Source organism: Micromonospora coerulea (genome assembly GCF_016598485.1).
Lineage (GTDB): Bacteria > Actinomycetota > Actinomycetes > Mycobacteriales > Micromonosporaceae > Micromonospora > Micromonospora coerulea.
Genome location: NZ_JAEMUW010000005.1, coordinates 228,379 through 283,794, shown reverse-complemented (window position 1 = coordinate 283,794; position 55,416 = coordinate 228,379). Strand labels below are relative to the sequence as shown.

Sequence of the window (55,416 nt, the reverse complement as noted above, 5' to 3'; positions counted from 1 at the left end):
TCGGCGACCACGGGCGCCACATTTTCGGCGTAGTCGACGACCAGCAATGAGGGGCGACCGGCTGAAGTCAGCCACCGCAGCCCTGCGGTTAGCTCCGGCACTCTCCGCAACCGGCGGCGCAAGCCGTCGGCCTCCGCTCCGGCCCGCGTCAACTCTGCCAGCGAGGCGGTGCGCCAGCTCGGTGGTGGCACCCGCACGAAGCCCGCCGTGTGCGAGCTCGACACAGCGGCGCACACCCGCGCGGCAAGGAAGGACTTGCCCTGGCCGCCGGCGCCGCACACGAGCCGAACGGCCGGGGCCTTCCCCGAACGACACCACTGCGTCAGCCACTGCTCCTCCGGACGCGGCTGAGCCGTAACGACGCCAGCATCGTGGCGCAGCCAGGATCCAATCACGGGCGACCTCAGTGGGCCGGTACCGCCGAACACCAGACGGGCGGCTTCCGAAGCCGAACCTGGCATCGCCACCCGCGCGAACTCCTGGCCATCAACGCGAAGGACGACGTTGCCGTCGCCAGTGATGATCAGGCTATTGGTGGCCGTACCGACCGCGCGGTCGCCGGAAACCTCGACATACGACCCTGATCTGTCGCTGTCTTTGGCGCTCACGATTTTGTGTCGTAGCCGGTGGCAGTGCCATCACCTACCACGTTGCCGTCGCCTGTGATCGCCGTACCTCCCGACATCGAACCGATCGAGCGCTCACCCGACACGACGGATTTACCCCGAGCCTCCCTGACACCATCAGCGGCAGGAGCGGATCCGCCGCGTGCACTCGGGGTGACAGGATGGCGCCAAGCGAGATACGCGACAACTAGCCCCGCTGCGGCGAACACCGCAGCCGCTACCGTTGCCCACCAGCCAGCCCGCTCCAACCCCTCGGACCGCAGGAACAACAACAAAGAGACCAAAGCGGCCCCGACGAGGACCAAAAGGCCAGCAGTCACGAACCGGTGCAGTCGACTCACTCGCCCAGCATGCCTGCCTAATCGACCAAGCCCATCCTCCGAACGGACGGCAGATCACCAAGGCGAACTGGTCGGAGAAGACCCTGCCGGACGCGGCGGCGTTGGACCGGGCGGCCGGGGGCCGGCGGGCTTGCCGGTTCACGACGGTCAGCAAGATTCGATACTTGCGATGCACGGTGACACCCCTTCGCAGGCGGCCGTTGATCCGTACGGGGCGAGGGGGTGTCGACAGCAAGGCCGAAAGCAACGGGCCCGGACGAGGTTCCCCTGGTAGGCGGCGTGCGAGCGAATGCCAGAGGTAATGGGCAGACTGAGATGCACCATGCCCTCTTCGCCTCTAAGCAGGCTGGTGGTACTGATAGAGCTCGGTGCCGTCGAGCCGGTCGGCGAAGACGAAGACGATCTCGACCGGGTTGGATGTTGCCTCCTAGATGCTGAAGGGCCGAACCGGGAGTGGTCGTCTCAGTTCACGTCTCGTTCCTGGGCGGCCAGCGGCAATCACCAGCGTCCACGCCCTCGCCCGCACCTGCGGCACGAACGCTGTCGACCCGGCACGAACCGCACCGAGCAGACTTGGAAAGCGTGCATGGCGGAGCGGCTGCCGATAGCAACCCGGCTCGGTCTCCACCCGGTCGCCGTACAGCAGGAAGTAGAGCAACCCACCGCACCGTCAGAGCCCTTGACCGACCGGCCGAGCCTCCCGACCTGCGTACCGAGCGTCAGCACCCCGCCTTGCCGGACATTCGTAGGTCAAGGGTGTCGGCTCAATGGAAGAGGCCCAGGCCTGCCATCGCGTCGAGGGCTACGGCCAGGTCTGCGACGCCGAACGCCGTCACACCAAGCAGCCAGAGCCGGTAGGACGACATCCGAATCCACCAGGGTTGGTGGTTGCCGAGACGGAAACGGCCGGCGGCGTGGGGAGGGACTTCGAGACTTTGCTCAAGGCGTAGCTGTCGTTCGATCCGCTCCATTAGCCGGCTGTCGCTCATCTCAAGGTGGCGGTGCTTGGCCATCAACTGTGCCGACAGGACAGCGAGGATCGCGCCGAGGATGGCTGCGATGGCTTGAGCAGCGGGTGAGCTGCCCGGCTGTAGTGCGATCGTGAGAAGAAAGGCCTGAGCCGCGGTAGCCAGAGCGGGAACTTGCCACATCATCGTGTCGAGGGATGTGCGGCGGGCGCCGACCACGGCGTAGGCCGCCATGAGGACCTCGTCGGATACCTGATCCTTGGCCTGGGTAGCAGGCGGGCCCGGCGTCATGGGGTCATGGTCCCAAGCTCTTGCAACAACCTCGTGGGCAGCGTGGAGGCAGCGGGACCACCGATAGCACTCGGCAAGAGACGACGAGGGGCGGCAAAGTACCAACGCTCAGCGAGCTAGGACGGCAACGCACCACATCCGACGCTGTCCCACACCCGCGTTCGGGACGAAGGCGTCTAACTCGCCGACGCCTCGCCAGGTGTTGCCGCAAGCACCAGCCGACTATTTCCTGGACCCGCGCGAACGGGTAACGCGATCGGGAACGCGGATCAGGTCGCGGTCAAACCAGGGCCGGCGGTGGACCAGCCACCAACCCTGCGCGGTGTCCGGGTCATAGTGGACGACCGCGTCCTGCTCGTCCAGGTTTCGCAGCCAGCCTTCCAGCTTCATCAGCCGGTCGGCCGGGACCGGCTCGCCGGCTCGGCGGCGGGCCTCAGTGCGCAGCATTTGCAGGATGTGGTGGTCGCGGTGCTCGGGCCGGACCGACCACGGGATCAGCGTCGTGTCGCGGACCGCACGCTTGTTCAGCCCGAGCTGGTGCCGCCAGTTGGAGATGGTGCCGTACCCGATCTCGATGCCGTACTTGCGCCAGTACTCTTCGATGATCCAGGAGTAGGTCATACCTTCGTCGTACCAGCGGATAAACTCATCCCGATCCACGAGCTTGCTCGCTGTCACGCTTGCCCCCTAAACCGGACGACTCACGGCCGACCTCAACGACGCATTGGACCACATAGCAAATGCGGAAAGAAATCATCGTCTGCGACGTGTGTGAGGACCCGACCGTCCCGGCGGTGACCTACACCGTGAGCGCGTCAGACCGCACCGGTGTTACGGACCGCTGCGCCATCCACTCGGAGGAGCTGGAGGCGATCCTGACCCGGGTCTTCACTTTCTCGGACGAGCTGGAGGCGATCCTGTCGCCCGATCAGCCCCGGCCGAGGCGCCGTCCGGGCAGGCCAGGGATGCAGGTCGTGAGCATGGAGGAAGTGGAGCGGGCGAAGGGACAGAAATAGGCCCCGGTCGCGAAAAGAGCAGCCGTGGGCACTTCGGACTGGGGCGACAGGCCGAGCAGGAGGACCAGGCGGCGGCCCAGCGGGGTCGTTGTTACGGCGCACCTAACCGGCGGGCGTGACAGCAACGCTGACAGCAACCGAGACGGACATGGCCGCACCGGGCCGACTTGTACCGGCCATCGAGCCCGAGGTCGCGCGACGCTGATCGTGGCCCCGACTGTGCCTCTTAATCCGCTGGTCCGCCGGATGCAGGGTGTAGCAGCGCCTGTAGCAACGATGACGGACGACGGCGCACGATTCACGTGCTCCTGGCGGGTCGGACGAGTACCGGCAGGCTGGGGATGGACGCGGTCGGACGGCTGCCCAGAACTTACAAGCGAGGGGTCATCGCGGCCGGGCCGCGCCGGCTCCGGGCGGGTCGACGAGGACCAGGTCCAGGCCGTCACCAGGCCGTCGGAGGCCGATCGTGAGCGACCAACGACGACCACTGGTGACGACGTCTGCCCAGGTGACGAGGCGTGGTCGGCCTGATGACCAGGCCGACGGTCGCCTTATTACCTGTAGTTGGTGAACTGATGGTGGCTTCATGGCGGGTTCGGCCAAGGGACGCGCTAGGGGCTGACTTGTATCGACGGGCGCTGGGCGGCAGGTAGCAACGTGCCCGTCCCGCCGACACCGTCACCTCGTGGTAGGTGGCCTAGTTGAGGAGAGCGGCGATCATTGCCAACACCACGGTCGCGGCGCCGAGGACGCAGAGCATGATGACCGCTTTGACCGGGGTGGAGTGGCTCCCGCGTGCGATTTTGAGATTGGTAAGCAAGGCGATTCCTGCGACGAGACCGCCAATCAGCCCGCCGTGGAGCAGGGGGATGAACACGACCAACGGCAAGGCGCTCATGATCTGTAGCAGGACCGGCATCCGTGGCCCTGTGCGGTGCTTGACGCCGGCGATCTCGATGCTGGGGTAGGGGTCTAGCAGGCCGTTGCTCAACTTGGCGTCGACCAGCTGTCCGTCAGCCGCGGGTAGGAGGTATTTGTTGCCGCGGGTGCGGGTCGCGCTTCGCTCGCCGACCGTGATGGAAGGGGCGCGGAATGTCGGTGCGGTGACGACGATGGGGCCGGCGAGTCCATCGATGTGGATGGGTTCGGTACGCATGACGGGACATGCTAGATGGTCCAACGATCACCCGCTGGCCGCTACGTCCCGCCGCTGGGCGAGCTTCTTATCGGGGGTGGTCGGCGGGTGTGACCGAAGCGTGGGTGGCTGTCGACAGCAACGGCGACAGCAACCGGCCGGGACGAGGGCAGCCGCCGACGTCCAGGCGCAGACAGCCGCCCGAGGTCGCGGATGCGGACGGACCCCACCGGGCGCCCAGAACTTACAAACGAGGGGTCGTGGTGAGTTGCCGGGTCGTGGGGCAAGCTGGCGCTACTTCGAGCTCCTGCGGAAGAAACCGTGACTGAGCACCAGTCCCCATCGGCCGTGACCTCGTTGTGCAAGACCAGGTCTTGGACCCACACCTGTCCGAGTTCCTCGATCGAGTCGGCGACCCGACGCAGTAGGGCCAGAACGTCATCCTGGCCCGGACCTGCGGGATTGCTCAGCGAGAGGTGCCGCGAGGGGAAGGACTCTGTCTTCTGGGGCATCGTGGCAGTATCCAGCAGGTAGCCGCCGGCCGTGGGGGATCCCTGGGTGACTATCTGGGTGACGATCGGGCTGCATGGCGGCGGACGTTCATGGACGTCAGCGGACCGTCCGGCCAGTTCGGCCAGCCTGTAGCGGCAGGTCAATGAGGTGCGCTGGTTGCCTGGGGGTCAAGGAGTCGTCGGGGCCGCGTGGGCACCGGCAGAATGGTGGCGTGATGACCGAGCCCGTCACCGCTGGCCGGATGGAGCTGCTGGATGACCTGGAAGGGCTGCCGGGCAGTTCCGGCGGCTGCCTTCTTGCCCTGACGTTGGAGGTGCCGGTCTTCCTTCGTGTCGGCGACGTCTGGTGGGTTGAGGACGAGGTGCTGTACGTCCAGCGAGGGGAAGTCCCGGCTGTGGCGCATCAAGGCCGCCTCGAATGGCGTCGGAAGTGGTAGCGCGGAGTCCGGGGGCACGCAGGGGGCACAAGACACCGTGAAACGTCGTCAACCAGCGAACAACAATGGCAGCCCGAGATGCCCTGTGAGCAGGTGCCGGACGGTGTCGCCGCTGGTAGTGGGGTAGCGGCTCTTAGTTCCGCTTCAACGTCTGAACTCGTAGCATGCGCGCGTGTCAGATGACCCTATCTTCACGGCGGTGCTCGACAGCCTGCTTGACTGCTTGGCGTTCTTCGAGCTGTGTGACGACGAGACGCTTCACCCGGACGTTGCCGTTCGGCAGCTCGACGAGGCGGCTGCCCGGCTCAGTGGGCTTGAGCCGGACGATCGAGCGCGTCTAGCCGCGGCTATCTCAGCGAGAGCGAACAGCTTCCGGCCGCCTTACCGTCAGTTCGTGGAGGATGTGCCGGAGGCGTTCGGCCTACTGGACGAGGACGACTGACGCGAGCAAGGTGGGTTGTCGACAGCAGCGGTGACAGCAACCGGCCGGAACGAGGGCATCCGCTGGCGGCTGGGCGCGGACAGGCGCCCGAGGTCGCGGACCTGGACGGACCCTGCCGGACGGAGCGCCCAGAACTTGTAAGCGAGGCCTCGCGCTCGGAGGGCGACCCCGGCTTACCTGGGAAGCGGGTCGGCGACGTAGACGCCCTTGCCCTGCCGGCCGTCGATCAGGCCCTCGGCTTTGAGCAGGAGCATGGCGGCGCGGATGACGGTGTTGCTGACCTTGTAGTGCTCGCAGAGGGCGGCGAACGAGGGCAGCTTGTCGCCCGGCTTCAACTGGCCGGAGCTGACCTGCTCGCGGATATCTCGGGCGACCTGTAGGTAGGCAGCTTCAGACATAGGTGGTGCTCCCAGCTTGGCGGCTGGTGCAAGGAGACCACATCGCGGGCTCGACTTACAACGCTATGTGTCGTAGCTGTTGACCCTGCGCACATTGCGTCCTAAGTTGCTCGTGGGGCTACCCAGCTTGGCGGCCGGGTCGTCCTGCCGTGGGTGCCCTGTCTCCGGACACGGCTGACCGGGTGCCCACGGGACCCCAAGCGTCGGCGGGAGGCGTGATGACCACACCGAACGATGCAACTGATTCAACCGCAGGTGCCGTGCGGGATACCGGCCACCAACAGCGGCAGGACAACAGCCGGCGGCGCGTGTCCTACGACGAGTACGTCTTGGCGGCGGCGCTGACCCTCGCCCGCCGACACCGGCCCCTCTGGTCATGGCGGCACTGGCGGCGCATCTGCCGCTGCGGAAGCGACCTGCCCTGCCGAAGCCGTCATCCCATCCCGATCAACCGCGGCCACTGGCCGAGCCAGGACGCGCGATGACGACACACCTTCCGGTCACACCGGCCTGGACCTGCGGTGGCTGCGGTGCTGAATGGCCCTGTCAGACCCGCCGGCGGGAGCTGCGAGCGGAGTACGACCGTGCCCCGGTGTCGCTGGCCCTCTACCTGGCCGCCCAGCTCGTCGACGCCGCCCAGGACCTGGCCCACGTCCCCGCCGGCCACCTGCACCATCGGTTCCTCGGCTGGACCCGATGAGCATCCTGCGACCCGGCGACGAGAAGTTCCACTACAGCGACGGCTCCCACAAGTGGATCCCGCCGAACCCGGACTACGACCAAGAGGTCTGGGACGAGCAGGTCCGCCAGCACAAGCAGGGTCACCTGAGGAACGAGCGCTCGAAGGTCCGCATCCAGCGCCTCGTCTGACGCCAGCAGTACAGCAGCGAAGTACAGCAACCGTGCCAGCCGAACAAGGCCGAGAGCAGGGCCAGCAGAGCCTGTGACCTCGGGAGCAGCCGGACCACACCACGATGCAGCCAGTTCGCATCGAGGGGGTCAGGGGTTCGAATCCCCTCAACTCCACCCAGATCAAAGGCCGTTTCCGCCAGTCGGAGACGGCCTTTTTCGATCTTGTGCAGCAGCGGAGACAGCACCGCCCCCGGCACGCAGACCGGGGGCGCCGCGACATGCCGGGTCAGCTCGTGAAGTCTTCCCGCGCCTCCCGAGCATCCGCTTGGACGTGCTCGCCAGGCTGCCTGCCCTGGGCCCTGTCCCGCTGCATCACCCGCTCCGCCTCCGACCGCTCGTTCTGGGGCATGTCGCCCAACCGTGCCCTTTCGGGGCCGGCCACCTTCTCGACCTGGTTCTTTGCCCTTTCCAAGCTCATGTCGCCTCCCTCTCGTCCGGCGGGGCGGGGTCCACCCCTCTTGACCCGCGTCCCCGCCCGTCCGTGGGTGAAAACCCAGGTCAGCTCCCGAACTGCTCGCCGAGGCGCTTGAGGGCCATCTCGGTCGCCTCCGCGCTCTCCCGAAGATCACTCGAGGGACCACACACACACATCCCACCGGCTTTCAGGGCAGGCGACCTACAGCATCGCCACCGGCACCAGTCGCACAACGTCCACGCCGTCGAGCTTCACAAATTCGGACAGTCCCCGCCCATCTCGGTCCAGAGGCACCTGGAACCGCAACGACGCACGCGTCATCTGCGGGTCGAGCTGCGTGGCCAGCTCGCCCTTGCCGCGGCAATGCTTGCGCAGACGCTCGTACGCGGCAGCGCGGTCCTCGAACGCAACCGACTCCGCGTGCGGCAGTGCCCGGACGGCCTTCTCCACGGCGGATCGCTGTGCGTCTGTCACCGTTGCCTCCAGCCGGACGATGACCCCGATCCGCGACGGCAGGGGGTCGATCTGTGCGGTCGTGAGCGCCACGTCGGGTACGAGGACCAGGCGGTAGACCAGCACCGAAGCACGGACTCGTAGTGCGCAGATCAGGGCGACGCCCTCCACTCTGGGCAACGGCACGCCACAATCGGTAGGGAGGTGGTTGCTGTGCCCAGGCGAACGAAGGCGCCTCCTCGCGGCTGGCAGTTCTGGCGCCGAGCGTTCTGGACACGGCCGGCGCTTCTCGTGCTTTACGGCTTGGTGGCGGGCGTGCTCGGACTATTGGCGCTGACCGACGTCCCAGGCGGCATCCGCGACGCGGTCGCGATGCGGCGAGCCGTGGAATGCCCCGCGGGGACCATGCGCGTAGAGCCGGATGCGGATCCGCCGAAGGGCTGTCTCGAGCGGATCCCGGTCACCTTGTCCGGCCCCTGGCACAGTCGTGGCCCCGGCAGCGACTGGCATCTGATGGTGGAGCAGGACGCCGAGTACGTGCTTTTTGCCGAGACCGACGTCCCCACCTCGGGCAGCCGCAGACTCAGCGATGACGCAGAGGCAGAGGCGTTGCTGTGGGAGGGCACCCCCGTGGCGATCGAACTGCCGGCCGGCGATCGGGTCGAAACCGAGGCCTGGGGTCACCGCGGCTGGTTGCAGACCCTGTTCCTCGGGATGTTTGCCGTCTCCGGCCTGCCCATGCTGTTCGAGGCTGCGCGGCTCAAGCTCCATACTGCGAGCGGTTGGTGGTCAGTCCGGGGCGAAAAGGTGGGACTGACGGTGTTGAGTCCGCTGATGGGGATCGCGTGCCTGCTGGCGATCCCGTCGATGCTTGGGCTCGTGCCGCTGATGCTTGGTCTGCGCCTGCAATGGGTGGCGGTCGTCGTCCTTCTCAGTCTCGGGCTGGCCAGCTACGCCGTGATCAGAGGTGCGGGAGCAGTGCGTGGCCGTCCGGGCGGCGAGGGTTGATCCGCTGGCGGGGCCCGGCGAGCGCCGACTGGGGTGTCCCGGACCTGCCTCGTCGTCAGCCCTGCGCCGACGGCTCCTGCCACTGCGAGCGCAGCTCGGCGAGCCAGGGGCCGGTGGCGTACCGGGCGGTGACGGTGACCGTGACGGTGTCGCCGTCCCGGACGGCCTCCAGTTCGCGTACGCAGAAGCCCTTGTCCTTCCGTCTCACCTGGCAGCCGGCGCTCGGGCCGTTGCCGGTGTAGTCGTGGACCTCGCCGCTCAGCACCCGGACGCCGTTCACGGCGACCTGGTAGACGCCGGGTGTCTGCGGGACCACGGTGAACTCGTATCCCCGATGCCAGACCAGCGTGGTCGTGACGGGCTTGTTGGGGTCCGCCGGATCGCTGTGCACGACCCTGGTGCCGGGCTCGCCGGCCATGCCGTCCGGCGTGGGCGGCGCCAGCGTCGCCGGCCGGGACGGGACCGGGTAGTCGGCGAACGGCACCTTCTCCGCCACCGCGAAGTAGATGGTCCCCTGCGTCGGCACCGGCCGCTCCCGAGCGGTGCCCGCCGTGCCCTGAGCGCCGGTGATCGTGTACGTCACGGTCACCGTGTCCCCGATGCTCGCCCCCGGTGGGGTCCGGCTGGGAGACTCCGCCGGGTTCGGGTCCTGGTGCAGTTCGGCATTGCAGCGCATCGACAGGCGGGCCGGCTCGCCGTTGACGGCGATCTCGGCGTCGAGCGACACGTCCCTGTCCGGCAGGCCGGGGCAGTAGCTGAAGAACTGGACATCGGTCGACCTGACCGTCCAGGTCAGCTCGGCCTTCCTGGAGCTCACCGGCGCCGAGCCGAACGCAACCACCCGGTACCCGCGGGCGTACTCGGCGAAAGGTCCGATCTTGCGGCCCGGCACCGGCTTCTGCGTTGCCGGCGGGCTGGCCGAAGGGGTCGCCGACCCGGCGGCGAAGGTCGAGGGTTGCGGCGGCTTGCCACCGGGGACGACGGTGTACGCCGCGAGCGCCCCCACCAGCGCCACCGCAGCCGCGGACCCGGCGACGGCCCGCCGGCGCCGGCGTACGGCGATCCTGCGCCGGACCTCGGTCAGGCGGCCGTGGGACGGCCCGTCCTGCCCGGCCGAGCGCTCAGCCATGAGTTCCCCAAGGTCGATCACCGGTGCGAAGCCTCCAGCGTCAGCGACTCGTCCAGTCGCAGCTTGGCCAGCGCCTTGGTGGCCTGGCTCTTGACGGTGCCCACCGAGATGCCCATCGCGTCCGCGATCTGCGCCTCGTTCATGTCCTCGAAGTAGCGCAGCACCAGCACCGCCCGCTGCCGTCGCGGCAGCCGTCCGAGCGCCTGCCACACCTCGTCGCGCCGGTCCACGCGTGACATCTCGTCGGCGGTGGGTCGCTCCGGTAGCTGCGACATCGGGTGCTCGACCTGCCGCCATCTGCGCCGCCACCACGAGGCGTAGACGTTCACCAGGATCCTGCGCACGTATGGCTCCGGGTCCGCGTCGATCCGGCCCCACGCGCTCCACGCGCGCACCAGGGCCGTCTGCAGCAGATCCTCCGCGTGCGCCCAGTCGTGCGTGAGCAGATAGGCGGTGCGCTTGAGACGTGGTGACCGTGCGGTCACGAACTCGGCGAACGTGTCGCGTGATGCCACCGGCTCTCCTTCTTGTGTGGGTCGCCGGTAACTACCCGACCGACGGCGCGGAAGGTTGCCTCCCGGGGGCAGGCACCGCGAAGTCCATCCCCTGCGCTGACCACGGTCGGCCGCCCGATGGTGCGGGATGGCAGACTGCGGCCATGCAGCAGCCGCCCGCCATCACGCCGGAGACCGCCGACTGGACCTTCGTCATCACCGAGGGTTGCGCGGAGTGCGGCTTCTCTCCGCAGGAGGTCACCGCCACCGGCGACCGGCTGCGCGCCACCATCCCGACCTGGCGGGCCGTCCTGGCCCGGGATGACGCCACGGTACGGCCGGTGCCGACGGTCTGGTCGCCGGTCGAGTACGCCTGCCACGTCCGCGACACCTGCCGGATCTTCCGCGGCCGGCTGGAGCTGATGCTGGGCGAGGACGACCCGGTCTTCGCCAACTGGGACCAGGACGCGACGGCCGTCGAGGAGGGGTACTTCCACCAGGACCCGGCGGTGGTGGCCGACCAGTTGGCCGTTGAGGCGGAGGCGACGGCGGCGGCGTTCGACGCGGTCCGGGCGGACCAGTGGGAGCGTCCGGGTCGGCGCAGCAACGGCTCCGTCTTCACGGTCGCCACGTTCGCGGTCTACTTCCTGCACGACATCGAGCATCACGTCCACGACGTCACCCGCTGACCGGGCGGCGGCGCCTGCCTACCGGCCGCGTCTGGACCGTCGAGCAGGGACGTCAGGCAGAACCGGAGCAGGCCCACGGTCGACTCGGCCAGCGCCCAGGGCCGCGTCGTCGCCGATGGCCGGCCGCCTGGCGCTGCGCCGTGACGAGGATTGCCGGGGCTAACGATCCCGGTACGGCTGCTCCGGCTGCTGGTGGGTGGGGACGGGCGCTGCGGAGTGCGGATAGGGCGCGTACTGCTGCGGCGCGGTGGGCGGGTAGGGCTGGTACGGCTGCGGCGCGCCCGCCCGGATGGCCGCGGCCTGCTCGGCGAAGCGCTCGTGGGCGCGCCGGATGTGAACGGTGTTGCCGTCGTTCGACACGTACCCGGAGGCGATCGGCCCGTACGCGGCGGTGCTCGCGACGCCCAGCCCCGCGATGACCATCAGCACGAAGACCAGCACGATCGGGCCGCCGGTCGAGTCGTTGGCCGGGAGCAGGACGGAAGCGGCAACCGCGCCGACGATGGCGAGCGCCAACAGGCCGACGCCGATGAGGAATCGGCGGGTGCGTAATCTCCCGCAGTCCTGGCAGAACGGCCACGATGGCGCCTTGACCCGCTTCTGCAGGGCGGCGGCGACGATCGCGAACGGCAGAACTCCGATGAGGATCAGCAGGTAGGCCCATTTCGGGGTGTAGGACCGGAAAATCACCTTCTTCTGGCGGGTGGCGGGCTGTCCGTGGCGGACACACACCTGGGTGGCGGCTCCCGCGGCGACCGCCGGAGCGGGTAGGTCGACTGTCATGACGGCTCCAAGAGCAATGGATGGCTGCCTGAGCTGCGGCAAGGCTGCCCTACCCCACATCGATTGCAGCCAATCATCCGGTACCGGAGGCGGGGCCGCGGAGGCTGGGGGTGAAGTGCTTCGGTCGGACCGACCGTAGCGGCGACCGGAGCCGGCGCGCGTCAGGGCGGCGGCAGCACGGCGGCGGTGCGGACCAGTTCGGCGTCCACGGCGAACCGTCCGGTCACCAGCGCCGGCGGGTGGGCTGCCGGGGCCGCATCGCATCGGGCCGGCGCGATCCGGGCGGTGAACGTTCCGGCGTCCGGGTCGAGCGTCACCCGCGCGTCGTGGAAGTCCAGCCAGGTGCCGACGATCGGATGCCACACCTTGTAGACGGTCTCCTTCGCGCTGAAGAGCACCGCCGGCCAGGACACCCCGGTCGGCAGCCGGGCGAGCTCCGCCTCCTCCTCGGGCAGGCAGATCATCCGGCGTACCCCCGCGCTGAGCTCCCGGTGCTGCTCGGCGTCCATGCCGACGGCGCGGACCTCGGCGGACCGGGCGGCGGCCGCGGCGCAGTAGCCGCGGGTGTGGGTGATGGTGCCGACCACGCCGGCCGGCCAGACCGGGGACCGGTTCGGCGCCGACGGCACCGGCGTCGGCGGCAGCCCGAGCGCGGCCAGCGCCCGGCGGGCGCAGACCCGGCCGGCGGTGAAGTCGCGCTGGCGGCTCGGCACCGCCTGGTCGCTGAGGCAGGCCAGCTCCGCGGCGAGCAGCGCGCCGACCCAGTCGTCGGGGCCGGCCACCGCCACCGCGACCGACGCGGGCAGCAGGTCACGCATCACCCACCTCCTTCAGGTACGACCGCAGCATGACCGGTGAACGTACCGCAACCGTGTAACGCCGGAGAGTCCCGTGGCGCTGTTCGTACGTCATCGGGGGAGTAGCGGGAATCCAGGCTCGACGGCGGCGACCGCGCCCACGGCCGGCCCGCCTGTCCGCACGCGGCGAGGGGATATGGGATGACGGGTGGGGACGAAGCCGGACGACTGCCGGGCGAGCATGCTCCGGTAACTCCCGATTGGGCCTGTGGCTCCTGCGGCGAGGACTGGCCGTGTGCCACCAAGCGGACCCGGTTGCTCGACGAGTACCAGGTGGACCGGGCCTCGCTGAATGTCTACCTCGGATCGTGCCTCGCCGCCGCCAGTCAGGACCTGCGCACCGCGCCGGTGGCGTCGCTGCGGGACCGCTTCATCGGCTGGGTGCCGCGCAGCCCCCGCACCACCTGATCCGCTGCGTGGCGGCCGCTCCGCCTCGGCGCAGCGGCCACCACGCGGCCGGCTCAGGGGCGGCGGGGCCGCCGGGTGAGGGCGAAGCCGACCACGCCGGCCACCGCGGCGAGGACGCCGCCGACGGTGGTCCAGACCCAGCGCGAGCCGGGCTCGGGCAGCCAAACGGTCAGGCTGGTCTCCTCCTCCGCCACCGGCTCGGCCGTCGGCTCGGTGGTCAGCACCGTCCCGGCCCGGCTGTTCGGCACCAGCGGCGCCGCCAGCTCCCCGTCGTCGCCCGACGCGCCGCCCTCGCCGTCCGCTCCGACCAGCAGGTCCACGTCGATCGGCAGCCCCAGGTCGGGCTCCGGCAGGTCGACCACGGAGAGCCGGACGTAGTAGGTGCCCGGCAGCGGGTCGGCGGACCACGGCTCGGCCCACGGCCGGACCCGGCGCAGCGTGCAGCCGAGGGTGACGCTGGTCGCCGCCGCGTCCACCGTCGGCGTCTGCGCCCCGGCCGTGCAGGCCTGCCGGCGGCGCAGCCCGTCGAAGACGTCGACGGTCCAGGTGGAGGCGCCGCTGCGGCCCTTCGGGAAGGTGACCGTGGCGGTGAGCTGGTGGATCTGCCCGGCTTCGGCGGGGAAGGCCCAGTAGAGGTGGTCACCGGTGGACGCGCCGACCCGGACCGGCTGGCCGGCGGTGATCGCGGTGGCGGTGAGGAAGGACGTGCCGGCCTTGGTGACCGTGGCCGCGCCCGGCGAGGGCGTGGGCGTGGGGTCGGCCGAGGCGGCGGCCGGTGCGAGGGTCAGTCCGGCGGCGACCAGCGCCGCGGCGGACCTGAGCAGGGTACGCATCCTCAGTTCTCCCTCCAGGTGGCGACCCACCAGCGGGTGAGCAGCCCGGCGACCAGCCCGGTGAGCAACCCGGCCAGCGTGAGCAGGAGCAGCAGCGTCCAGCCGCGGCCCAGATCCGGCCCGTCGGGGGCGGGGGAGGCGGCGACCACGTCGACGGTCAGCTCCACCGGCATGCCCGGGGTGGCTTCGGTGCCCGGGCGCGGCGCGAAGGCGTTGCTGACCACCAGGCAGACCGTCCGCGCGGGCCGCGTACCGCCCGGCTCGGGCGTCGGCGTGGCGGCGTCCTCCGCCGCCGACCAGCGCAGACCGGCGGAGATCACGTCGGTGCGGCCGCTGCCGGCGTCCACGCCCCGGACGAGTTCGCGGCCGTCCGGGTCGGTGGCCCGCAGCAGCACCCCGTAGTCCGGGTTGACCGGCCGGTCCAGCCCGACGCTGACCGAGGCGCGCAGCTCCTGCCCCTCCCGCACCGGCACCCGGTACCAGCGGTGCTCGGAGAACGCCTCCCGGTCGGTGTAGACGCCGGGGGCGAGCAGCGGGGCGTTTGGGCACTCCGCCGCGCCGCCGACCACCGTCGGGGTGGCCGTGTACGTGTCCCGGGCCCGGTCCACCAGCTGCTTGATCCGGCCGCTCAGCTCGTCGACGCTCTGCGCCGCGGTGTACGTCCCGCCGGTGGCGCCGGCGATGCAGAGCAGCTGCCGGCGGACCTTCTCGTCCGGGGCCAGGCCGAGGGTGTCGACCACCAGCCGGGTGCCCTGGGCGGCCAGCTCCCGGGCCACCTCGCACGGGTCCGGCGGGGCGCAGGTGTCCTCGCCGTCGGTGATCAGCACGATCCGCCGGGCGGTGGCGCCGGTGCCGAGATCCTGGGCCGCCGAGCGGAGCGCCAGCCCGACCGGGGTGAAGCCGGTGGGCCGCAGGGTGGCCACCGCCGCCTTCGCCCCGGCCCGGTCGACCGGGCCGACCGGCACGATCTGCTGGGTGTCCTGGCAGCCCTTCTTCTTGTCCTTGCCCCGGTAGGTCGCGCCGAGCACCCGGATGCCGAGCTGGGTCTCGTCCGGCAGCGCGTCGACCACCTCGTTGAACGCTTGCTGGGCGACCGAGATCCGGCTGCGCCCGTCGATGTCGCGGGCCCGCATCGAGCCGCTGACATCGAGCACCAGCTCGACCTTCGGCGGCTCGGCGGGAGGTTCGGTGGTCTCGTCGTCGGCCGCGGCGGGCGGCGGACCGATCAGCGCGGTCGCGGCCAGCAGTCCCAACAGGACGGCCGTCGATCGTCTCTTGTTGATCACCGGCCGAAGTGTAGTGAGATCCACTTTAGATGATCATCCGGGTCCGGCCGACCCGGACCGGAGCTCAGTCCAGGAGCGCGACCAGGCGTTTCGGGGCCACCGCCCGGTACGCGTCGCGGCACAGCTCGTCGATCTCGGTCCAGTCGACCGCGCCGTCGAGGCGTACGCCGAGCCAACCCCGGCCGCCGACGTAGGGCGGGCGGAAGAAGCGGGCCGGGTCCGCCGCGATCAGCTCCTGCTGGGCGCCGGGCGGTGCGGCGCACCACAGGTGCGCGAAGTCCTGGTCGTGGTGCCCGTCGGCGTGCAGCGTGACGAAGGTCATCCGGCCGCGGACGAACCAGGTGGGCGAGCCGTGGCTGAGGCGCTCGCTCACCTCGGGCAGGGCGGCGCAGCTGCCGCGTACCCGGTCCAGCAGCTCCATCTGTCCGTCCCTCCGCCGTCACGTCTTCGCAAGGTCCCGGCCAGATGACCCACCGTTAACTGCCCGATGTGAACCATTCGGCCGCTGGTGCATCCGTCGGCAATCTGACTCAACTCCACCCGTTGTGCACATGCTGGCGGGTGGTTAAGCTCTTCGTGCGCGCCCCAATCGCCCGCTTCCCCCGTGGCAGGCGATCGGGGCGCGCCTCTCTTTGCCCGGACCCGCGCCACCGGCCGCACCCCGCCGCGCGGGCCGCGCCGCCGCAGCGTCAGATCCAGCGGCCGTCCAGCCACATCCGGGCCGACCAGTCCGCGTACGGCAGCAGCCGGCCGACGAAAATCGGATAGAAGTACGCGAAGCAGAGCGCCACCAGCAGCACGTACCCACCGGCCACGATCCCGCCCACCAGCCGCCGGTCGGAGACCTCCTCCCGAGTGGCGACGGTCGACCCGAGCGGCGCCCCGGCCGGCGAGATGATCGCGCCGAGCACGTAGACCACCGCCAGCACCAGGAACGGCAGTGCCGGCGCGGCGTAGAAGGAGAACATCGTCCGGCCGTCCAGGGCGAACCAGAACCAGGGCAGCAGGCCGACGGCCACGCAGAGCAGGATCGCCCCGGCCCGCCAGTCCCGCCGCGCCAGGCCCAGCCAGACCGTCGCCGCCAGCGCCGGCAGGAACGACCACCAGAGCAGCGGGGTACCCAGCAGCAGGATCTCCGAGGCGCAGCTCGGCGCGCCGCAGTTGCCGTCCCCCGACCAGTAGAAGGCGACCGGCCGGCCCAGCAGCAGCCACTGCCACGGCCAGGACTGGTACTTGTGCGGGTCGTCCAGCTGGGTGTGGAAGCCGTACGCGGCCCGGTGGTACTCCCACAGGTTGATCAGCGGGCCGATCACCGGGGCGTCGCTCAGGCCGGGAGTGTTGGGGTAGCGGCTGGCCAGCCGGTAGTAGCCGTCGTCGCCGAGCAGCCAGCCGGACCAGGTGAGCAGGTAGGTGCCGACCATCAGCACCCCCGCCACCAGCAGCCAGGGCAGCTCGTCGAGCAGGGTGTCGCGCCACGGCCGGCGTACCCCGGCGGAGCGGCGGACGCCGACCTCCCAGAAGATCACCAGCAGCGCGAAGGCCGGCAGGAAGTAGAGGCCGCTCCACTTGACCGCGCAGGCGCAGCCCAGGAGCACCCCGGCGAGCAGCCGCCACCACGGCCAGTCCCGCCAGCTCGACGGCGGCCGGCCGGCCCGCCCGGGCAGGGACGGATCCAGTCCGGCCTCCAGCGCCCGGGTCCAGCGGCGCCGACGGGCATCCCGGTCGAGGACCAGGGCGCCGAACGCGGCCAGCACGAACAGCAGCAGGAAGATGTCGAGCAGGGCGGTGCGGGAGAGCACCAGGTGGAAGCCGTCCAGGGCGAGCAGCAGCCCGGCGGCGCAGCCCAGCGTGGTCGACCGGAACAGCCGCCGGCCGATCCGGACCAGCAGCAGTACCGACAGCGTGCCGGCGACGGCCGCCGCGAAGCGCCAGCCGAACTCCGGGGCGGTGGTCATCAGGTGCCCCGGTACGGAGATCTTCGTCTCGGCGTCCTGGTAGCCGAAGGCCCACTCGCCGAACCCGATCAGCCACTTGCCCAGCGGCGGGTGCACCACGTACGACGGGCCGTTGTCCTTGTAGTTCCACTCGACGCCCCGGTCGATCAGGCCGTACGCGTCGCGGGCGTAGTAGATCTCGTCGAAGATCTTGCCGTTCGGGCCGCTCAGGCCGAGGAACCGCAGGATCGCCGCGATCAGCACGACCACCCCGGTGGCCAGCCAGGCGTGCCCGTCGAGCCGGGCGTCGACGGTGACCAGGCGGCGCCGGACCACGGCCGGGATGCCGTCCCCGCCCGTCGTCGCGGGCGCGCCGGCGGGGTGGTCGGTCGCGGTCCGGTCCGAGCCGGGCCCGCCGGCGCTCGCACTCTGTGCAGTCGACGCACTCGTCACCCGGCGATCGTAGGCTGCGAGGGTGCCCGGTGGCGCCCGTCGTCTCCGAGATTGGTACCGCCGTCGATGAAGGAGCGCCATCCGTGGGTGAAATGTCCGAGGTGGGTCGCCTGATCCTGCTGGGCGCGCCGCTGGGCAACCCGGCCGACGCCTCCGCCCGATTCCGCGAGGTGCTCGCCACCGCCGACGTGGTCGCCGCCGAGGACACCCGGCGGCTCACCCGGCTCGCCCGGGACCTGGACGTCACGGTGCCCGGCCGGATCGTCTCCTACTTCGAGGGCAACGAGGAGCGGCGTACCCCGGAGCTGGTCGAGGTGCTCACCGCCGGGTACGTGGTCGCGCTGGTCACCGACGGTGGCATGCCCAGCGTCTCCGACCCCGGCTACCGGCTGGTCCGGGGCGCGCTGGACGCCGGCGTCCCGGTCACCGCCGCCCCCGGGCCCAGCGCGGTCACCACCGCCCTGGCGCTGTCCGGGCTGCCCAGCGACCGGTTCTGCTTCGAGGGCTTCCTGCCCCGCTCACCGGGCGCCCGCCGGTCCCGGCTGCGCGCCCTGGCCGCCGAGGAACGCACCCTGGTGCTCTTCGAGGCGCCGCACCGGATCACCGGCGCGCTGGCCGACCTGGCCGCCACCTTCGGCGCCGACCGGCCCGCCGCGCTCTGCCGCGAGCTGACCAAGACGTACGAGGAGGTGGTCCGCCGGCCGCTCGGCGCGCTGGCCGACTGGGCCGCCGAGGGCGAGCCGCGGGGCGAGATCACGCTGGTGGTGGGTGGCGCGTCGCCGGCCGCCGCGGAGCGACCCGACGACGACACCCTCCGCGCGGCGGTGGCCGAGCGGGAGGCCGCCGGGATGTCCCGGCGCGACGCCATCACCGAGGTGGCGACCGGGTACGGGCTGCGGCGCCGCGAGGTCTACGGCGTCGTGCACAGCTGACCGGCCGGCGGTCACCAGGCGTGGGCCAGGAAGCCCAGGGCGATCAGCACGGGCCCGGCCAGCGACACCCCGACCGCCCAGCGTCGGCGCTGCCGGCCCCGTAGCCGGGTGGCGCCGGTCCATCGGGCGATCCCGGCGCCGCAGGCCAGTACCAGCAGCAGCCCGAGCAGCCAGCGCAGGTGCCGTTCCGCACCGGTGTCCGCGTACGCGGTGCCGCCGTCCGGTCGGGTCATCCGCGCCGGCAACGCCGTGCCGGTGGCGGTGCGCGCGGCGGGCACCCCGCTGACGCGTACCCCGTGCGCGACGAAGCTGCCGTCGTCGGCGAGGAAGATCCCCCGGCAGCGCTGGGTCAGCCCGCCCCCGGTGCAGTCGGCGATCACGACGGTGCCCGTCGTGCCACGCCCCATCGCCAGCCAGAACGGCCCGGCGCTGACCCAGGCGAAGAAGGTGGCCAGCAGGCTCAGCAGCAGCAGCGCCGCCAGCCCGGGCAGCGGGTCGAGCGGGTGGGTCCGGCGGGGAGCCGGGCGCCGGCTGCGGCGGGCCCGGGTCGAGCGGTCCCGCCCTCGACGCGGCTCCTCGCGCAGCGGCGTGCCGTCCCAGTGCACCTCCTCGATCGGTCGCCAGAGGGCGGCGTCGCCGTCCGGGTCGCCCGGCGTACCGGTGACGGGTTGGCACCAGTGCCCGCGGCCCGGCTGCCGGACCGGGACCCGGCGCGGGACGGCGTCCGCCGGCGCGCCCGTGGTCGGCTCCACGTCGGTGGGCGGCTCGGCCGCCGGGACCGGCGCGGCCGGGACCACCCGGGGCTGGGGGGCCACGGACCCGGCGCGGGCCGCCCCGGCCGGGCGCCGGCCCTCGGCCGCGGTGGCCGGGCCCGAGGACGAGCCGTCCTGCTCCGGCCCCGCTCGTCTGCTGGTCACGACGTTCATTTCACACCGGTACGGCGGGGTGATCGGGCAGCTCAGGCCGCGTGTCGGCGACAAATCGGGCGGTTCACGGCGTCGCCCGCCACCCCGGGCGGCCTATTGGTTCGCGGCGGCCGGGCAGCGGTCACTAGGCTTGCTGGTCATGAGTCACGTTCTCGCCGCGGTCGCCTGGCCCTACGCCAACGGTCCGCGCCACATCGGCCACGTATCCGGATTCGGCGTTCCCTCCGACGTCTTCGCCCGGTACATGCGGATGGCCGGCCACGACGTGCTCATGGTCTCCGGCACCGACGAGCACGGCACGCCCATCCAGGTGCAGGCCGACGCCGAGGGCGTCAGCGCGCGGGAGCTGGCCGACCGGTACAACCGGGTGATCGTCGAGGACCTGCACGGCCTCGGCCTCTCCTACGACCTGTTCACCCGGACCACCACCCGCAACCACTACGCGGTGGTGCAGGAGCTGTTCGAGGGGATGCACCGCAACGGCTACATCGTGCCAAAGACCACGATGGGGGCGATCTCCCCGTCGACCGGCCGCACGCTGCCGGACCGGTACATCGAAGGCACCTGCCCGATCTGCGGCTACGACAGCGCCCGCGGCGACCAGTGCGACAACTGCGGCAACCAGCTCGACCCGATCGACCTGATCGACCCGAAGTCGAAGATCAACGGGGAGACCCCGAAGTTCGTCGAGACCGAGCACTTCTTCCTGGACCTGCCGGCCCTCGCCGACGTGCTGCGGCAGTGGCTGGACACCCGGGAGGGCTGGCGCCCCAACGTGCTGCGCTTCTCGAAGAACCTGCTCGACGACCTCCAGCCCCGGGCCATCACCCGGGACCTGGAGTGGGGCGTGCCCATCCCGCTGGACGGCTGGCGGGACCGCACCGACAAGCGGATCTACGTCTGGTTCGACGCGGTGATCGGCTACCTGTCGGCCTCCATCGAGTGGGCCCGCCGCTCCGGCGACCCGGACGCCTGGCGGAAGTGGTGGTCGACCGACGGGGAGGGCAAGGACGCCCTGGCCTACTACTTCATGGGCAAGGACAACATCGTCTTCCACTCGGTGATCTGGCCGGCGCTGCTGTCCGGCTACTCCGGCGAGGGCAGCCGGGACGGCGAGCCGGGCCAGCTCGGCCGGCTCAACCTCCCCACCGAGGTCGTCTCCAGCGAGTTCCTCACCATGGAGGGGCGCAAGTTCTCCTCGTCCCGCAAGGTGGTCATCTACGTCCGCGACTTCCTCCAGCGGTACGACGCGGACGCGCTGCGCTACTTCATCGCGGTCGCCGGCCCGGAGAGCAACGACACCGACTTCACCTGGGCCGAGTTCCTCCGCCGCAACAACGACGAGCTGGTCGCCGGCTGGGGCAACCTGGTCAACCGGTCCGTCTCCATGGCGGCGAAGAACTTCGGCGCCATCCCGCCGGTGGACCCGGCCGGTCTCACCGAGACCGACGAGGCGCTGCTCGCCACCGCCCGGGCCGGCTTCGGCGTCGTCGGCGACCTGATCGCCCGGCACCGGCAGAAGCAGGCCATCGGCGAGGCGATGAAGGTGGTGGCCGAGGCCAACAAGTACCTCTCCGAGCAGGCCCCGTGGAAGCTCAAGGGCGAGGACGACAAGCCGCGGATGGGCACCATCCTGCACGTCGCCCTCCAGGTGATCAGCGACGCCAACACGCTGCTCACCCCGTTCCTGCCGCACTCCGCGCAGCAGGTCCACGAGCTGCTCGGCGGCACCGGGGTGCACGCCCCGATGCCCTCGATCGTGGCGGTCGACGATCTCGACGGCGGGCCAGCCTACCCGGTGCTGACCGGCGACTACACGGTCGGCGCACGCTGGGAGTCCGTGCCGCTGGAGGCGGGCCGGCCGCTGGCCGCGCCGAAGCCGGTGTTCCGCAAGCTCGACCCGTCCATCGTCGACGAGGAGCTGGCCCGGCTGGTCGGCTGAGCGCCACGCGTGACGGCGCGGCTCCCGGGGTCTCCCGGGGGCCGCGCCGTCGTCCCACGGTCAGGCGCGCGCCATCGTCGGCGCGCCGATGAACTCCATGATCGCCTGGTTCACCTCGGTCGGGTGCGTCCACGGCGTGCCGTGCGGCGCCCCCTTCAGGGTGACCAGCTTGCAGTTCGACAGCATGTTCTGCAGCCGCTGACCCGTCTTCGGGTACGGCAGCACGTTGTCCTTGTCGCCCTGGATGATCAGCACCGGGATGTTGATGTTCGGCAGGTCGCCCCGGAAGTCGGTCAGCCAGGCGTCCACCGAGTCGTGGCTGCCCTTCGCCGACGCCTGCGCACCGATCTGCCAGTGCGCCCGGTACGCCTCCTCACTGACCCACTTGCCCTTGTTCTCGCTGTAGTTGAAGAACGTGTCGCAGAACTGGGTCAGGAAGGCGAACCGGTCGGCGATGATCGCCTGCTGGAACCCCTTGAACAGGCTCTTGTCGACACCCTCGGGATTATCGGCGGTCTTCATCAGGAACGGCGCCAGCGGGGCCATCAGCACCGCCCGGTCCACCCGGTCCGAGCCGTACGCCCCGAGGTAACGGGTCACCTCACCGGTGCCCATCGAGTGCCCCACCAGGATCGCGTTGCGCAGATCCAGCTCCGTCATCAGCACGTCGAAGTCGGCGGCGAAGGTGTCGTAGTCGTACCCAATCGCCGGCTGGGCCGACGCGCCGAACCCGCGCCGGTCGTAGGTGATCACCCGGTAGCCGGCCGCCTGCAGCGGAAGGCTCATCTTCTCCCAGGTCGCGCCGCTGAACGGGAAGCCGTGGATCAGCACGATGGGCTGACCGGAGCCGTGATCCTCGTAGTACAGGTCGATCGGGGCGGAGTTCTCCGTCCCCACGGTGATGAAGGGCATTCTCGTCTCCCGATGCGCTGATGTCGCTGACGCCCGCGCTTTCCCGATTCGCCCCCCGTTATGCCTGCGGGTACGGCAGGTCCACCACCCGGTCGTCGATCAGCTCGGCGCCCGGCGCCCAGGTCTCGTAGACGCCCCGCTCGTGGCACTGTGCCCCGGTCGTCGCCACCGCATCCCCGTCCGGCCGGCACAGCCGCAGCCGCAGCCAGCCCGCCTCCTCCCGGAGCACCAGGCAGGGCACGCCCCGCCAGGTGGCCACCCGCAGCCGGCGGGCCGCCGCGTCCACCGGATAGCGGGCCGCCCGGGTCATCGCCAGCACCCGGAAACCGCCGGGCTGATCGGCCACCGCCTCGTACTCGCCGCCGGCGTACACGCCGACCAGCTGGGTGGCGCGCGGCGCGTCACCGGTCGGCACGTACTCCTGGTCTGGGGAGAGCCCCGGCACGGCGGCGAGCAGGTGCCGCCACTGCGGGCCGACCATCCGCAACCAGCCGCGCTGCTCCGCCTGGTAGGTGTAGAGCACCACCTCCACCCCCTCCGTCGGGTAGGCGAGCAGCGTGGCGTTGGCCGGCATCGGCAGGTCCGCGAAGTCCCGGGTGATGAACTCCGGGATGAGCTGGGCGTTGCTCGGCACGAACCCCGTCCCCAGCACCGGCGGGCCGAGCCGGTCCCGGGGCGGCAACGCGGTCAGTCCCCGGTGCGCCGGGCCCACCGGCACGTCGTAGTCGCCGGGGTCGGCGGCCCGCCAGCGCAGCGCGTACGCCACGTCGGTGCCGTCCCGGCCGCCCTCGCCGTCGCCGCGCAGCACCGCCATCCCGGCCGGCGTCCGCAGGTGCGCGACGTCGTGCTCCCGATAGCAGAAGCCGTGCGGCAACCAGCCCCGCACGTACCCGGCGAGCTGGCGGGCGGAGAGCACCTTCACCATCCGGGTGCCCGGCCGGATCACCGCCGAGGCGCGGACCGCGGCGAGCACCGGGTCGCCGGCTGCGGCCGGCTGCTGGCTGAGCTGGTGCACCTGCGCCCAGCCCCGCTCCCGGTGCAGCGGCATCAGCAGCGGCGCCTCCGCCTCCTCGGTCGGGTTGGTCGTCCCGTGCACCGCGGTGACCTCGGTGACGTGCACGAACCTGCGCCACGGGTGGCTGGCGCCGGGCCGGGACACCCGCTCGAAACCGGGCACCTCGTCCGCGCTGAACAGCTCGTACGCCGCGCCCCGGGCGATCTCCTCCGCCGGGTGGACGCGGCCGTCGTACGTCACGTGCAGCCCGGCCCGCTCCGACGCGGTACCGCTGGCCTGGGGGGTGACGGTCACCACCGGGATGCTAAGCGTGACAGGTGTTGGGGACGTGAACAGTCGGTGGCGGTCCGGGAACGCGGCCGCGGGTCGGTGTGTGATGCTGGCCGCGATGACCGAACAGACCGAATCCCGCAAGCAGCGCGCCGCCCGCCGCGCCGGCGAGTTCCCGCCCGCCCCGGAGGCGCTGCCCCGCCCCGTGCTGGACAGCCACACCCACCTGGACATCACCGTCAACGAGGCCGGCGCGCCCGGCGGTCCCGCCGACGACCCGGTCGCCGCGGCCATCGAGGTCGCCGCCGGCGTGGGGGTGGACCGGCTGGTCCAGGTCGGCGTGGACGTCGACTCCTCCCGCTGGGGCGCCGACGTGGCCGAGAAGTACGGCGCGGTGCTGGCCACCGTGGCGCTGCACCCCAACGAGGCGCCCCGGCTGGCCGACCTCGACGCCGCGCTGCGCGAGATCGAGGCGCTCGCGGCCCGCGACCGGGTCCGGGGGATCGGCGAGACCGGGATGGACTTCTTCCGTACCGGCGACGAGGGGCGGGCCGCGCAGGAGGAGAGCTTCCGCGCGCACATCGCCATCGCCAAGCGGTACGGCAAGGCGCTGGTCATCCACGACCGGGACGCGCACGCCGACGTGCTGCGCATCCTCGACGACGAGGGCGCCCCGGACACCGTGGTGCTGCACTGCTTCTCCGGCGACGCCGAGTTCGCCGCCGAGTGCGTCCGCCGGGGCTACCTGCTCAGCTTCGCCGGCACCGTCACCTTCGGCAGCGCCGCGGCGCTCCGGGAGGCCGCCGCGCTCACCCCGCTCGACCAGCTCCTGGTGGAGACCGACGCGCCGTACCTGACCCCGATGCCGCACCGGGGCCGGCCGAACGCGTCGTACCTGATCCCGCTGACGGTCCGGTCGCTCGCCGCGACCACCGGCGCCGACCTCGACGAACTCTGCGCAGCGATCTCGGCGACCGGCGACCGCGTCTTCGGCCCGTGGTGAGCGACCCGGAACCCGCCGCTACGCTACGGGGCGTGACCGGTCTCCTCGGCCCGGCGGAGATCCGGGAACTCGCCGCCCGCCTCGGCGTCGCCCCCACCAAGAAGCTCGGCCAGAACTTCGTGCACGACCCCAACACGGTCCGCCGGATCGTCGCCACCGCCGGGCTCGCCCCGGACGACGTGGCGCTGGAGGTCGGCCCCGGGCTCGGCTCGCTCACCCTGGCCCTGCTCCCGGTCGCCGCGCACGTGCACGCGGTGGAGATCGACCCGACGCTGGCCGACGCGCTACCGGAGACCGCCGCCCGGTTCGCCGGCCCGGACGCCGCCCGGCTCACCGTGCACCGGGCCGACGCGCTGCGCGTCCGTGCCGCCGAGCTGGCCGAGCCGGCGCCCACCGCGCTGGTGGCCAACCTGCCCTACAACGTGGCCGTGCCGGTGGTGCTGCACCTCCTCGCCGAGCTGCCCACCCTCCGGCACGGGCTGGTGATGGTGCAGAAGGAGGTCGCCGACCGACTCGTCGCCGGTCCCGGCTCCAAGGTGTACGGCATCCCGTCGGTCAAGCTCGCCTGGTACGCCCGCGCCCGGGCCGCCGGCAAGGTTCCGCCCAACGTGTTCTGGCCGGTGCCCAACGTCGACTCCGGCCTGGTCGCCTTCACCCGCCGCGAGCCGCCCCGCACCGACGTCGCCCGGAAGGCGGTCTTCGCGGTGGTGGACGCGGCGTTCGCGCAGCGCCGCAAGACCCTGCGGGCCGCCCTCGCGGGCTGGGCCGGCGGGGCCGACCGGGCCGCCGCCGCGCTCATCGCCGCCGGTGTCGACCCCGGCGCCCGCGGGGAGTCGCTGACCGTCGAGCAGTTCGCCGCCATCGCCGCGTCGGCCCCGACCGCCGTACCCGCCGCGCAGTAGGCTGGCGCCGTTGTCCGACCCCGCCGAGGAGCTGATCGTGGAGAAGCCGTTCGAGACTCGCCTGCGCGGACGGGACCTCGTCCCGTGACCGAGGCCTGGCGACCGGACGACGAGGACGAGCACCAGCGGCGCGGGGCCAGCGGGCCGGTCAAGGTCCGGGTGCCGGCCAAGGTCAACCTGCACCTCGGGGTCGGTCCGCTGCGCCGCGACGGCTACCACGAGCTGAACACCGTCTACCACGCGATCTCGATCTACGACGAGCTGACCGCGCGGCGGGGCGACACCCTCACCCTGACCATGGAGGGGGAGGGGGCCGGCGAGCTGGCCCTGGACGGCTCCAACCTGGTGATCCGGGCCGCGCACGCCCTGGCCGGATACGCCGGCGTACCGCCGCACGCCCGGCTGCACCTGCGCAAGCAGATCCCGCTCGCCGGCGGGCTGGCCGGCGGCAGCGCCGACGCCGCCGCCGCGCTGGTCGCCTGCGACGCGCTCTGGGGCACCGGGCTGTCCCGCGACGAGCTGGCCGGCATCGCCGCCGACCTCGGCTCCGACGTGCCGTTCCTGATCCACGGCGGCACCGCGCTGGGCACCGGCCGGGGCGAGGCGGTCAGCCCGGTGCTGGCCCGCCCCACCTCGTGGCACTGGGTGGTGGCGGTCGCCGACGCGGGCCTCTCCACCCCCGCCGCGTACCGGGAACTCGACCGGCTCCGTGACGCGGGCACCGCCGGTGAGCCGCTGGGCAGCACCGACGCGCTCCTCGCCGCGCTGCGGCAGCGCGACCCGCGGGTGCTCGCCGCGGCCCTCGGCAACGACCTCCAGGCCGCCGCGCTCAGCATGCGCCCCGCGCTGGCGGACACGCTGAAGGCGGGGGAGGCGGCGGGGGCGCTCGCCGGTCTCGTCTCCGGCTCCGGTCCGACCTGCGTCTTCCTCGCCACCGACGAGGCGCACGCCGGCCGGATCGCCGCCGAGCTGGAGGCCGCCGAGGTGTGCCGGGAGGCCCGGGTCGCGCACGGCCCGGTCGCCGGAGCGCGCATCGTCTGAGCCGGCCGGGCGGTCACCCCGGCCCCCGTCACCGGGCGGGCCCGAGGCGGCGGGCGGGCGGCGGGGACGGCACGCCGCGCCGGGATGGAACAAGCAGCCGCCGGGGCCGGTTGACCCCCAGGGGCCCGGCACCTGGCCAGGTGCCCGCGTACCCTGAAACGTCGCAGGCGTCCCACGTGCCCCCGGCACCGGGACGCCTTGATCATGGGAGGTAGGTGAGGTCGTGGCCAACATCGTCAACCTGGACCGGGTGTCCAAGGGGTACGGCGCCGCCGGGCCGCTGCTCACCGACGTCTCCCTCGGCCTCGACGACGCCGACCGGATCGGTGTGGTCGGCCTCAACGGCGCCGGCAAGTCCACCCTTTTGCGGCTGCTCACCAAGCAGGAGGAGCCCGACGACGGGCGGGTCACCCACCGCCGCGACCTGCGCGTCGCCTGGCTGCCGCAGAGCCTCACCCTGGCCCCCGACGCGACCGTCCGCGACGTGGTGCTCGGCACCGCCTGGCTCGGCGAGAGCATGGGCGCGGAGCACGAGTGGGCCGGCGACGCGGGCGTCCGGGCCATCCTCGACGGCCTCGGCATGCCCTACCTCGGCCTGGACCAGCCGGTCGGCCCGATGTCCGGTGGCGAGCGGCGCCGGGTGGCGCTGGCCGCGCTGCTGGTCCGCGAGTCCGACCTGCTGATCCTCGACGAGCCCACCAACCACCTCGACGTCGGCGGCGTCGACTGGCTGGCCCGGTACCTGGTCGGCCGCAAGGGCACGCTCGTCGTGGTCACCCACGACCGGTGGTTCCTCGACGCGGTCTGCACCGACACCTGGGAGGTCGCCGACCAGACCGTCCGGGCGTACGAGGGCGGCTTCGCCGCCTGGATCCTCGCCCGCGCCGAACGCGAACGGGTCGCCGCCGCCACCGAGGCCCGCCGGCAGAACCTGCTCCGCAAGGAGATCGCCTGGCTGCGCCGCGGCCCGCCCGCCCGCACCTCCAAGCCGCGCTTCCGGATCGACGCCGCCAACGCGCTGATCGCCGACGTGCCGCCGCCGCGCGACACCATGTCGTTGCAGAAGCTCGCCACCGCCCGGCTCGGCAAGCAGGTGTACGACCTGGAGGACGTCACCCTGCACGCCGGCCCCAAGGAGATCCTGCACGACGTCACCTGGCAGGTCGGCCCCGGCGAGCGGATCGCCGTGCTCGGCCGCAACGGCGCCGGCAAGACCACCCTGCTCCGGATGCTCGCCGGCATCACCCGCCCCGACGGCGGCCGGTTCGCCACCGGCTCCACCGTCAAGCCGGCGTTCCTCTCCCAGGAGCTGGCGGAGCTTCCCGGCCAGCTGCGCGTCCTCGAAGCCGTCGAGGAGGTCGCCCGCCGGGTCCAGCTCGGCGACCGGGAGATCTCCGCCGCCCAGCTGGCCGAGATCTTCGGCTTCGACGACCGGCGGCTCTGGACCCCGGTCAACGACCTTTCCGGCGGGGAACGCCGCCGGCTCCAGATGCTGCGACTGCTCGCCAACGAGCCCAACGTGCTCCTCTTCGACGAGCCCACCAACGACCTGGACACCGACACCCTCGCCGCGCTGGAGGACCTCCTCGACTCCTGGCCCGGCACGATCATCGTGGCCAGCCACGACCGGTACCTGATCGAGCGGGTTACCGACTCCGTGTACGGGATGTTCGGCGACGGCCGGCTGGTGCACCTGCCCGGCGGGGTCGACGAGTACCTGGACCGGGCCTCGACCGACCGGCCGGCCCCGACGCGCGGCCAGCTCACGCCCGCCCCGGCCGCACCCACCGGCGGCGCGCCGACCGGGATGTCCGCCGCGGAGGTCCGGGTGGCGAAGAAGGAGCTGAGCCGGCTGGAACGGCAGGTCGGCAAGCTGGAGCAGAAGGAGGCCACCCTGCTCGACCAGCTCGCCGCGCACGCCACCGACTACGCCCGGGTCGCCGAGCTGGACGCCCAGCTCAAGGAGCTGCGGGCGGAGCGGGAGCGGACCGAGGAGGCGTGGCTGGCGCTCGCCGAGGAGCTGCCGGCCGGCTGACCGCGCCACGGGTGGGGGGTGTGCGGCGTCACAGCCCGCCGTGCGGGACAATCGCAGGCGACCCCTCACCCGAACGGTCTTGGAGACTCAGACATGGCCCACACCCCCGTCAACCACCCCGCGCGGCCGATCTACCGGGCGATCGGCGGGCTCGTTGGTCTGTACTTCCTGGTCTTCGGCGTGCTCGGCATCATCGCGAGCGCCGGGAACGACGTGCTCGCCCAGAACGACACCCGGATCCTCGGCCAGGGCACCAACACCGGCTACTCGCTGCTCGCCGTCCTGCTCGGGCTCGCGATCCTGGCCGGCACCGTCATCGGCCGCAACCTCGACGTGATGGTCAACCAGTGGCTGGCGTACGTGCTGATGGTGCTCGGCCTGGCCGAGCTGGCCTTCATCCGCACCGACGCGAACATCTTCAACTTCTCCATCGCCACGGTCATCGTGACCCTCGTCCTCTCCCAGGTCCTGCTGATGGTCGGCATGTACGGCAAGGTCGGCACCCACGAGGAGAAGGAAGCCTGGGAGAAGGCCCGGCTCGTCCTCTGATCTCGGCTGCGCTCCGGGCCCGGCTGGGTAGCCGGGCCTTCGGCGTTTCCGGGGACAGGGTCTTTCCGGTCGGGCGACAATGTGGCGGAATCGGTCACTTGGCTGGAGGCGCAGATGCCGCACTTTCCGGTGAACCATCCCGCGCGGCCGCTCTACCGGGCCCTCTCCGGGCTCATCGGGCTCTACATCCTGGTCTTCGGCGTGTACGGGGTGGTGCAAACCTGGGGCGACGGGCTGTTCGACCGGGGCCCGAACTACGCCCTCGGCCTCCGCACCAACCTGGCCTTCGCGCTGGTGTCGGTGGTGTTCGGCATCGTGCTGATGATCGGGGCATCCCGCCGGGGCAACCTCGGCCACTACATGAACCTCACCGCCGGGGCGGTCTTCCTGATCACCGGCATCCTGATGATGTCCGTGCTGCAGACCTCGGCGAACTTCCTCAACTTCTCGATGTCCACCGTGCTCGTGTCGCTGCTGTTCGGGCTGATCCTGCTGGCCACCGGCCTCTACGACAAGGTCGGCAGCGAGGAACACGCCGAGGAGGAACGGCGCCGCCGCAACCACCCCGTCTCCGGGGTGTCCAGCCACTGAACCCCGCCGGGCGGTCAGCCCGGCTTGCGGACCGTGATCAGGCCCGGCTTGGCCTCCAGGTGCGACAGCCCGTTCCAGGCCAGGTTCACCAGGTGCGCCGCGACCACTTCCTTGCGCGGCTTGCGCACCTCCAGCCACCAGCGGCCGATCAACGCCACCATGCCCACCAGCGCCTGCGAGTAGAGCTCAGCCAGCTTGGGGTCGTAACCCCGGCTGGAGAACTCGGCGCCCAGGATGTGCTCCACCTGGTGCGCGACGTCGTTCATCACGCTGCTGAAGTTCCCCGTCGCCGACATCAGCGGCGACTCCCGGACCAGCACCCGGAACCCGCTGGTCTCCTCCTCGATGTACGTCAGCAGGGTCAGCGCCGCCTGCTCCAGCAACTCCCGGGGGTGTCCCGCCGTCAGCGCGGAGGTGATCCGCTCCAGCAGCGACCGGACCTCCCGGTCCACCACCACCGCGTAGAGCCCCTCCTTGCCGCCGAAGTGCTCGTAGATCACCGGCTTGGAGACCCGGGCCCGGGCCGCCACCTCCTCGATCGAGGTGGCGTCGAAGCCCCGCTCGGCGAAGAGCTGCCGGGCGATCGAGATCAGCTGCTCGCGGCGCTGCGCCGCGGACATCCGTACCCGGGAGGAGGACTTCGGCGCCGGGACGGCCCGCCGTCTGGCGGAGCTGGCGTCGTTGCCGGGAATGTCGGTCATCTCGTCACCTCGCTGGCGCTCAGTGACGCCCTGCCGTGGGATCCGGGTGCTCATGTCGTGGCCCCGCCGGCTACGCGGCGGCGCCGGACGGGCCGCCAGGCCGTCCTGCCGGTCGGCGGCGCTCAAGCTCGATCACCCGGTCATCCTGCCAGGCGACCCCGACACGCACCGACCGGTTTCACCGCTCCGGCTCAGCCGCGCCCTGGTCCGGCGCCTCCCCGCCAGCCGGTGGCCCGGTCGGGCCCGACCAGCTTCGCCGTGATGCGCTCCGGCCTGGGCCAGCGCACCGCCCAGGCGGCGCCGGCCTTCTCCAGCAGCCAGATCACCCGGGCGGACATGTCGATCTGGCCGCGCAGCACCCCGTGTCGGGCGCTGGTCGGCTCGGCGTGGTGCAGGTTGTGCCAGCTCTCCCCGAACGACAGGACCGCCAGCGGCCAGAAGTTCGACGCCCGGTCGCCCTGGCGTACGGCGAACGGGCGCTCGCCGTAGACGTGGCAGACCGAGTTGATCGACCAGGTGACGTGGTGCAGCAGCGCGACCCGGACCAGCCCGCCCCAGAAGAGCGCGGTGAGCGCGCCCGGCCACGACCAGGTGAGCAGCCCGCCCATCGCCGCCGGCCCGAGCAGCGAGACCGCCACCAGCAGCGGGAAGAACCGGTCGACCCGCCGGGTCGCCGGGTCGGCGAGCAGGTCCGGGGCGAACCGCTCGCGGTTGGAGAGTTCCCGGTTGAACAGCCAGCCGACGTGGGCGTGGAACATCCCCTTGGCCAGCCCGCCGACGCTCTCCCCGAACCGCCACGGCGAGTGCGGGTCGCCCTCAAGGTCGGAGAAGGCGTGGTGGCGACGGTGGTCGGCGACCCACTGGATGATCTCGCCCTGGACGGCGAACGAGCCGGCGACGGCCAACGCCACCCGCAGCCAGGGCTTGGCCTTGAAGGAGCCGTGGGTGAAGTAGCGGTGGTAGCCGACGGTGATGCCGAGCCCGGACAGCACGTACCAGAAGCCGGCCACGGCGATGTCGGTCCAGCTCAACCAGCCGCCCCAGGCGACCGGCACGGCGGCGAGCAGGGCGAGGAACGGGACGACCACGAAGGCCCAGAGGGCGATCAGGATGCCCCGGGACTGGTGGCCCTGGGTCAGCGGCTTCGGGCCAATGGCGTTCGGGTCGGTGAGGGCGGTCGACATGGCACCTCCCAGAGCGGATGGGCTACGCCAACGTCACCGTAACCGGGGGCCTGCTAGATCACCCGGCAGAGAGTGGATCGTGAATGGAGCAGGCGAAGGCGCGTGTGTCGCGTACGAGTGGGTCTGGCTGGAAGACGTGGTGGATGGCCTGGTGGCGGCCGGGCGCCACGATGCGAGCGGCCAAGGGCTGAAGCCGAGGCGCTAAGCTGTGGAAGACCCTTCGGCCGTGGTGTAATTGGCAACACCCGGGTCTTTGGTACCCGTGTTTCAGGTTCGAACCCTGGCGGCCGAGCTTTCCTACTGCGCCCGGATGCTGTCTGAGCGGGGTAACGGGCGAGCGTTCCGAGCCGCGTGGTTAGCATGGCCGCGAGACTGTCGCCGTCCCGACGGGAGCCACGTCGTGTCCGAGCCCCACCCCCGCACTGTCGTCGTGCTCGCCGCCGGTGAGGGCAAGCGGATGAAGTCGTCGCTGCCCAAGGTGCTGCACCCACTGCTCGGTCGTACCCTGCTGGGCCACGTGCTGGGCGCGGCCGCGCCGCTGCGCGCGGACCGCACCGTGGTGGTGATCGGGCACGGCGCCGACCAGGTCCGCGGGCACCTGGCCGAGGTGGCCCCGGAGGCCACCCCGGTGCTCCAGGCGCAGCAGCTCGGCACCGGGCACGCGGTCCGGATCGCCCTGGAGGCCGCGCCGGACGCCACCGGCACCGTCGTGGTGATCAACGGGGACGTGCCGCTGCTGCGGCCGGAGACCGTGACCGCCCTGGTCGAGGCGCACGAGGCCGCGGGTGCCGCGGCGACCGTGCTGGCCGCCGAGGTGCCCGACCCGACCGGCCTGGGCCGGATCGTGCGGGACACCGCCGGCCGGCTGGCGCAGATCGTCGAGGAGCGCGACGCCACCCCGGAGCAGCGCGCGCTGCGGGAGATCAACGCGGGCATCTACGCCTTCGACGCCGCGCGGCTGCGCGACGCGCTGGGCAAGCTCTCCACCGACAACGACCAGGGCGAGGAGTACCTGACCGACGTCTTCGGCCTGCTGCGGGACGCCGGCGAGCCGGTCGCGGTGCACGTCGCGGCCGACCACGTGGAGACGCTGGGCTGCAACGACCGGGTCGAGCTGGCCGCGCTGCGCCGGCTGCTGCGCGACCGGGTCAACGAAGGTTGGCTGCGCACCGGGGTGAGCATCCTCGATCCGTACACCACCTGGATCGACGTGACGGTGACCGTCGAGCGGGACGCGGTGATCGATCAGAACACCCAGCTGCAGGGCGCGACGGTGGTCGGCGCCGGCGCGGTGGTCGGGCCGGACGTGACGCTGATCGACACCACCGTGGGCGAGGGCGCCACCGTGCTGCGCAGCCACGCGGTCGGCGCCGAGGTCGGCCCGCGGGCCACCGTGGGGCCGTACGCGTACCTGCGGCCGGCGGCCCGGCTGGCCGAGAAGTCGAAGGTGGGCACCTTCGTCGAGGTGAAGAACTCCGAGATCGGCGTGGGCGCGAAGGTGCCGCACCTGTCGTACGTGGGTGACGCGACGATCGGGGCGAAGGCGAACATCGGCGCGGCGACGATCTTCGTGAACTACGACGGGGTGAACAAGAACCGCACCGTCATCGGCGAGGCGGCCTTCATCGGCTGCGACACCAGCCTGATCGCGCCGGTCGAGGTGGGCGCGGGGGCGTACGTGGCGGCGGGCAGCGCGATCAGCCAGGATGTCCCAGCGGGCGCCCTCGGGGTGACCCGGGCGCCGCAGCGCGCCATCGAGGGCTGGGTGGCCCGCAAGCGGGCCGGTACGGCGTCGGCCGCGGCGGCTGAGCGGGCCCGGGCGGCGGCTGAGGGTGCGTCGGTCGAGGCGTCCGCCGCAAGCGAAGGTGAGCCAATGCACGAGGGCGCGGAGACCGTGAGCGGACCGGCGACCGCGGGGGATACTGCAACCGAATAGTCCCCGGCTCCACCGCCGCCGGGAACCACCGACATACGGGAGCAGACGGGCCCATGGGCAGCATCGTCGCCGAAAACCGCAAGAGCCTGATGCTCTTTTCCGGACGTGGCTTTCCGGAGCTGGCCAAGGAGATCGGTGAGGTGCTCGGCGTGGCGCCGACGCCGGCCGACGCGTACGACTTCGCCAACGGCGAGATCTTCGTACGGTTCAAGGACTCCGTGCGTGGTTCGGACGCCTTCGTGGTGCAGTCCGTGACGCACGGGGTCAACACCTGGGTCATGGAGACCCTGATCATGATCGACGCGTTGAAGCGTGGTTCGGCGAAGCGGATCACCGTGGTGCTGCCGTTCTACCCGTACGCGCGGCAGGACAAGAAGCACCGTGGCCGGGAGCCGATCTCGGCCCGGCTGGTGGCCGACCTGCTGAAGACGGCCGGGGCGAACCGGATCCTCACCGTGGACCTGCACACCGCGCAGATCCAGGGCTTCTTCGACGGCCCGGTGGACCACCTCTTCGCGATGGACGTGCTGGCCGAGTACATGGAGCGCAAGTACGCGGGCCGGCCGATGACGGTGGTCGCGCCGGACTCCGGCCGGGTGCGGGTGGCCGAGCGCTGGACGGACCGGATGGGCGGTTGCCCGCTGGCGTTCATCCACAAGACGCGGGACCCGATGAAGCCGAACCAGGTGGTGGCGAACCGGGTGGTCGGCGAGGTCGAGGGCCGGGTCTGCCTGATCGTCGACGACATGATCGACACCGGTGGCACGATCACCCGGGCCGCCGACATCCTGAAGGAGTCCGGCGCCGCCGAGATCGTCGTCGCCGCCACCCACGCCCTGCTCTCGGACCCGGCGACCGAGCGGTTGAAGAACAGCCCGATCAGCGAGGTCGTGGTGACCAACACCCTGCCGATCACGCCGGAGAAGCAGCTCGACAAGCTCACCGTGCTGTCGATCGCGCCGCTGCTGGCCCGGGCGATCCGGGAGGTCTTCGACGACGGTTCGGTGACCACCCTCTTCGGTGGCCTGAGCTGATCTTCCGCGCGGCGCCGAGTGCCGCGCCCGTGCCGTTCCCGTCGGCTCACGAGCCGACGGGAACGGTGAGGTGGGGGACTGCCGGAGAGTTCGGAAATCCCTCGGGTAGACTGGTGCGGTTGCCACGGCGAGGGTGCCCGGCGGGCCGCTGAAAAGCACCGCACGGAGGCGCCGTCATCGACGCGGTGCTCCGGGCAGTCGTTCATGACGCATGAGCCCCAGCGAGCCCCTCGCCCAGCACCGCAAGACGACAAGCCGCCGCAGCGAAGCATCAGGAGTTTCCCCGTGTCCGAGGTAAAGATCAGCGCCGAGCCCCGTACCGAGTTCGGCAAGGGTGGTGCCCGTCGTACCCGCCGGGCCGGCAAGGTGCCCGCCGTGCTGTACGGCCACGGCGAGAAGCCCAAGCACATCGCGCTTCCGGCGCGTGACTTCGCCGCCGCGATCCGCAAGGGTGGCGCCAACCAGCTCTTCGCGATCGAGGTGAGCGACGGCACCCAGGTGCTGGCGCTGCCGAAGGCCATCCAGCGTGACCCGATCAAGGACACCTTCGAGCACGTCGACCTGCTGCTGGTCCGCCGCGGCGAGACGGTCACCGTCGACGTCCCGGTCCAGCTGACCGGTGAGGCCGCGAGGGACACCCTGATCGTGCACGACCACGACACCCTCTCGGTGACCGCCGACGCCACCAAGGTGCCGGACCACCTGGAGGCCTCGATCGAGGGCCTGGCGGCCGGCACCCAGGTGACCGCCGCCGACGTGCAGCTCCCGGCCGGTGTCGAGCTGGCCGTCGAGCCGGAGCTCGCGGTCGCGTCGGTCACCGCCGCCCCGACCGCCGAGCAGCTCGAGGCCACCCTCCCCGAGGTCGAGGTCGCCGACCAGGAGGTCGAGGCCGGGGTCGGCGAGGAGACCGCCGTGGGTGCCGAGGGCGCCGAGGTCGGCGAGCCGGCCACCGCCGGGGGCGAGGAGACCGCCGAGGCCAAGACCGAGGCCTGATCGGTCCGCAAGCTGTGCGGCAGGCGCTCCCGGGTTTCGGGGGCGCCTGTCGGCGTATCGGGACGGCTGCCGGCTGCCGGCGGCGCGTCCCGCCCGGCGGGTGCCGCCGGAGCGCGATGCTGGGTCGGCGCGGGCGCGCCGGGAGCGGGAGGGGCGTGGCGTGACGGACGAGGCGGGGCCGTGGCTGGTGGTCGGCCTGGGCAACCCCGGTCGGGAGTACGCCGGTAACCGGCACAACGTCGGCTTCATGGTGGCGGAGCTGCTCGCCGGCCGGTTGGGCGGCAGGTTCGGCCGGCACAAGCGCGCCGTGGCCGAGGTCGCCGAGGGGCGGCTCGGCTTCGGCGGCCCGAAGCTGGTGCTGATGAAGCCGCTGACGTACATGAACCTCTCCGGTGGCCCGGTCGTCGCGCTGGCGCAGTTCCACAAGATCCCGCCGGCCCAGGTGATCGCGGTGCACGACGAGCTGGACATCCCGTACGGCCAGCTGCGGGTCAAGTGCGGCGGCGGCGAGGGCGGGCACAACGGCCTGCGCTCGATGTCGAAGTCACTGGGCACCAAGGAGTACGTCCGGGTGCGGTTCGGCATCGGCCGGCCGCCGGGGCGGCAGGACCCGGCCGACTACGTGCTGTCGGACTTCTCCGCGGTGGAGCGCAAGGAGCTGGAGTTCCTGGTCGACCGCGCGGCGGACGTGGTGGAGTCGGTGGTCACCCGGGGCGTGGAGCCGACGCAGAACCTCTACCACGGCGGCTGACCCGGGCGGGGCGTACGCGGACCGCCCGGTTCCGGCCGATAGTCTGCGCCTTCTGGCGTGCGACAGCCGACGACGCGGGTCGCGGCGGGCGACGGGAGCGGTACATGGGCAGTCCACCGATGATCGACGGCGCGTTCGCCCGGTGGTTGGCGGCGCGGGCCGGGCAGGCGCTGGTGAACCTGCGGTCGGAGCTGGGCTTCGCGGACGCGGGGGCGTTGAAGTCGGCCGGGGACAAGGTCTCGCACGACCTGATCCGGACCGAGCTGGCGAAGTGGCGGCCGGCGGACGCGGTCCTCTCCGAGGAGGACGAGGGTTCCCGGCTGGCCTGGGCGGCCGAGGTGAGCACCGATGCGGTGTCCCGGCTGAACGCCGACCGGGTCTGGATCATCGACCCGTTGGACGGCACCCGGGAGTTCGCCGAGGAGGGGCGCTCGGACTGGGCGGTGCACGTGGCGCTCTGGGCGCGCCAGGCGCCGACCCCGCACGGCCTCATCGCGGGCGCGGTGGGGCTGCCGGCGCAGCACCGGGTGCTGGGCACGGACTACCCGCCGGCGTACCCGCCGATGACGCTGGAGGCGGCGACCTCGGCCGGTACGCGAACCATCCGGTTGGCGGCCAGCCGTAGCCGTCCGCCGGTTTTCCTGACCGATCTGGCAGCGGATGTCGGCGCGCATCTGGTGCCGATGGGCTCGGCGGGCGCGAAGATCGCCGCTGTGGTCACGGGCGAGGTCGACGCGTACATCCACGCCGGCGGTCAGTACGAGTGGGATTCGGCCGCTCCGGTCGCTGTGGCGACGGCCACCGGTCTGCATGCTTCCCGGATCGACGGTTCTGCGCTGAAATACAACGAGGCCGACCCGCGTCTGCCCGACCTGCTGGTCTGCCGCAAGGATCTCGCCAGCCGGTTGCTTGCAGCGCTGCAGCGGCATTCCGGGTAACCTGTCGTTCTTCCTCACGTGTCCGACCGGAAAGGTCTGGAATCCCCATGAGCGGATCCGAGCGAATCGAGGCCGTGTCATGACCGCCCCCGCCGCGTACCAGGTCTCGCACCTCGACGCGCTCGAGGCCGAGAGCATCTTCGTGATGCGCGAGGTGGTCGCGGAGATGGAGCGCCCGGTGCTGCTCTTCTCCGGTGGCAAGGACTCGATCGTGATGCTCCGGTTGGCCCAGAAGGCCTTCGCCCCGGCCAACATCCCGTTCCCGGTGATGCACGTCGACACCGGGCACAACTTCCCCGAGGTGCTGGAGTACCGCGACCAGCGGGTCACCGAGCTGGGCCTGCAACTGATCGTGGCCAGCGTGCCCGAGGCCCTGGCCAAGGGGATGGTCCGCGAGGCGGCGGACGGCACCCGCAACCGCATCCAGACCCCGGTGCTGCTCGAGGCGGTGGAGAAGCACCGCTTCGACGCGCTCTTCGGCGGTGCCCGCCGGGACGAGGAGAAGGCCCGGGCCAAGGAGCGGGTGTTCAGCTTCCGCGACGAGTTCGGCCAGTGGGACCCGAAGAACCAGCGGCCGGAGCTCTGGTCGCTCTACAACGGCCGGCACCACCCGGGCGAGTCGATCCGGATCTTCCCGCTGTCCAACTGGACCGAGTTGGACGTCTGGCACTACATCGCCCGGGAGCGGATCCCGCTGCCGTCGATCTACTACGCGCACGAGCGCGAGGTGATCGAGCGGGACGGCATGCTGTACGCGGTCAACGAGTTCTTCCGCCCGCGGGCGGGCGAGGAGCGGTTCAAGGCGCAGGTGCGGTACCGCACGGTGGGTGACGCCTCCTGCACCGCGGCCGTCCGCTCGGACGCCGACACGGTGGAGAAGGTGATCGAGGAGGTCGCCGCCACCCGGATCACCGAGCGCGGCGCGACCCGCGGCGACGACCGGGTCAGCGAGGCCGCCATGGAGGACCGCAAGCGAGAGGGCTACTTCTGATGAGCGTCGAGACCTTTGCGCCGGCCGAGGTCGACGCGTCGGCCCGGCCGATGGACCTGCTGCGGTTCGCCACCGCGGGCAGCGTCGACGACGGCAAGTCGACCCTGATCGGTCGGCTGCTGTACGACACGAAGTCCCTCTTCACCGACCAGCTCGCCGCCGTGGAGGCGGTCAGCGCGGCCCGGGGTGACGAGTACACCAACCTGGCGCTGCTCACCGACGGCCTGCGGGCCGAGCGGGAGCAGGGCATCACCATCGACGTGGCGTACCGCTACTTCGCCACCCCGCGGCGGAAGTTCATCATCGCCGACACCCCGGGGCACATCCAGTACACCCGGAACATGGTCACCGGCGCCTCCACCGCCGACCTGGCGCTGATCCTGGTGGACGCCCGCAAGGGCCTGGTGGAGCAGTCCCGCCGGCACGCCTTCCTCTGCTCGCTGCTGCGGGTGCCGCACCTGGTCCTCTGCGTCAACAAGATGGACCTGGTCGACTGGTCGCAGGAGGTGTTCGAGCGGATCGCGGACGAGTTCACCGCGTTCGCCGCGAAGCTCGACGTGCCGGACCTGACCGTGGTGCCGATCTCCGCGCTGCGGGGCGACAACATCGTCTCCCGCTCGGAGAACATGCCCTGGTACGAGGGGCCGTCGCTGCTGCACCACCTGGAGCGGGTGCACATCGCGTCCGACCGCAACCTGGTCGACGTGCGGTTTCCGGTGCAGTACGTGATCCGGCCGCAGTCCACCACGGTCACCGACTACCGGGGCTACGCCGGCCAGGTGGCCTCCGGGGTGCTGAAGCCGGGCGACGAGGTGATGGTGCTGCCGTCCGGCTTCACCAGTCGGATCGCCTCGGTGGAGACGGCGGACGGTCCGGTGGACGAGGCGTTCCCGCCGATGTCGGTGACGGTGCGGCTGACCGACGAGATCGACATCTCGCGCGGCGACATGATCTGCCGGCCGCACAACGCCCCGACGGTGGCGCAGGACATCGAGGCGATGGTCTGCTGGATGGACGAGAGCCGCCCGCTCCAGGTCGGCGGCCGGTACGCCATCAAGCACACCACCCGTTCGGCGCGGGCGATCGTCCGTGGCCTGCACTACCGGCTGGACGTCAACTCGCTGCACCGGGACGAGTCGGCCGGTGAGCTGAGGCTGAACGAGATCGGCCGGGTCCGGCTGCGGACGACGGTGCCGCTGCTGGCGGACGAGTACCGGCGCAACCGCACCACCGGCGGTTTCGTCATCATCGACGAGTCGACCAACCGCACCGTCGGCGCCGGCATGATCGTCGAAGCCGGCTGACCGATCCCCGGCGCGGTCGAGGCGCAGATTCACGGAAAGAGTGGCTGTCCGAGCGCGGACAGCCACTCTTCCGTGTAACAGGGCGCGTGGGGGGGGGGTCAGGTCAGGCGGCCGGCGCCGGGGGCGGGGAGAACGGTCAGCGTGCCGGGGGCGGTGAAGCCGCGCTCGGCGTACGCCTCGGCGACGGCGCGCGCCACGGCGTCGGCGCGGTCGGCGTCGACCAGGGCGAGGACGCAGCCGCCGAAGCCGCCGCCGGTCATCCGGGCCCCGTACGCCCCGGCGGCCAGCGCCGCGTCGACCGCGGTGTCGATCTCCGGCACGGTGATCTCGAAGTCGTCGCGCATCGACGCGTGCGACGCGGTCAGCAGCGGTCCGATGTCCCGGATCCGGCCGGCGCGCAGCAGCTTCACGGTGTCGAGCACCCGCTGGTCCTCGGTGACCACGTGCCGTACCCGGCGGCGGGTCTCGTCGTCGTCGAGCCGGTCCAGCGCGGCGGCCAGGTCGTCGGGGGAGACGTCCCGCAGCGCCGGCACCCCGAGCTGCGCGGCGGCCCGCTCGCAGGACTTCCGGCGGGAGGCGTACTCGCCGTCGGCGTGCCGGTGCGGGGCGCGGCTGTCCACGACCAGCACGGCCAGCCCGGCGGCGTCCAGGTCGAACGGGATGTGCTCGACGGACTCGCTGCGGCAGTCCAGGAAGAGGGCGTGCCCCTGCCGGCAGCGGATCACCGCGGACTGGTCCATGATCCCGGTGGGCGCGCCGACGTAGTCGTTCTCGGCGCGCTGGGCGAGCCGGGGTCGCTGGTCGGCGGGGAGGTCCAGCCCGCCCAGGTCGACCAGGGCGGCGAGCACCGCCGCCTCGATGGCCGCCGAGGAGGACAGCCCGGAGCCGACCGGCACGTCGGAGGCGATGGCCAGCCGGGCGCCGGGCACCCGGTGTCCGGCGGCCCGCAGCGCCCAGACCACCCCGGCGACATAGGCGGCCCAGCCGGTGACCCGGCCGGGCGAGTCGGCCTCGGCGGCGCCGAAGTCGACCGGGCCGTCGGAGAGCTCCGACCAGACCGTCCAACGCTCGTCGTCGCCGGGCGCGGCGGCCACCACGGTACGCAGCGGCAGCGCGAACGGCAGCACGAAGCCGTCGTTGTAGTCGGTGTGCTCCCCGATCAGGTTGACCCGCCCGGGAGCCGCCCAGCGGCCCGCGGGCTCGGCCCCGTACACCTGACGGAAGCCGGCGGTGGAGCGCTCCGCGACGGCACCGACGGAGGTGTCGGACTCGATCATCGCTGCTCCAGAACGTGGGCGCGGTAGAAGGCCCAGGCGTCGCCGACCATGTCGTGCAGGGTGGGCTTCGCCGGCACCCAGCCCAGCTCCTCGCGGGCCAGCGCGGAGGAGGCGACCAGTTCGGCGGGGTCGCCCTCGCGGCGCGGCGCCACCTCGACCGGCAGCGGGTGGCCGGTGACCTCGCGGACCACGTCGACGACCTGCCGGTTGGTGAAGCCGTTGCCGTTGCCCAGGTTGTAGATCCGGTGCCGGCCGGGCGTCGCGGCGGTCAGTGCGAGCAGGTGGGCGCGGGCCAGGTCCTCGACGTGGATGTAGTCGCGCACGCAGGTGCCGTCGACGGTGGGGTAGTCGTCACCGAAGAGTTGGAGCTTCTCCCGCCGGCCGGCGGCGACGTCGAGCGCGATCGGGATCAGGTGGGTCTCGGGATCGTGCCGCTCGCCGATCGCCCGGCCGCCGTGCAGGTACGCCCCGGCCACGTTGAAGTAGCGCAGCGAGACCGCGGCCAGGTCGTGCGCGATCGCCTCGGAGGTGAGCGCCATGTCGACGGCCAGCTTGGTGGCCCCGTACGTGTTGGTGGGGGCCTTGACGGCGGTCTCCGGGATGGGCAGCTCGGTGGGGTTGCCGTAGACGGCGGCGGTGGAGGAGAAGACCAGGCGGGGCACCCGCGCGGCCCGGACCGCGTCGATCAGGGCGAGCGAGCCGATCGTGTTGTTGTGCCAGTACAGCTCGGGCTTGACCATCGACTCGCCGGCGGCGATCAGCGCCGCGAAGTGCAGCACACCCTCGAAGCCGGCGTCCGGGGTGAGCACCCGGGCCGCCTCGTGGATCGGCAGGTCGACGTGGGTCGCCTCGGGGGCGAGGGCCTCCCGGTGGCCGGTCCGCAGGTCGTCCAGGACGGTCACGTCGTGGCCGTTGTCCAGCAGCATCCGGGTCACCACGCTGCCGATGTAGCCGGCGCCTCCGGTGACGAGCAGTTTCACGTCAGGTTCCTCCTGCCTGGCCGCCCTGCAGCGGCCGTTCGTGAGCACCCTACGGCCGCCGGCGGTGCCCGCGCTCCGCGTGCCCAGCCGCTATTCCACCACGTTCCGCCATGATTGAACAGATCCGAACATAGGCGCGGGTGCACGGCCGACGCTGTCTACGATCCTTGTCATGCGGGAAGCGGGTGGTCCCGGGCCCCGGCGACGACCGCCGGGGCGGTCCCGCCGCGAACCCGGGCCGCTCGCCCGGACCGTCGCCCGGCTCGTGGTCCGCGCCGCCGACGGCGCCACCCGCCTCGTCACCGACCTGCTCGGGGCCAGCCCCACCGCCGGCCGGGAGCGGATCAGCGAGGCGGAGCTGCGCGACCTGGTCGCCGCCAACACCCTGCTCGACCCGGACGAACGCCGGATCATCGACGAGGTGCTGGTGGCCGGGGCGAGCCTGGTCCGCGAGGTGATGATGCCCCGCACCGAGGTCGTCTTCCTCTCCGCCCGGCTCACCATTGCCGAGGCGGAACGCGTCGTCCGGGCCGAGACGCACACCCGGTACCCGGTGGTCGACGGCACCCACGACGACGTGGTCGGCTTCGTCCACCTGCGCGACGTGCTGCTCCGCCCGGACCGCGACCCGTGCACCACGGTCGGCGAGCTGACCCGGGAGGTGAAGCAGCTGCCCGGCAGCAAGCGGGTGCTGGCCGCGCTGACCGAGATGCGCCGCGAGGGCCACCACCTCGCCGTGGTCGTCGACGAGTACGGCGGCACCGCCGGCATCGTCACCTGCGAGGACCTGATCGAGGAGTTGGTCGGCGAGATCCACGACGAGTACGACAGCCCGCCCGACCCGGCCCATGCCGGCCTGCCCGCCGTCGTCGACGGGCGGCTCAACCTGGCCGACTTCGCCGAGCGCACCGGCGTGCCGCTGCCCGCCGGGCCGTACGAGACGGTCGGCGGCTTCGTGATGGCCGCCCTGGGCCGGCTGCCGGTCGCCGGGGACGAGGTGCCGGTGACCGCCGGTCCGGATGGCGCCGCCGCTCCCGACCCGGCGGACCCGCCGGAGGGTTGGCTGCTCCGGGTGCTGGCCCTCGACGGGCGGCGGGTGGCCCGGCTCGCGGTCTCTCCGGCGCGCCTGCCCGAGCAGCGGCGCGAGGTCACCGCCCCGGTGGCGGCTGCCGAGAGCCGACCGGCCGGCCCGTCATGACGTAGGCCATGGGTTGCTGACAGAATTGCCGGCATGCCCGACGTTCCCGCCCGCCCACGCGTCTTCTCCGGCATCCAGCCGACGGCCGACTCGTTCCACCTCGGCAACTACCTGGGCGCGGTGCGGCACTGGGTGGCCCTGCAGGACACCCACGACGCGTTCTACTGCGTGGTCGACCTGCACGCCATCACCGCTGGCCACGACCCGAAGGTGCTCAAGCAGCGGTCCCGGGTCGCCGCCGCGCAGCTCTTCGCGCTCGGGCTGGACCCGGAGCGCAGCACCCTGTTCGTCCAGTCGCAGGTGCCCGAGCACCCGCAGCTGGCCTGGGTGCTCGGCTGCATCACCGGTTTCGGCGAGGCCGGCCGGATGACCCAGTTCAAGGACAAGTCGCAGAAGCAGGGCAGCGAGCGGGCCAGCGTCGGCCTCTTCACGTACCCGATCCTGCAGGCCGCGGACATCCTGCTCTACCAGGCCAACGCCGTCCCCGTCGGCGAGGACCAGCGCCAGCACCTGGAGCTCTCCCGGGACCTGGGCCAGCGGTTCAACTCGCTGTTCGGCCCCACCTTCACGGTGCCCGCGCCGCACATCGTCAAGGACACCGCGAAGATCACCGACCTGCAGGACCCGACGGCCAAGATGTCGAAGTCGTCCTCCTCGCCGACCGGCATCATCGACCTGCTGGAGGATCCGGCCCGTTCGGCCAAGAAGATCCGCTCCGCGGTGACAGACACCGGCCGCGAGATCGTCTTCGACGCCGAGACCAAGCCGGGCATCTCCAACCTGCTGACGATCTACTCGGCGCTCACCGGCCGGGGCATCGACGAGCTGGTGGCCGCGTACGCCGGCAAGGGGTACGGCGACCTGAAGAAGGACCTCGCCGAGGTGGTCCGGGAGTTCGTCACGCCGATCCAGGAGCGCACCCGTGCCTACCTGGACGACCCGGCCCAGCTGGACAAGCTGCTCGCGCACGGCGCGGAGAAGGCCCGGACGGTCGCCGCCGCCACGCTGCGGACGGCGTACGAGCGGGTCGGCTTCTTCCCGCCGGTCCGCTTCGAGTAACGGCCCGGCGCGACGGAACGGGTGGGGACGCAGTCGGTGGCCGGAGGGGTGGCGCGGAGCGTGGATCGCAGGGACGGGGAGCCGGACGCCGGCGACACCATCCAGATCGGGATCGCGGTGGACATCCCCGAGCCGTGGGGCGGGATGCTGACCCGCCGCCGGGTCGAGGCCGGTGACCCGCAGGCCGTCCCGGCCCACGTGACGCTGCTCGGGCCCACCGAGATCCCGGTGGCCGCGCTGCCCGCGGTGGAGAAGCACCTGGCCGAGGTGGCCACCGCCCACCTGCCGTTCACCCTGCACCTGCGGGGCACCGGCACCTTCCGGCCGGTCACCCAGGTGGTCTTCGTGGCGGTGGCGGCCGGGATCAGCGAGTGCGAGCTGCTGGCCGCCGCGATCCGGGCGGCACCCGAGCTGCACCGGGAGGCCCGTTTCCCGTACCACCCGCACGTCACGGTGGCGCAGGACGTCGCGCCGGAGGCGCTGGACCGGGCGTACGAGGACCTGGCCGACTTCTCCGCGCTCTTCGAGGTGGAGGCGTTCACCCTCTTCTCGCACAGCGGGCTGACCCGGTGGCAGCCCCGCCGGGACTTCCGGCTCGGCGGCTGAGCTGAGCGCGCGGCCGGGCTGCCCTCGCCTCCCAGCAGGATCGGCGAGGATGACGTGGTGAACGCGATCGGCCGGATCGAGGAGGCCCTCGGCCGCCGGGTGGACGCGGCGCGGCGGCGCTCGACGCTCTTCGACCACCTGTGGCGGGCCGGGACGCTCTACGGCGACGTGCTGGGCGGCCGGCTCGCGGCGGCGATCGCCTACTACGGCTTCTTCGCGGTCTTCGCGCTGGCCCTGGTCGGCTACTGGATCTTCGGCGCGATCCTGCAGGACAACGACGAGGTCAGCAGGGCCGCGGGGGACTTCCTCAAGGAGAACCTGCCCTTCCTCGACGCGCAGCAGATCGCGCAGAGCAGCAACACCGTCGGGGTGATCGGCCTGGTCATCCTGGTCTTCACCGGGATCGGCTGGGTGGAGGCGATCCGCTCCTCGCAGCGGCTGATGTACGGCTTCAACCAGCAACCGGGCAACCTGGTGGTTCGCCGCCTGGTCGACCTGGGCGTGCTGGTGGCGGTCTTCGTGATGCTCGGCCTCTCGGTGGCCGCCGTCGACGCGCTGGAGTCGCTGCTGCGCTTCCTGCTGCGCAGCACGGGGTCGGTGGGGCTGACCACGATCAGCGCGGTGTTCAGTGTCCTGGTCAACGCAGTGCTGGCCACCGCGCTGCTGGTGGCGGTGCCCCGGCTGCGGATGAGCCGCCGCCGGCTGCGGCCGGTCGTCCTGGCGGTCGCGGTCGGCATCACCCTGCTCAACACGGTCGGGCGCTACTACGTGGTACGGACCGAGCGGAACCCCGCGTACACCGTGGTGGCGACCGCGGTCGGGCTGCTGCTCTATCTCTACCTGCTCAACCAGCTGGTGCTCTTCGGCGCGGCCCTGGCCGCCACCAGCCGGTACGGCCGGGTGGTCGACCTGGCGGACGGCCCCTCGGCGGCGGAGGTGGACGTGGAGGTCGACGAGGAGACCGATCCGGGTACGCCGGGAGGAGCGGGCTGACATGCGGATCCGGATCGACCAGACCTCGGCGGTGCCGCCGTACGAGCAGGTGCGTGGGCAGCTCGCCGGCATGATCGGGGACGGCCGGCTGCCGGTCGGCACCCGGCTGCCTGCCGTCCGGCAGCTCGCCACCGACCTGGGCCTGGCGGTGAACACGGTGGCCCGGGCGTACCGGGAGCTGGAGGCGGCCGGGCTGGTGGAGACCCGGGGCCGGCACGGCACCGTGGTGGCGCCCGGGCGCGACGACGCGACCGACCGGCTGCACCGCGCGGCGGCGGAGTACGCCGTCGAGGCGCGGCGGCTGGGCGTCCCGCCGGACCGGGCGCTCGCCCTGGTCCGCGCCGCGCTCGACGCCGGCGGATCGTGAGGGCATGTCATGCGGGCGACATCGGGAGCGGCGGCAGTTGAGCCGAATGACGCCCACGTTCGCGGCGGGAGCGACCATGATGAGCCCGTGGGGGCACTCGTGACACTGGACCTGCCGGACGACTCGCCGATGCTCGGCCTGCCGTGGATCATCACCTTCGGCCCGCTCGGCGACGTCGACGAGTGGGAGCCGGTGGTCTGCGGGCCGTACGAGCGCCCGCACGCGCTGGCCCTGGCCGAGGCGGTGGTCGCGGAGGAGCAGCTGATGGCGGTGGTGGAGCCGCTGCTGCCGGCGCTGTCCGCGGAGGAGATCCGGGGCGAGATCGCCGCCGCGCAGATCGCGGCGGAGGACGAGGCGGCCCGGATCGACGCGGCAGACCTCTACGGCGACTTCGAGGACACCCTCGACGAGGAGCTGGAGCTGGCCGCCGAGCGGCAGCCGGAGCCGGAGCCCGTCACCGCGCCGAGCGAGGCCGAGGTGCGCGCCGGTTTCGCCCGCATCGCGAAGCTGCTCACCAGCAAGGGCGCCTGAGGTCGAGGTGCAGCCGGTTCTTGGTTCCTGCCCGGTACCCCGGACGGGTCAGCCCGCAACGCCACGCTCCCAGATGGCCGCCGGCGCCCCGGGAAGCGGACTCCCCGAGGCGCCGACGCCACCTCACCCCCCACCACAAGGGGTCGGTTGCCCAGTCGCCCGTCGGCGCGGGGCACAACGGACGACCAGGTCAATGGCGGGTTACCCGGCTCAGCGCCGTTCGAACCACGCAGCTGCGTCCACCGGCAGGACGTGTCCGGCGCCCTGCTCGGTGAGGTCGGCGCTGGCGACGATCGGCTGGCCGTACCCGTCGATCGTGACCTCGGCGCCGCTGAGGTTGACCAGGCAGGTCAGCTCGGCGTCCCCGGCCGCCCGCCGGAACGCGAGCAGGCCGGGCTCGGACTCCAGCCAGGTTACCCCGCCGGTGGTGCCGGCCAGCGCCGGATGTGCGTGCCGGATCCGCAGCGCGGCACGGTAGAGCTCGAGCGTGGAACCGGGCACGCCGGTCTGGGCGGCCACCGAGAGGGCCCGCCACGTCGCGGGGGCCGGCAGCCAGCTCAGCTCGCCGCCCTCCGGGCCGAAGCCGTACGGGGCCAGCTCGCCGCTCCACGGGATCGGCACCCGGCAGCCGTCCCGGCTCTCGCCGGTCCGCAGGAACGCCGGGTCCTGGCGCAGCTCGTCGGGGAGGTCCAGCACTTCCGGCAGGCCCAGCTCCTCGCCCTGGTAGACGTAGGCGCAGCCGGGCAGGGCCAGCATCAGCAGGGCGGCCGCCCGGGCGCGGCGCAGGCCGACCTCGCCGTCGCCGTACCGGGTGACGTGCCGCTGCCGGTCGTGGTTGGAGAGCACCCAGGTGGTCGGGGCGCCGACGATGGTCGACTCAGCCAGCGCGGTGTCGATCACCTTGCGGAACGAGTCGGCCGACCAGGTGGCGTCGAGGAAGTCGAAGCTGAACGCCTGGTGCAGCTCGTCCGGGCCGATGTAGCGGGCGAGCCGCTGCGGGGTCTCCGCCCAGGCCTCGGCAACCGCCATCCGGCCACCGGGGTAGCTGTCCAGGATCGGCCGCCAGGCGCGATAGATGTCGTGCACCTCGTCCTGGTCGAAGTAGGGGAGGCGGCCCTTGCCGAGCAGCTCGGACTGGCGCTGGCCGGTGGTCGTCGAGCTGAATCCGACGTCCGGCAGCCCTTCGGCCTTGATCATGCCGTGGGCCACGTCGATCCGGAAGCCGTCCACGCCCCGGTCGAGCCAGAAGCGCAGCACGTCCTCGAACTCCGCGCGCACCTCCGGGTGGCGCCAGTTCAGGTCCGGCTGGGCCGGGTCGAACAGGTGCAGGTACCACTGGCCGTCCGCCACCCGGGTCCAGGCCGGGCCGCCGAAGATGCTCTCCCAGTCGTTCGGGGGCAGCTCGCCGGACTCACCCTTGCCCTCGGCGAAGAGGTAGCGCTCCCGCTCGGCCGAGCCCGGGCCGGCGGCGAGGGCCGCGGTGAACCACGGGTGCCGGCTGGACGTGTGGTTGGGCACCAGGTCCACGATGATGCGCAGGCCCAGAGCGTGCGCGTCGGTGATCATCGCGTCGAAGTCGGGGAGCGAGCCGAAGAGCGGGTCGACGTCGCGGTAGTCGGCCACGTCGTAGCCGGCGTCGACCTGTGGCGAGGTGTAGAAGGGGGTCAGCCAGAGCGCGTCGACGCCCAGGTCGCGCAGGTACGGCAGGCGCTGCCGGATGCCCTGGAGGTCACCCACGCCGTCGCCGTTCGCGTCGGCGAAGCTGCGGACGTAGACCTGGTAGACGACCGCGGATCGCCACCAGTCGTCATCGGAGGTCTGCGGCGTGGGGTTGGTGGCGGCGGTCATCGGTGACGATCCCCGTTCTCTGGCGCGGCGGCAGCCGCGCGCGGGCGTGGGTGGTGCGGCGCGGGTGCCTGCAGAATGCCGCTCCAATGTTGCAAGAGTCAAGCATTCCTTGCGCAAGAAATGACGTCCGTCACCCCGGCCAGCCCCCACCCACGTCGCCGAGCTGGCGACGAGGCCGCGGACGGTCGCGCCGCGCGGGGGGTCAGGCCGGGATGGCGAGGGTCGGGGTGACCGGGCGCTGCCGCGTCGACCCGGCCGGCGCGGCACCGGGCTGGCGGACCACCGCGGTCGAGCCGCGCACCACCAGCTCGGGGCGGAAGAGGTACTCCGAGTGCGGCGCGCCGTGCCCGTTGATCTCGTCGACCAGGGCCCGGACCGCGGCCACCGCCATGGCCGCGACCGGCTGGCGCATGGTGGTCAGCGGCGGGTCGGTGAAGGCCATCAGCGGGGAGTCGTCGTACCCGACCACGGAGACGTCGCCGGGCGCGGTCAGCCCGCGCTGCCGGGCGGCCCGGATGGCGCCGAGCGCCATCAGGTCGGAGCCGCAGACGATGCCGGTGACGCCCCGCTCGATCAGCCGACCGGCGGCGGCCTCGCCGCCCTCCACGCCGAAGAGGGAGAGCTCGGCCAGCTCGTCCAGCTCGCTCTCGGCCACGTTGGCCAGCCGGGGCATCGCCGCCCGGAAGCCGGCCACCCGGCGCTGCACCGGCACGAACCGGTCCGGGCCGGTGATCAGGCCGATCCGGCGGTGGCCGAGCGCCACCAGGTGGGCGACGGCCAGCTCGGTGGCCTCCCGGTCGTCGCAGGAGACGAAGGGGGCGGCGATGCCGGGCGCGTACCCGTTGATCATGACGACGGGCAGCGGCCGGGCGATCAGCGCCCGGTACCGGTCGTGGTTGGCGGCGGTGTCGGCGTGCAGGCCGGAGACGAAGACGATCCCGGAGACCTGCCGGTCCAGCAGCATCTCGACGTACTCGTCCTCGGTGACCCCGCCGGGCGTCTGCGTGCAGAGCACCGGAGTGAAGCCGCTCTGGGCCAGCGTCGACTCGATGACCTGGGCGAACGCCGGGAAGATCGGGTTCTCCAGCTCCGGTACGACGAGGCCCACCAGTCCGGCGCTGCGCTTGCGCAGCCGGGCGGGGCGTTCGTAGCCGAGCACGTCGAGGGCGGTGAGGACGGCCTGCCGGGTCTCCGGGGCCACTCCGGGGCGGTCGTTGAGCACCCGCGACACCGTGGCCTCGCTGACTTCGGCCTGTTGGGCGATGTCGGACAGTCGAGCGCGCATGGCGGCACTTTAGCTCAAGGGGCAAGTTCTTGCGTACAGCTCTGCAAGCTCTTCCATTCGCTGCAACGTCTTGCTAACGTCCCCGCAACATGCGAGAGCAGCGGCGCGGCCCCCCGCGCCGGGCAGCAAGAACTTTCAGAGCTTTCCACTGGCGGACCGTCCTTCCCCCGGCGGGCCGCCATGACGACAGGAGTACCGATGCGCATCCGTACCGCGGGTGTGGTCGCTGTCCTCGGCCTGGCGCTCGCCGCCTCCGGCTGTGGCAGCAGTGACAGCGACAAGCCGGCCGCCCAGGAGTCCGCCAAGCCCGCGGGCGCCACCGGCAAGCTGGTGATCTGGGCCGACGACAAGCGGACCGCGGCCCTCAAGCCGTTCGCCGAGCAGTTCGGCAAGGACAACGGCGTCACCGTCGAGGTGCAGGCCGTCTCCAAGGACCTGCAGACCAACTTCGTCACCGCCTCCCAGCAGGGCAGCGGCCCGGACGTCGTGGTCGGCGCGCACGACTGGATCGGCAACCTGGTGCAGAACGGCGCCATCGACCCGGTGCAGCTCGCCGCCGAGCAGAAGAGCGGCTTCAACGAGACCGCGATCAAGGCCGTCACCTTCAACGGCCAGGTCTACGGCGTCCCCTACGCCACCGAGAACGTCGCGCTGATCCGCAACACCGCGCTGGCCCCCGAGGCGCCGAAGACGATCGAGGACCTGGTCGCCGCCGGCAAGAAGCTCAAGGCCGACAAGAAGGCCAGCGAGATCCTCTGCCTCCAGTCCGGCCAGAACGGCGACGCGTACCACGTCTACCCGCTGTACACCTCGGGTGGTGGCTACCTCTTCGGCACGACCGCCAACGGCGACTACGACCCGAAGGACCTGGGCGTGGGCAAGCCGGAGTCGATCGCGGCCTTCCAGAAGATCGCGAAGCTGGGTGAGAAGGGCGAGGGTGCGCTGAAGCGCTCCATCACCGGCGAGAACTCGATCGCCACCTTCACCAGCAAGAAGTGCGCCTTCCTGGTCTCCGGCCCGTGGGCGATCGCCGACGCCAAGAAGGCGAACATCTCCTACGACATCTCCCCGGTCCCCGGCTTCGCCGGTGGCAAGGAGGCCCAGCCGTTCGTGGGCGTCCAGGCGTTCTACGTCGCCGCCAAGGGCAAGAACAAGGCCCTGGCCCAGGAGTTCGTCACCAACTACGTGACCAAGCCGGAGCTGGCCGTCGCCCTGTACCAGGCCGAGCCGCGCCCGCCGGCGCTGACCGCCGCCTTCGACCAGGTCAAGGGCACCGACCCGGACCTGGCCAAGTTCTCCGAGGCCGGCAAGAACGGCCAGGTGCTCCCGGCGATCCCGGCCATGGCCGCGATCTGGGACCCGTTCGGCAAGGCGGAGGCCGCCATCATCGGTGGCGCCGACCCGGCCAAGACGATCACCGCCGCGGGCAAGACCATCGCGGGTCAGATCAAGTAATGAGCACGTCGCTGTCCGGCCCGGAGCCTGCCACGCAGGCTCCGGGCCGGGAGCCCGTCCGCTCCGGGCTCCCGCGCACCTCCCGTGACGCGCGGAACCACGCGCCGATCACCGCGACCGGCCTCATCGTCAAGGTGGTCCTGCTCGGCCTGGTGGCCGGGATCGCGATCTGGGCGGCCTTCCCGCTCGTCGAGGCCGGGATGTGGATCGGGCTGGCCATCCTGGCGGTCACCACCGCCGGCCTGTTCTACCTCTACCTCACCCGCCGGCACATCCCGGCGAAGTACCTGGTCCCGGGCACGCTCTTCCTGATCGCCTTCCAGGTCTTCCCGGTGCTCTACACCGCGAGCACCGCCTTCACGAACTTCGGCGACGGCCATCGGGGCAGCAAGGACGACGCGATCGTCGCCATCCAGACCTCCTCAGTGAAGCAGGTCCCGGGCTCCACCGAATACGCCCTCTCCATCGCCACCAAGGGCGATCCGACCACCGGCCCGCTGGTCTTCCTGGTCACCGACCCGAAGACCGGCGAGGTCTCCGCCGGCGACGCCGGCGGGCTGCGCAAGCTCGACGCCGCCGAGGTCACCGTCAGCCCGACCGGCAAGGTCACCGCCGCAAACGGCTACACCATCCTCAACTTCGGCCAGGCCAGCGGCCGCAGCCCGGAGATCACCAACCTGGTGGTGCCGACGCCCGGCGGTGCCCTGCGCTCCAACGGCCTGTCCCGGGCCTACGAGGGCAAGGCCGTCCGGGCGTACGACGCCGGGTGCGACTGCGTCAAGGACAGCGAGACCGGCAAGACCTGGACCGCCGACGAGGCGACGGGCTCCTTCGTCGCGGCCGACGGCGAGCGGCTGGCCCAGGGCTGGAAGGTCAACGTCGGGGTGCAGAACTTCAGCCGGGTGCTGACCGACCCGGACATCTCCGGCCCGTTCTTCGGCACCCTGGTCTGGAACTTCGCCTTCGCGATCGGTTCCACCGGGTTGACCTTCCTGCTCGGCATGGCCATCGCGCTCGCCCTGCACTCGCCGCGGATGAAGGGCACCAACCTCTACCGGGTGCTGCTGATCCTGCCGTACGCCATGCCGTCGTTCGCGATGCTCCTGGTCTGGCGGGACATGTTCAACAGCGACTTCGGCCTGGTCAACAGCCTGTTCGGGCTGCACGTCGACTGGTTCGGGGAGGCCTGGTCGGCCCGCAGCGCGGTGCTGCTGGTGCAGCTCTGGCTGGGCTACCCGTACATGTTCCTGGTGGCCACCGGTGCGCTCCAGGCGATCCCGCGGGAGCTGACCGAGGCCACCTCCGTCGACGGCGCCTCGCCGTGGCAGTCGTTCAAGTCGGTCACCCTGCCGCTGCTGCTGGTCGCGCTCTCGCCGCTGCTGATCGCGTCGTTCGCGTACAACTTCAACAACATCAACGCGATCTGGCTGACCACCGAGGGTGGGCCGTTCGCGCCGGACAACCCGACCAACGGCGCGACCGACCTGCTCATCACCTACACCTACCGGCTGGCGTTCGGTGCTCAGGGCGCCGAGTTCGGCATGGCCGCCACCGTCTCGATCTTCATCTTCGCAATCGTGGCGACCGTCTCGGCGATCAGCTTCTCGCGGACCCGCAGGCAGGAGGACGTGTACTCATGACCACCTACGCGGACGCCCCGGTCGCCAACCGCAACGCCACCGGGAAGGCGAGAAGCCGCTGGTTCGCCCAGGTGGGCTGGCGGCACCTGGTCGGCGTGCTGGCGGTCGCGTTCAGCGTCTTCCCGATCCTGTTCGTGCTCTCCGCCGCGCTCAACCCGCTCGGCACGCTCTCCTCGACCGAGCTGCTCCCCACCGGGGCCTCGGTGGAGAACTTCACGAACCTGTTCAGCCGGACCGCCTTCGTCCACTGGTTCCTCAACTCGCTGCTCCTGGCGGGGGTGGCCAGCTTCGTGTCGATCTTCCTGTCGGCGCTGGCGGCGTACGCCTTCTCCCGGATGCGCTTCGTCGGCCGCCGGGTCGGGCTGCTCACCCTGCTGCTGATCCAGATGTTCCCGCAGTTCCTGGCCATCGTGGCGATCTTCCTGATCTTCACCACGGTGACCGACCTGTGGCCGGCGATCGGGTTCAACACCCCGTGGGGCCTGTTCCTGCTCTACATGGGTGGCGCGCTGGGGGCGAACACCTGGCTGATGAAGGGCTTCTTCGACACCCTGCCGAAGGAGCTGGACGAGTCGGCCACCATGGACGGCGCCACGCACGCCCAGGTCTTCTTCCGGATCATGCTGCCGCTGGTGGCGCCGATCCTGGCGGTCACCGGGCTGCTCGCCTTCATCGGCTCGATCAACGAGTTCATCATCGCCAACGTGTTCCTCACCAACACCGAGTCGAAGACCCTCGCGGTCGGCATGTTCGGCCTGGTGGCCGGCGAGCGCAACAACAACTTCGGGATGTTCGCGGCGGGCACCCTGCTCACGGCGATCCCCACGGTGCTGGTGTTCCAACTCCTCCAGCGCTACATCGTCTCCGGCCTCACCGCCGGAGCGGTCAAGGGATGAACTGAAGCGGAGGGGTGGCCGCTCTTCGCGCGACGCGAGCTGAGTGGTCCGGGTCCGCCGCACGGGCGGAGCCACCCTCCGAAGGCAATCGCACGCTGCGGCAAGGGCGTCGGGTCGACGTACACCGGAGCAGTCACAGGGCTGACCGCCGTGGCCGGGAGACCGGCCGCGGCGGACGGGCCCTCCTTCTCCCCGTCCGATCGACGCGAAAGGCTTCCTCATGCCCCTGCCCCCGCACCACGACGGATCCGCCACCTACGTCCCGGAGCAGGAGCCCGCGCTCGGCCAGACCGTGCCGGTCTTCGTCCGGGTGCCCGCGGACGCCGACGTGCGCCAGGTGCACGTCCGGACCACCGGGGACGGCGAACCGCGCTTCGCCGAGGCCAGCGTCGACCGCCGCGCGGGCGGCGACGTGTGGTGGCGGGCCGACGTCGAGGTCCGCAACCCGGTCAGCAACTACCGGTTCATGCTCACCGGCGGCACCGGCTACCGCTGGCTGAACGCCGCCGGGCTGGTCGACCACGACGTGCCCGACAACGGCGACTTCAAGCTGGTCAGCTACGCCCCGCCGCCGGCCTGGGCGCGGGACGCGGTGATCTACCAGATCTTCCCGGACCGGTTCGCCCGCTCCGCCGCCGCCGACGGTCGGACCGCGCCCGACTGGGCCATTGTCTGCGACTGGGACACCCCCGTCATCGGGCGCGGCCCGGAGACGCCGCGCCAGTTCTACGGCGGCGACCTGGACGGCATCACCGAGCGGCTGGACCACCTGGCACGGCTCGGCGTGAACACCGTCTACCTGACGCCGATCTTCCCGGCCCGCTCCAACCACCGGTACGACGCGGCCAGCTTCGACACCGTCGACCCGCTGCTCGGCGGGGACGCCGCGCTGGCCCGGCTCGCCGCCGCGGTGCGCGCCCGGGGCTGGCGGTTGCTCGGCGACATCACCAGCAACCACACCGGGGACGCGCACGAGTGGTTCACCCGGGCCGCCTCGGACGTCAACGCCCACGAGCGCGAGCTGTACTACTTCGACGAGGCGACCGGCGACTACGAATCCTGGAACGGGGTCAAGTCGCTGCCGAAGCTGAACTGGGGCAGCGCCGAGCTGCGCCGCCGCTTCGCCACCGCCGGGGACTCGCTGCTGCGCCGCTGGCTGCGCCCGCCGTACGGGCTGGACGGCTGGCGGGTCGACGTGGCCAACATGACCGGCCGGCGCGGCGCGGACGCGTACACCCACGAGGTGGCGCGGCTGCTGCGCGAGGTGGTCGCCGACACCCGGCCCGACGGGCTGCTGCTCGCCGAGCACGGCCACGACCACACCGGCGACCTGGACCGCGACGGCTGGCACGGCACCATGAACTACGTCGGCTTCACCGATCCGATCTGGTCCTGGCTGCGGCGTGGTGACGCCCCGGTCCCGAACTTCCTCGGCACTCCGGGCGGGGCGCCCCGGCGGGACACCGGCGCGGTGCTGGCCACCATGAACACCTACCGCTCGCTGATCTCCT

Annotated in this window: 57 protein-coding genes and 1 tRNA gene (2 of these 58 cut by a window edge); 34 read left to right on the top strand and 24 right to left on the bottom strand. The window is 71.8% G+C overall.

Annotated features, from left to right (window positions below):
* The 3 genes from I8N68_RS33870 to I8N68_RS09785 form a co-directional block, all read right to left on the bottom strand.
* Positions 1–608, bottom strand: the start of a protein-coding gene (locus I8N68_RS33870; protein ID WP_200209558.1) for a tetratricopeptide repeat protein. It extends 2,503 nt beyond the left edge of the window; only the first 608 of its 3,111 coding nucleotides appear in the window; it begins with the start codon at positions 606–608; its stop codon lies off the left edge, out of view.
* Positions 609–1,731: 1,123 nt separating this feature from the next.
* Positions 1,732–2,226 carry a hypothetical protein gene (locus I8N68_RS09790; protein ID WP_200209557.1) on the bottom strand — a complete coding sequence of 165 codons (495 nt, stop codon included), beginning with the start codon at positions 2,224–2,226 and terminating at the stop codon, positions 1,732–1,734.
* Positions 2,227–2,448: 222 nt separating this feature from the next.
* On the bottom strand, positions 2,449–2,904 hold the full coding sequence (locus tag I8N68_RS09785) for a hypothetical protein (RefSeq protein WP_200209556.1): 456 nt from the start codon (positions 2,902–2,904) through the stop codon (positions 2,449–2,451).
* Between the two features lie 62 nt (positions 2,905–2,966).
* Here I8N68_RS09785 and I8N68_RS09780 point away from each other — a divergent pair, with 62 nt between their 5' ends.
* Complete coding sequence (locus tag I8N68_RS09780) at positions 2,967–3,242, top strand: hypothetical protein (protein WP_200209555.1); 276 nt, start codon at positions 2,967–2,969, stop codon at positions 3,240–3,242.
* Between the two features lie 697 nt (positions 3,243–3,939).
* Here the strand turns inward: I8N68_RS09780 and I8N68_RS09775 are convergent.
* Positions 3,940–4,398 carry a hypothetical protein gene (locus I8N68_RS09775; protein WP_200209554.1) on the bottom strand — a complete coding sequence of 153 codons (459 nt, stop codon included), beginning with the start codon at positions 4,396–4,398 and terminating at the stop codon, positions 3,940–3,942.
* 706 nt (positions 4,399–5,104) lie between these two features.
* Here I8N68_RS09775 and I8N68_RS09770 point away from each other — a divergent pair.
* Positions 5,105–5,326 (top strand): hypothetical protein, encoded by a 222-nt coding sequence (locus tag I8N68_RS09770; RefSeq protein ID WP_200209553.1) that lies wholly within the window; start codon positions 5,105–5,107, stop codon positions 5,324–5,326.
* A gap of 172 nt (positions 5,327–5,498) precedes the next feature.
* On the top strand, positions 5,499–5,768 hold the full coding sequence (locus I8N68_RS09765) for a hypothetical protein (protein ID WP_200209552.1): 270 nt from the start codon (positions 5,499–5,501) through the stop codon (positions 5,766–5,768).
* Positions 5,769–5,941: 173 nt separating this feature from the next.
* Here the strand turns inward: I8N68_RS09765 and I8N68_RS09760 are convergent, their stop codons facing one another.
* On the bottom strand, positions 5,942–6,166 hold the full coding sequence (locus I8N68_RS09760; protein ID WP_200208805.1) for a winged helix-turn-helix domain-containing protein: 225 nt from the start codon (positions 6,164–6,166) through the stop codon (positions 5,942–5,944).
* A gap of 481 nt (positions 6,167–6,647) precedes the next feature.
* Between I8N68_RS09760 and I8N68_RS09755 the strand changes: the two genes are divergently transcribed.
* Both I8N68_RS09755 and I8N68_RS09750 read left to right on the top strand, forming a co-directional pair.
* The gene (locus tag I8N68_RS09755) at positions 6,648–6,866 is read left to right on the top strand and encodes a flavin reductase (protein ID WP_200209551.1); all 219 of its coding nucleotides are present in this window, start codon (positions 6,648–6,650) and stop codon (positions 6,864–6,866) included.
* On the top strand, positions 6,863–7,036 hold the full coding sequence (locus I8N68_RS09750) for a hypothetical protein (protein ID WP_200209550.1): 174 nt from the start codon (positions 6,863–6,865) through the stop codon (positions 7,034–7,036). Before I8N68_RS09755 ends, I8N68_RS09750 begins: the two co-directional genes overlap by 4 nt.
* A gap of 268 nt (positions 7,037–7,304) precedes the next feature.
* On the opposite strand, the gene I8N68_RS09745 is transcribed toward I8N68_RS09750, so the two are convergent.
* Positions 7,305–7,496: a general stress protein CsbD gene (locus I8N68_RS09745; RefSeq protein ID WP_200209549.1), complete on the bottom strand. Its 192-nt coding sequence runs from the start codon at positions 7,494–7,496 to the stop codon at positions 7,305–7,307.
* A gap of 198 nt (positions 7,497–7,694) precedes the next feature.
* On the bottom strand, positions 7,695–8,117 hold the full coding sequence (locus I8N68_RS09740) for a permease-like cell division protein FtsX (protein ID WP_200209548.1): 423 nt from the start codon (positions 8,115–8,117) through the stop codon (positions 7,695–7,697).
* A gap of 42 nt (positions 8,118–8,159) precedes the next feature.
* Between I8N68_RS09740 and I8N68_RS09735 the strand changes: the two genes are divergently transcribed.
* Positions 8,160–8,954, top strand: coding sequence for a hypothetical protein (locus I8N68_RS09735; RefSeq protein WP_200209547.1), 795 nt, complete (start codon positions 8,160–8,162; stop codon positions 8,952–8,954).
* A 55-nt stretch (positions 8,955–9,009) separates the two neighbouring features.
* Here the strand turns inward: I8N68_RS09735 and I8N68_RS09730 are convergent, their stop codons facing one another.
* Both I8N68_RS09730 and I8N68_RS09725 read right to left on the bottom strand, forming a co-directional pair.
* Positions 9,010–10,083 (bottom strand): hypothetical protein, encoded by a 1,074-nt coding sequence (locus I8N68_RS09730; protein WP_200209546.1) that lies wholly within the window; start codon positions 10,081–10,083, stop codon positions 9,010–9,012.
* 17 nt (positions 10,084–10,100) lie between these two features.
* Positions 10,101–10,598 carry a SigE family RNA polymerase sigma factor gene (locus I8N68_RS09725; protein WP_200209545.1) on the bottom strand — a complete coding sequence of 166 codons (498 nt, stop codon included), beginning with the start codon at positions 10,596–10,598 and terminating at the stop codon, positions 10,101–10,103.
* Between the two features lie 143 nt (positions 10,599–10,741).
* Here I8N68_RS09725 and I8N68_RS09720 point away from each other — a divergent pair, with 143 nt between their 5' ends.
* A complete protein-coding gene (locus I8N68_RS09720) occupies positions 10,742–11,266 on the top strand; it encodes a DinB family protein (protein ID WP_200209544.1) in 525 nt (174 codons plus the stop codon).
* A 159-nt stretch (positions 11,267–11,425) separates the two neighbouring features.
* On the opposite strand, the gene I8N68_RS09715 is transcribed toward I8N68_RS09720, so the two are convergent.
* Positions 11,426–12,049: a hypothetical protein gene (locus tag I8N68_RS09715; RefSeq protein WP_200209543.1), complete on the bottom strand. Its 624-nt coding sequence runs from the start codon at positions 12,047–12,049 to the stop codon at positions 11,426–11,428.
* A 161-nt stretch (positions 12,050–12,210) separates the two neighbouring features.
* Entirely contained in the window at positions 12,211–12,867 is a 657-nt protein-coding gene (locus I8N68_RS09710; RefSeq protein ID WP_200209542.1) for a 4'-phosphopantetheinyl transferase family protein, read from the bottom strand.
* Between the two features lie 294 nt (positions 12,868–13,161).
* Between I8N68_RS09710 and I8N68_RS32740 the strand changes: the two genes are divergently transcribed.
* The gene (locus I8N68_RS32740; RefSeq protein ID WP_234039182.1) at positions 13,162–13,314 is read left to right on the top strand and encodes a hypothetical protein; all 153 of its coding nucleotides are present in this window, start codon (positions 13,162–13,164) and stop codon (positions 13,312–13,314) included.
* A gap of 53 nt (positions 13,315–13,367) precedes the next feature.
* Here I8N68_RS32740 and I8N68_RS09700 read toward each other — a convergent pair whose 3' ends face one another.
* From I8N68_RS09700 to I8N68_RS09685, 4 genes are all read right to left on the bottom strand, one after another.
* Positions 13,368–14,147 carry a peptidase gene (locus tag I8N68_RS09700; protein WP_200209540.1) on the bottom strand — a complete coding sequence of 260 codons (780 nt, stop codon included), beginning with the start codon at positions 14,145–14,147 and terminating at the stop codon, positions 13,368–13,370.
* Positions 14,148–14,149: 2 nt separating this feature from the next.
* Positions 14,150–15,433: a VWA domain-containing protein gene (locus I8N68_RS09695; protein WP_200209539.1), complete on the bottom strand. Its 1,284-nt coding sequence runs from the start codon at positions 15,431–15,433 to the stop codon at positions 14,150–14,152.
* 64 nt (positions 15,434–15,497) lie between these two features.
* Positions 15,498–15,854 (bottom strand): MmcQ/YjbR family DNA-binding protein, encoded by a 357-nt coding sequence (locus tag I8N68_RS09690; protein WP_200209538.1) that lies wholly within the window; start codon positions 15,852–15,854, stop codon positions 15,498–15,500.
* A 268-nt stretch (positions 15,855–16,122) separates the two neighbouring features.
* Positions 16,123–17,820, bottom strand: coding sequence for a dolichyl-phosphate-mannose--protein mannosyltransferase (locus I8N68_RS09685; RefSeq protein WP_372433689.1), 1,698 nt, complete (start codon positions 17,818–17,820; stop codon positions 16,123–16,125).
* Positions 17,821–17,912: 92 nt separating this feature from the next.
* Between I8N68_RS09685 and rsmI the strand changes: the two genes are divergently transcribed.
* Positions 17,913–18,752 (top strand): 16S rRNA (cytidine(1402)-2'-O)-methyltransferase, encoded by an 840-nt coding sequence (gene rsmI / locus I8N68_RS09680; protein WP_234039288.1) that lies wholly within the window; start codon positions 17,913–17,915, stop codon positions 18,750–18,752.
* An 11-nt stretch (positions 18,753–18,763) separates the two neighbouring features.
* Here rsmI and I8N68_RS09675 read toward each other — a convergent pair whose 3' ends face one another.
* Complete coding sequence (locus tag I8N68_RS09675; RefSeq protein ID WP_372433688.1) at positions 18,764–19,678, bottom strand: hypothetical protein; 915 nt, start codon at positions 19,676–19,678, stop codon at positions 18,764–18,766.
* Between the two features lie 139 nt (positions 19,679–19,817).
* Here I8N68_RS09675 and metG point away from each other — a divergent pair, with 139 nt between their 5' ends.
* Positions 19,818–21,620, top strand: coding sequence for a methionine--tRNA ligase (gene metG / locus I8N68_RS09670; RefSeq protein WP_200209535.1), 1,803 nt, complete (start codon positions 19,818–19,820; stop codon positions 21,618–21,620).
* 60 nt (positions 21,621–21,680) lie between these two features.
* Here metG and I8N68_RS09665 read toward each other — a convergent pair whose 3' ends face one another.
* Positions 21,681–22,532, bottom strand: a complete 852-nt coding sequence (locus tag I8N68_RS09665; protein ID WP_200209534.1) for an alpha/beta fold hydrolase — start codon at positions 22,530–22,532, stop codon at positions 21,681–21,683.
* 58 nt (positions 22,533–22,590) lie between these two features.
* Complete coding sequence (locus I8N68_RS09660; protein ID WP_200209533.1) at positions 22,591–23,841, bottom strand: hypothetical protein; 1,251 nt, start codon at positions 23,839–23,841, stop codon at positions 22,591–22,593.
* A gap of 82 nt (positions 23,842–23,923) precedes the next feature.
* Here I8N68_RS09660 and I8N68_RS09655 point away from each other — a divergent pair, with 82 nt between their 5' ends.
* The 6 genes from I8N68_RS09655 to I8N68_RS09630 all read left to right on the top strand — a co-directional run bounded on the left by I8N68_RS09655 (position 23,924) and on the right by I8N68_RS09630 (position 29,938).
* Positions 23,924–24,820, top strand: a complete 897-nt coding sequence (locus I8N68_RS09655; protein ID WP_200209532.1) for a TatD family hydrolase — start codon at positions 23,924–23,926, stop codon at positions 24,818–24,820.
* Between the two features lie 32 nt (positions 24,821–24,852).
* Positions 24,853–25,722 carry a 16S rRNA (adenine(1518)-N(6)/adenine(1519)-N(6))-dimethyltransferase RsmA gene (rsmA, locus tag I8N68_RS09650; RefSeq protein WP_200209531.1) on the top strand — a complete coding sequence of 290 codons (870 nt, stop codon included), beginning with the start codon at positions 24,853–24,855 and terminating at the stop codon, positions 25,720–25,722.
* An 84-nt stretch (positions 25,723–25,806) separates the two neighbouring features.
* The gene (locus I8N68_RS09645; RefSeq protein WP_200209530.1) at positions 25,807–26,763 is read left to right on the top strand and encodes a 4-(cytidine 5'-diphospho)-2-C-methyl-D-erythritol kinase; all 957 of its coding nucleotides are present in this window, start codon (positions 25,807–25,809) and stop codon (positions 26,761–26,763) included.
* 223 nt (positions 26,764–26,986) lie between these two features.
* Positions 26,987–28,798, top strand: coding sequence for an ABC-F family ATP-binding cassette domain-containing protein (locus tag I8N68_RS09640; RefSeq protein WP_200209529.1), 1,812 nt, complete (start codon positions 26,987–26,989; stop codon positions 28,796–28,798).
* A gap of 93 nt (positions 28,799–28,891) precedes the next feature.
* A complete protein-coding gene (locus I8N68_RS09635; protein WP_200209528.1) occupies positions 28,892–29,347 on the top strand; it encodes a DUF4383 domain-containing protein in 456 nt (151 codons plus the stop codon).
* 114 nt (positions 29,348–29,461) lie between these two features.
* Entirely contained in the window at positions 29,462–29,938 is a 477-nt protein-coding gene (locus I8N68_RS09630; protein WP_200209527.1) for a DUF4383 domain-containing protein, read from the top strand.
* Positions 29,939–29,952: 14 nt separating this feature from the next.
* Here I8N68_RS09630 and I8N68_RS09625 read toward each other — a convergent pair whose 3' ends face one another.
* Both I8N68_RS09625 and I8N68_RS09620 read right to left on the bottom strand, forming a co-directional pair.
* A complete protein-coding gene (locus I8N68_RS09625; protein ID WP_200209526.1) occupies positions 29,953–30,639 on the bottom strand; it encodes a TetR/AcrR family transcriptional regulator in 687 nt (228 codons plus the stop codon).
* Between the two features lie 191 nt (positions 30,640–30,830).
* Complete coding sequence (locus tag I8N68_RS09620; protein WP_200209525.1) at positions 30,831–31,823, bottom strand: acyl-CoA desaturase; 993 nt, start codon at positions 31,821–31,823, stop codon at positions 30,831–30,833.
* Positions 31,824–32,043: 220 nt separating this feature from the next.
* On the opposite strand from I8N68_RS09620, the gene I8N68_RS09615 reads away from it, so the two are divergent.
* From I8N68_RS09615 to I8N68_RS09580, 8 genes are all read left to right on the top strand, one after another.
* A tRNA-Gln gene (locus I8N68_RS09615) sits at positions 32,044–32,115 on the top strand.
* A 108-nt stretch (positions 32,116–32,223) separates the two neighbouring features.
* Positions 32,224–33,759, top strand: a complete 1,536-nt coding sequence (glmU, locus tag I8N68_RS09610; RefSeq protein WP_307812721.1) for a bifunctional UDP-N-acetylglucosamine diphosphorylase/glucosamine-1-phosphate N-acetyltransferase GlmU — start codon at positions 32,224–32,226, stop codon at positions 33,757–33,759.
* Between the two features lie 53 nt (positions 33,760–33,812).
* Positions 33,813–34,793 carry a ribose-phosphate diphosphokinase gene (locus tag I8N68_RS09605; RefSeq protein ID WP_200209523.1) on the top strand — a complete coding sequence of 327 codons (981 nt, stop codon included), beginning with the start codon at positions 33,813–33,815 and terminating at the stop codon, positions 34,791–34,793.
* Between the two features lie 285 nt (positions 34,794–35,078).
* Positions 35,079–35,786 carry a 50S ribosomal protein L25/general stress protein Ctc gene (locus I8N68_RS09600; protein ID WP_200209522.1) on the top strand — a complete coding sequence of 236 codons (708 nt, stop codon included), beginning with the start codon at positions 35,079–35,081 and terminating at the stop codon, positions 35,784–35,786.
* A 160-nt stretch (positions 35,787–35,946) separates the two neighbouring features.
* Positions 35,947–36,537, top strand: a complete 591-nt coding sequence (pth, locus tag I8N68_RS09595) for an aminoacyl-tRNA hydrolase (protein WP_200209521.1) — start codon at positions 35,947–35,949, stop codon at positions 36,535–36,537.
* A gap of 104 nt (positions 36,538–36,641) precedes the next feature.
* The gene (locus tag I8N68_RS09590) at positions 36,642–37,475 is read left to right on the top strand and encodes an inositol monophosphatase family protein (RefSeq protein WP_200209520.1); all 834 of its coding nucleotides are present in this window, start codon (positions 36,642–36,644) and stop codon (positions 37,473–37,475) included.
* 79 nt (positions 37,476–37,554) lie between these two features.
* Positions 37,555–38,466, top strand: coding sequence for a sulfate adenylyltransferase subunit CysD (gene cysD, locus I8N68_RS09585; RefSeq protein WP_200209519.1), 912 nt, complete (start codon positions 37,555–37,557; stop codon positions 38,464–38,466).
* On the top strand, positions 38,466–39,770 hold the full coding sequence (locus I8N68_RS09580; protein ID WP_200209518.1) for a sulfate adenylyltransferase subunit 1: 1,305 nt from the start codon (positions 38,466–38,468) through the stop codon (positions 39,768–39,770). Before cysD ends, I8N68_RS09580 begins: the two co-directional genes overlap by 1 nt.
* Before the next feature lie 98 nt (positions 39,771–39,868).
* Here I8N68_RS09580 and galK read toward each other — a convergent pair whose 3' ends face one another.
* Positions 39,869–41,047 carry a galactokinase gene (gene galK / locus I8N68_RS09575; RefSeq protein WP_200209517.1) on the bottom strand — a complete coding sequence of 393 codons (1,179 nt, stop codon included), beginning with the start codon at positions 41,045–41,047 and terminating at the stop codon, positions 39,869–39,871.
* Positions 41,044–42,027, bottom strand: coding sequence for a UDP-glucose 4-epimerase GalE (gene galE, locus I8N68_RS09570; RefSeq protein WP_200209516.1), 984 nt, complete (start codon positions 42,025–42,027; stop codon positions 41,044–41,046). Before galE ends, galK begins: the two co-directional genes overlap by 4 nt.
* Before the next feature lie 172 nt (positions 42,028–42,199).
* Here galE and I8N68_RS09565 point away from each other — a divergent pair, with 172 nt between their 5' ends.
* From I8N68_RS09565 to I8N68_RS09540, 6 genes are all read left to right on the top strand, one after another.
* Complete coding sequence (locus tag I8N68_RS09565; RefSeq protein ID WP_200209515.1) at positions 42,200–43,225, top strand: hemolysin family protein; 1,026 nt, start codon at positions 42,200–42,202, stop codon at positions 43,223–43,225.
* Between the two features lie 33 nt (positions 43,226–43,258).
* Complete coding sequence (trpS, locus tag I8N68_RS09560) at positions 43,259–44,284, top strand: tryptophan--tRNA ligase (RefSeq protein ID WP_200209514.1); 1,026 nt, start codon at positions 43,259–43,261, stop codon at positions 44,282–44,284.
* A 21-nt stretch (positions 44,285–44,305) separates the two neighbouring features.
* Positions 44,306–44,890, top strand: coding sequence for a 2'-5' RNA ligase family protein (locus I8N68_RS09555; protein WP_200209513.1), 585 nt, complete (start codon positions 44,306–44,308; stop codon positions 44,888–44,890).
* Between the two features lie 57 nt (positions 44,891–44,947).
* Positions 44,948–45,883 (top strand): YihY/virulence factor BrkB family protein, encoded by a 936-nt coding sequence (locus I8N68_RS09550; protein WP_200209512.1) that lies wholly within the window; start codon positions 44,948–44,950, stop codon positions 45,881–45,883.
* 1 nt (position 45,884) lies between these two features.
* Entirely contained in the window at positions 45,885–46,250 is a 366-nt protein-coding gene (locus I8N68_RS09545; protein ID WP_200209511.1) for a GntR family transcriptional regulator, read from the top strand.
* 87 nt (positions 46,251–46,337) lie between these two features.
* Complete coding sequence (locus I8N68_RS09540; RefSeq protein WP_200209510.1) at positions 46,338–46,781, top strand: hypothetical protein; 444 nt, start codon at positions 46,338–46,340, stop codon at positions 46,779–46,781.
* Positions 46,782–46,991: 210 nt separating this feature from the next.
* Here I8N68_RS09540 and I8N68_RS09535 read toward each other — a convergent pair whose 3' ends face one another.
* Both I8N68_RS09535 and I8N68_RS09530 read right to left on the bottom strand, forming a co-directional pair.
* The gene (locus tag I8N68_RS09535; protein ID WP_200209509.1) at positions 46,992–48,629 is read right to left on the bottom strand and encodes a glycoside hydrolase family 13 protein; all 1,638 of its coding nucleotides are present in this window, start codon (positions 48,627–48,629) and stop codon (positions 46,992–46,994) included.
* 202 nt (positions 48,630–48,831) lie between these two features.
* Entirely contained in the window at positions 48,832–49,914 is a 1,083-nt protein-coding gene (locus I8N68_RS09530) for a LacI family DNA-binding transcriptional regulator (protein ID WP_200209508.1), read from the bottom strand.
* Positions 49,915–50,112: 198 nt separating this feature from the next.
* On the opposite strand from I8N68_RS09530, the gene I8N68_RS09525 reads away from it, so the two are divergent.
* From I8N68_RS09525 to I8N68_RS09510, 4 genes are all read left to right on the top strand, one after another.
* A complete protein-coding gene (locus tag I8N68_RS09525; protein ID WP_200209507.1) occupies positions 50,113–51,369 on the top strand; it encodes a sugar ABC transporter substrate-binding protein in 1,257 nt (418 codons plus the stop codon).
* Positions 51,369–53,009: an ABC transporter permease subunit gene (locus I8N68_RS09520; protein ID WP_200209506.1), complete on the top strand. Its 1,641-nt coding sequence runs from the start codon at positions 51,369–51,371 to the stop codon at positions 53,007–53,009. The genes I8N68_RS09525 and I8N68_RS09520 overlap by 1 nt, the downstream gene beginning before the upstream one ends.
* Positions 53,006–53,905, top strand: coding sequence for a sugar ABC transporter permease (locus tag I8N68_RS09515; RefSeq protein ID WP_200209505.1), 900 nt, complete (start codon positions 53,006–53,008; stop codon positions 53,903–53,905). The genes I8N68_RS09520 and I8N68_RS09515 overlap by 4 nt, the downstream gene beginning before the upstream one ends.
* A gap of 220 nt (positions 53,906–54,125) precedes the next feature.
* Positions 54,126–55,416, top strand: the 5' portion of a protein-coding gene (locus I8N68_RS09510; protein ID WP_200209504.1) for a glycoside hydrolase family 13 protein. The gene runs 521 nt beyond the window's last position; 1,291 of the gene's 1,812 nt are visible here — the first part of the coding sequence; it begins with the start codon at positions 54,126–54,128; the stop codon falls past the right edge of the window.

What these genes read in the sequence shown, in the direction of transcription:
- I8N68_RS09760 (WP_200208805.1), bottom strand. Translation starts at nt 6,166, where the DNA reads ATGTCTGAAGCTGCCTACCTACAGGTCGCCCGAGATATCCGCGAGCAG.
- I8N68_RS09525 (WP_200209507.1), top strand. Translation starts at nt 50,113, where the DNA reads ATGCGCATCCGTACCGCGGGTGTGGTCGCTGTCCTCGGCCTGGCGCTC.
- I8N68_RS09515 (WP_200209505.1), top strand. Translation starts at nt 53,006, where the DNA reads ATGACCACCTACGCGGACGCCCCGGTCGCCAACCGCAACGCCACCGGG.
- I8N68_RS09770 (WP_200209553.1), top strand. Translation starts at nt 5,105, where the DNA reads ATGACCGAGCCCGTCACCGCTGGCCGGATGGAGCTGCTGGATGACCTG.
- I8N68_RS09675 (WP_372433688.1), bottom strand. Translation starts at nt 19,678, where the DNA reads ATGAACGTCGTGACCAGCAGACGAGCGGGGCCGGAGCAGGACGGCTCG.
- I8N68_RS09605 (WP_200209523.1), top strand. Translation starts at nt 33,813, where the DNA reads ATGGGCAGCATCGTCGCCGAAAACCGCAAGAGCCTGATGCTCTTTTCC.
- rsmI (WP_234039288.1), top strand. Translation starts at nt 17,913, where the DNA reads ATGTCCGAGGTGGGTCGCCTGATCCTGCTGGGCGCGCCGCTGGGCAAC.
- I8N68_RS09535 (WP_200209509.1), bottom strand. Translation starts at nt 48,629, where the DNA reads ATGACCGCCGCCACCAACCCCACGCCGCAGACCTCCGATGACGACTGG.
- I8N68_RS09755 (WP_200209551.1), top strand. Translation starts at nt 6,648, where the DNA reads ATGACGACACACCTTCCGGTCACACCGGCCTGGACCTGCGGTGGCTGC.
- I8N68_RS09690 (WP_200209538.1), bottom strand. Translation starts at nt 15,854, where the DNA reads ATGGAGCTGCTGGACCGGGTACGCGGCAGCTGCGCCGCCCTGCCCGAG.
- I8N68_RS09565 (WP_200209515.1), top strand. Translation starts at nt 42,200, where the DNA reads ATGCGGGAAGCGGGTGGTCCCGGGCCCCGGCGACGACCGCCGGGGCGG.
- I8N68_RS09745 (WP_200209549.1), bottom strand. Translation starts at nt 7,496, where the DNA reads ATGAGCTTGGAAAGGGCAAAGAACCAGGTCGAGAAGGTGGCCGGCCCC.
- I8N68_RS09630 (WP_200209527.1), top strand. Translation starts at nt 29,462, where the DNA reads ATGCCGCACTTTCCGGTGAACCATCCCGCGCGGCCGCTCTACCGGGCC.
- I8N68_RS09545 (WP_200209511.1), top strand. Translation starts at nt 45,885, where the DNA reads ATGCGGATCCGGATCGACCAGACCTCGGCGGTGCCGCCGTACGAGCAG.
- I8N68_RS09635 (WP_200209528.1), top strand. Translation starts at nt 28,892, where the DNA reads ATGGCCCACACCCCCGTCAACCACCCCGCGCGGCCGATCTACCGGGCG.
- I8N68_RS09790 (WP_200209557.1), bottom strand. Translation starts at nt 2,226, where the DNA reads ATGACGCCGGGCCCGCCTGCTACCCAGGCCAAGGATCAGGTATCCGAC.
- I8N68_RS09750 (WP_200209550.1), top strand. Translation starts at nt 6,863, where the DNA reads ATGAGCATCCTGCGACCCGGCGACGAGAAGTTCCACTACAGCGACGGC.
- I8N68_RS09655 (WP_200209532.1), top strand. Translation starts at nt 23,924, where the DNA reads ATGCTGGCCGCGATGACCGAACAGACCGAATCCCGCAAGCAGCGCGCC.
- I8N68_RS09665 (WP_200209534.1), bottom strand. Translation starts at nt 22,532, where the DNA reads ATGCCCTTCATCACCGTGGGGACGGAGAACTCCGCCCCGATCGACCTG.
- I8N68_RS09590 (WP_200209520.1), top strand. Translation starts at nt 36,642, where the DNA reads ATGGGCAGTCCACCGATGATCGACGGCGCGTTCGCCCGGTGGTTGGCG.
- I8N68_RS09715 (WP_200209543.1), bottom strand. Translation starts at nt 12,049, where the DNA reads ATGACAGTCGACCTACCCGCTCCGGCGGTCGCCGCGGGAGCCGCCACC.
- I8N68_RS09780 (WP_200209555.1), top strand. Translation starts at nt 2,967, where the DNA reads ATGCGGAAAGAAATCATCGTCTGCGACGTGTGTGAGGACCCGACCGTC.
- I8N68_RS09620 (WP_200209525.1), bottom strand. Translation starts at nt 31,823, where the DNA reads ATGTCGACCGCCCTCACCGACCCGAACGCCATTGGCCCGAAGCCGCTG.
- galK (WP_200209517.1), bottom strand. Translation starts at nt 41,047, where the DNA reads ATGATCGAGTCCGACACCTCCGTCGGTGCCGTCGCGGAGCGCTCCACC.
- I8N68_RS09700 (WP_200209540.1), bottom strand. Translation starts at nt 14,147, where the DNA reads ATGCGTACCCTGCTCAGGTCCGCCGCGGCGCTGGTCGCCGCCGGACTG.
- I8N68_RS09520 (WP_200209506.1), top strand. Translation starts at nt 51,369, where the DNA reads ATGAGCACGTCGCTGTCCGGCCCGGAGCCTGCCACGCAGGCTCCGGGC.
- trpS (WP_200209514.1), top strand. Translation starts at nt 43,259, where the DNA reads ATGCCCGACGTTCCCGCCCGCCCACGCGTCTTCTCCGGCATCCAGCCG.
- I8N68_RS09720 (WP_200209544.1), top strand. Translation starts at nt 10,742, where the DNA reads ATGCAGCAGCCGCCCGCCATCACGCCGGAGACCGCCGACTGGACCTTC.
- I8N68_RS09775 (WP_200209554.1), bottom strand. Translation starts at nt 4,398, where the DNA reads ATGCGTACCGAACCCATCCACATCGATGGACTCGCCGGCCCCATCGTC.
- metG (WP_200209535.1), top strand. Translation starts at nt 19,818, where the DNA reads ATGAGTCACGTTCTCGCCGCGGTCGCCTGGCCCTACGCCAACGGTCCG.
- cysD (WP_200209519.1), top strand. Translation starts at nt 37,555, where the DNA reads ATGACCGCCCCCGCCGCGTACCAGGTCTCGCACCTCGACGCGCTCGAG.
- I8N68_RS09530 (WP_200209508.1), bottom strand. Translation starts at nt 49,914, where the DNA reads ATGCGCGCTCGACTGTCCGACATCGCCCAACAGGCCGAAGTCAGCGAG.
- I8N68_RS09625 (WP_200209526.1), bottom strand. Translation starts at nt 30,639, where the DNA reads ATGACCGACATTCCCGGCAACGACGCCAGCTCCGCCAGACGGCGGGCC.
- I8N68_RS09580 (WP_200209518.1), top strand. Translation starts at nt 38,466, where the DNA reads ATGAGCGTCGAGACCTTTGCGCCGGCCGAGGTCGACGCGTCGGCCCGG.
- I8N68_RS09730 (WP_200209546.1), bottom strand. Translation starts at nt 10,083, where the DNA reads ATGGCTGAGCGCTCGGCCGGGCAGGACGGGCCGTCCCACGGCCGCCTG.
- I8N68_RS09710 (WP_200209542.1), bottom strand. Translation starts at nt 12,867, where the DNA reads ATGCGTGACCTGCTGCCCGCGTCGGTCGCGGTGGCGGTGGCCGGCCCC.